This window comes from Tamilnaduibacter salinus, from assembly GCF_003096655.1.
Classification (GTDB): Bacteria; Pseudomonadota; Gammaproteobacteria; order Pseudomonadales; family Oleiphilaceae; genus Tamilnaduibacter; species Tamilnaduibacter salinus.
Genome location: NZ_QEKQ01000006.1, coordinates 227,283 through 283,840, shown reverse-complemented (window position 1 = coordinate 283,840; position 56,558 = coordinate 227,283). Strand labels below are relative to the sequence as shown.

Below are 56,558 nucleotides of genomic sequence, written 5' to 3'. Positions count from 1 at the left end.
GACCAGCAGCAGATCTACGTCCACGCCCAGAAGGATCTGGACCTGCTCACTGAAAACGACCGTACGGAGGTGGTCAAGAACAACCAGCACCTGACGGTGCATAAGGATCGGGTCGATCACATCCAGGGCAACGACGACCGAACCGTCGACGGCGAATCCCGGGTCGCGATCGGCGGCGATGCCAGCCAGACCATCGACGGCAGTGTCCATCAGAAAACCGGCACCGCGACCCTCAGCGAAGCGGGCACCGAAGTGCACCACAAAGCCGGTCAGAAAGTGGTCCTGGATGCCGGCACCGAACTGACCATCGCTGCCGGCGGCAGCTTTCTCAAACTCGACGCCAGCGGCGTGACGATGATGGGGCCGCAGATCAAACTGAACTCCGGCGGGGCGCCGGGCAGTGGCTCTGGCACCTCCCCGAAAAGCCCCGGAACACCCGGCGCTGTCACGGCTCAGGGTGGGAAGGTGGCGCCGGAGGCCCTCGCAGAGCTGTCAGAGCGAGCCACCCATGAAACGAGCCCTAGCGCTCCGGAAACGCTCATACGGGCGGCAAAGAACGATCAGCTGTTCAGCGGGCAATGTCATCAAAAACCGGATGGCAGCTGCCCGCTGGCGGACTGCCCCTGTGCCTCTGCGGAAACGTCCTCATGATGGCTGAATCCGTCACGTCCTATCTGATCCTCGACGGGGCGGCTTTCGATGCCCTGAAGACCGTCTATACACAGGACGATTCGCCCTGGGTGGACTGGCTGTATCGGGGTACCCGGCATGAACCGGCTGTCGATGCCAGCCCCCTGTTAGTCAAGCCGTCGGCGGATTCCCGTCTGTGGGAAGCGGAGGATGACTGGGTCGATTATGCGGTCGGTCTGGAATCACCGGCCGGTCCGGACCTTGTCGCCGCGCATTTGCGCAGCCTGATCAGCGTGCGTCTGCCGTCCGGGCAGTTCAGCTACTGCCGGTTTTACTCCGGTGGACAACTGCCGGTGTTTCTTCAGGCGATGGATGAGGGGGCACGGCAGGCGTTCAGTGGTCCGATTCAGACGTGGTACCACCCAGGCTCGAAACCGTCATGGGAGGCGATTCAGGTTAGCGGAAGCGCTCAGTCTCGGACGGCCGATGACGAGGGCTGGTTCCAGGTGACCCCGGAACAGCTGGATCGACTGAATCAGTCCAAAGCGAATCGCTTTCTGAGCAAACTGGCTAGGCATCTGGAAATGGACCCGGGACCGGCAACACGTGAGCGACTGCGTCAGACGATGCAATCGGCCCGCCAGCATGGTTTTGAGTCCGAGAAGGACATCGCCCGTTACGCGGAGCTGATCCTGGGTCGGGAGGAGCAACTGGCTGAGACGGCCTGCCAGGACATTCTCGCAGACCCGACACTGACCAATGTCGAGAAGCTCGGCATGCTGGACCATCAACTGGCATATGGAGGTGCCTGATGACGGCGGCTTATACCGTAAAGGCTGGCGATACCCTGAGCGGCATCGCATCGAAACACGATTCGACCGTATCGCGGTTGATGGATCTGAATCCGGCCATTGAAGATCCGGACCGGATCTACGCGGGGCAGGACCTGACGTTGCCTTCGACCGCGGAGAACGATTTCTCGTCGACGTCTCCGGACAGTGTGCAGGATGAGGCCCCCTGCGCCGACGAGTTCGTGGAGATCGTTCACGTGACCGGGACGGAGTCGTTCTACTTCCTGACACAGGAGGATCTGGAAGCCGTTGTCGAGGAGGAGCGACGGGTCGGACGGGCCATTGAAGCGCTCTATCAGACACTCGATACGGAAGAGGAAGCTGGTTCGGGCGGCAGCGATGAGCTTCCCTCGGAGTCTGAAGGCGCGGTGACCTCGGCAATTCAGGAGAAAAAACAGGCCACGGTGGCCGAGCTGCAGGATCTGGACGTCATCGGGACGTCCATGCAGACCACGCCGAATCTGACGGAGATCAAACGCCTCAAGGGCAACAAGCATTACACCTACGTCCGTTCCGATAAAATCGCCAATCACTGGCGCCGTTACGACATGACCGCGAAGGACCGGGACCGGAGTGCGGGCTGGTTGAGTCGAGACGGAATCGATACCGATAAGCTCCGGGAAGCGGTCGAGATGGATTTCGGAATCCGGTTCCAAAACAGCTTCTGGAAAATGGACCCCGAAAGCAATTTCGGGCAGTCAATGAACCGCTTCCACGAGGAAGTCAGCTGGTCCTATTGGGGCGACGACGAACAGAGGCAGAATCGACGCGATGAAACCGGCTTCGACGCGTCGGCGGAGGCTCAGTTCATGCGCTTTGCCTCCGGTGCCAGCGCGCTGGCCAACTTTGACCCCAGCGAAGGCAAAGTCCATTTGCAGGCTCGCGTTGACGCGCAATACAGCCTCGCGCAGGGGAAGACCACCGTCGAGCAGGCCTATCCGGCCAACAATGAGTCAGAGATCCGGATCTACTACCGGATCGGTGGCTGGGAAGGCGAGCGCGCCTACGAGACGCTCGGCCACTTCCAGGCACGCCTGACCATCACGGCCAGTGGCTACGCCGGCGCCTCAGCCATGCTCGCCGCCAACGTCAAAGTGGATTGCTCGGAGGGCGTACCAAGCCTCAAGGGCATCACTGCGGACAGAAGTGACAACCAGGGCGTCGACGCTGAAGGGGGCGTTTTCGCCGGCGTTCGGGCCGGTTGTGAAGTGTTGGGCGGGTTGTACTGGGACGACAAACTCACCCACCCATCGGATTGGAAGACGCTTTGCAAGATTGGCGAGAAGGTGGAAGGGGCTGCCGGGATTGGGGCCGAGGCTTATCTGAAACTGGGTTTCAATGACAGGTCTGGCAAGTTTATTCTTCGGGCTCATGCCGGGCTGGTACTCGGGCTTGGCGCCAGTGGCACGTTCGTATTGGAGGTTAATGCCAATGATCTGGCCAGCATGATGCGCTTTGTCTATAACGCCTTGTTGAAAGTGGACATCCGCTATCTGGAAGTGTTTGATGAAGATACCGGGGCTTTTGGCCAGTACGTTGAGACTGCTTTATTTGCCCTGTCAACCGGTTTGGACTTTGCTGGTGCGGCCAGTGAATACGCATCATCGGGCGTAAAAACAGTTGAAAGTTTTGTCATCGACTTCATTCGCAGGCAGAAAGAAGGCTGGGCTCAGGAAAGAGAGAGCGTCACACTCGCCGAAAACCTTGTCGAAGACATTGCTAAGGGCGAAGACAGCGTGTTCCGGCATTCGCCACCCGAGGTCAAAGGTCCCGTATTGCACAAGCTCACTTACGATTATTCGTGGACGCCCCAACTGGTCGATGGCACCTTCATTAAAGTCAAGGCGATTGGTGACATCCTGAAAAGCTTTCAGGGGTGGCGGGACTTTGAAGAGTCGATGTTGCGGATGAACCCGGAAGGCAGGGTGGAACCGAATACGGTCGAAGTGCATGCCTTGAAGCTGTTCCGGTTTATCGGCAAGAACGCGCAGGACTACCGTCTGTTTAGGCATTATCTCAAAGGCAAGGTGGCGATCGCTGACCGACCGGTCATTCTGGACCCCTTCCGGGCATGCCGTTATTGCGGCATCACATAATCGACAGGATTCTCGATGAATAGACGTCAAACGCGACTTGCCGGGCTGGCTGTGACTTTGATAGTGGCCGGATGCTCCAGTTCCACCTCCGGTCCAACGCCTGAGCGGGTGAATGGCATTGCCGAAAAAGCACTGGATAACATGGTGTTTGTCGAAGGCGGCACCTTCATGCTCGGTGATGTCGGGGTATTGAATGGCAAGCCTTATACCACGTTCAACAGCGAGAATAACAAGCCACCGGTTGAAGTCACGCTGGACAGTTACTCCATCTCGAAACATGAAACGACCTGGGAAGAGTTTGTGGTCTATCTCAGGGATGTGGGGCGCGCTCAGCGATACACCCTCGAGAACGGCTACAGCATGGCCTACAAACTCCCGATGACATCCAATAAGGACCCGTTGTCGCCCAACTATTATCGAAAGCCGGCACGCAGTCCCAACTATGGGGAGGCCGAAGGTTACTGTGCGTGGCTTGCCAATCAGACAGGAGTTGCATTCGCTCTGCCTACCGAAGCCCAATGGGAATTCGCTGCCCGTAATCGGGGGAAAAATGTGCCTTATGCCACCAATGACGGTACCAAACGCAACGATCCCTATTTGCGGCGCCCCAAGGAGCATGTCGACCCGAGTATCCCACCGTCCGGCAACATGCTGAGCCATTCTTCTCTGAAACCGGAACGGCGCCCTGTCGGCAGCTACCCGCCGAGCCCAATTGGACTCTACGACATGTCAGGCAACGTCGCCGAGTGGACGCAGGACTGGTACGACGAAAATGCGTACCAGCATATCGACCCGCACAACCCGCAGGGTCCGGGCGAGCCGGTAAACCCTGAGAAGCCCGAGAAAGTGGTTCGGGATTGGGCCGGGCGAGGAGATCATGTTGGGGGTGGAGGAACCGTTTTTGTGAGAGGCGGAGCCCCCATGAGCGCCAGCAACGGCTTCCGCTGCGTCGTCAATCAACCCGAACCGATAGACGGGTGAATTCCCAATAGCTTGCGGCCTGCCGTTTCCCGGAAACTGATGGGCTGGATTTCGCTGGTTGACTAACGATTTATCCAGGAGCAGGGATGCACGTTAAATCACAGGTGGCAGTCTTGGGGGTCTTGCTAGTGGCGCTGGTGGGCGGCTGTTCTGATGTGATGATCGACTCGGTGGTTTCGCCCGAACAGGTTCGCGATGTGGTCGAAAGAAACATAGCCAACCTTGTCTATGTAGAGGGCGGCACCTTCATGCTTGGTGATGTCGGGGTTTTGGATGGAAGCCCGTATACGACTCTCAACGACCACAGCAAGCCGCCAGTCGAGGTGACTCTCAATAGCTATTCGATCTCAAAGTATGAGACTACCTGGGGCGATTTCGTACTGTACCTTAAAGACGTCGACCGGATACAGAACTACACCAAAGAGGCGGGATACACGACGGCAGCAATCGTCCCTATAACGTCAAACCAAGATCTCCTATCGCCGAATTATTACAAAAAGCCTGCTCGTAGTCCGAATTATCACGAGGCGAAGGGGTATTGTGATTGGCTGGCCGAAAAGTCTGGACTGCCATTCGCACTTCCTACCGAGGCGCAATGGGAATACGCGGCTCGGAGCCGTGGGCGGAACGTCCCCTATGCTACCGATGATGGTACGCTAGAGAACGACACGTATCTTCAGCGTCCCGAGCAGTACATTGATCCGGAAACACCGCCTTCAGGCAACGCGCTGGGCCACTCTTCTCTTACTCAAGAGAGGCGTGCGGTTGGCAGTTATCCTCCGAGCCCGCTCGGTCTCTACGATATGACGGGCAATCTGGCCGAATGGACGCAGGACTGGTTTGACCCGGATCACTACCAACATATCGACAGCACAAACCCGGGCGGCCCGGAGCAGCCGCTTGATAGTGAGAATCCTGAAAAAGTCGTTCGTGACTATGCAGGGCGTGGTGACCTGTGGGGTGGTGCGGGAACAGTCTTCGCCAGGTCCGGAGAGAATATCAACACGTCGTTCAATAACGGCTTTCGCTGTGTCGTTAATCAATCCACGCCGGTGCAGCAGTAGCTGGTCTTCCTGACCGGCTACTCGTTTTCCCCTTGAGCGAACAAATCCGGTGCCAGCCCGGCTCACTATGGCCGTCTGCTGAAGGCACTCATCAGGCGCCGCCACGAAAGCAACGCCAAGTTTTAGACCCATTCGGAAACGATGACACTCCATACTGGTTTATTCAGGAAGTCACGGTATGAACACAGGCGATTTAAAACCAAGGGGGAACGGTTTTCGCTCAAGCGATATCCCGCCATTGCCAGCAACGCGAAAGAATCGATTCCACATTGGTGAAGACCTTCAAGCAGTTGGTGATTACGCTCAAATCGATCCCGTTAATTGGCTAGAAGAAGATATTGGATTTGTTCAGTCTGCAAAAGGCGATAGTGGTGGGGTGCCAGGTGATGATGACTTCTGGTGGAATGAGCAGCGTATACATTTTTTAAATGGCAAGGCTCAGGTTGGGCTTTCGGCCGTTATTCTGGCTGTGCCCTATATCTGGACTATGGCTGTAGTCTGTGCAGGTATACTTGGGCCGTCGTTCTGGTTGGGTTCTCTGGAAGAGCCTAGCAAGTTAGTGTCGTATCTGGTTGCTTTCTTCATGGGCGTCTGGGTATTCGCATCCTTCTTTTACATTATCCCCAAGACGATTCCTTGGGTGATGAGTGTCTTTGGTCTCCTGCTCCTCCCCTTCGATAAACTCCTGGCCCGCCTGCTGGACCGCACCCTGGAATCCGGCAAAAGCGAATTCAATCGCGAGACCGGCGAGGTGACCTTTGCACTGGGCGGTGGCAAGACCCTCACCGCCCCGTTCGTAGAATTTGATGCCTATGTGGAGCGGCTTTTTCAGCACGGTGGGACATTTTACCGCCTGCAATTTGTCCATCGCTACACGGGTAAACGGTTTAGCCAGACTTCGCTGACCCGCATCGAACCGACTCGGGAGGAAGTGCTGGCGCTTTGGGATATGCTCCAGCGCTACATGGACGTCGACCAGCCGCTGCCGGACATTCCCCGACTGGAGCCCTATCGCCACAAAGACCCAGTCACGGCCGAGCACGACCGCAAGACCGGCCGGGATCCGCGTTACTGGCGGGATCTGGATGTAGAGGCCTGGAAGAAAAACGAAGGCGCTGACCTGGCCCGCCGCCAGGCCGAATTCCCCTGGGACCAGCGCCGATGTCGGCTGACGCCACAGTTGGGCAAAATCGACATGGCGGTCTACCGGCAAAAGCAGGGCCGTGAAGCCGCCGTTGCCGCAGGGTAGAACCCCTAACGCTGGCAGATTGACGAACGAGACGTATCACGGTTATTCGCGATGATGGGGCCTCGGCGACGGAGAAACGCTCTTCGCCCGATCGGGCGGCGTCAACCGCGGCGTCTGCTGTGTCGTCAATCAACCCAGCCCCGCAATGGCCTGTCAGCGCCGGATGCCGCAGGTGCCGCAGAGTTTCCCGTCCGGGAGCTGGAACTTCAGGCAACACCCCTTGCGGCGTGGAATGGTCAGCGTGGTGCCGTGACGCTCGACGTCTTCCCAGCTCAGGTAACGGGCAATCGGTGAGGGCATCCGTTCGAGCCATCGCTCGGCCTGGGGGCGCCACTCGTGCCCGGGCACCTGCATGAACAGGAGGCTGTACGGGCGGGCGGTGGCCAGTGCCGCACTGCTCCAGAAGCCGCTTTTACTGACCTGCCAGTGTCCCCGGAAAAGGTGTTCCATTATTTCGAGCCACTGAGTCAGCGTTGCGAGCGCGTCATCGGGTAGCTCGATGGGGGACTCCGGCGCGTCCAGGCGAACCCAGTCGCCTGTGTCAGGGTGCCAGCCGATCTGATCGGGGGTGTGAAGCCTGAGCGTCTTTTGGGCCATCCAGAGCACGCAGGCCGGTGCGAGCAGGTCCAGCGACAGGCGTTGCCACAGGACGGTGGCCGCCGTTCGACGATCGGGGGCCCTCATTCGGGCGACAGTCTGATCCAGAAAGCGAGAGGTCAGTGCGGTATCCGCCAACAGCGTTGATGTCACCGGTGCTGACAATGGCGGGTCGGTTGGTGTCTGGCGGTGACCGGAGAGCGCCTTTGCCGGATCACTTCCCGCCAGATCCAGAAGCCGGGCATAGTCGGCCATCAGATCAGGCAGGTCCCACCCCGTCGAAGGGCTGTTGGTAAAGGTGTCAGTGCTCATCGATACCGCGATTTCGGTTCCGGAACAACAGAACCCGGGCCAGTCGCCTGACCCGGGTTCTCTATCCTACAGGGATTGGCTGCCCTGCTCAGTACTCCACGGCGTAGGAAAGCGTGTAGGTCCGGCCGCGGCCTTGGAAGTCGGTGACTTCGGGCAGGCCGTAGAACAGCTTGGCACGCTGGCTCCAGACGGTGGTGTACTGCTTGTCGAAGACGTTGTTGACGCCCAGTGTCAGCTCGCCGGCGGCAAGGCGCTGCGTGGCCTGAAGATCGAAGGTCGTGGGACCGTCGATCTCATTGCCCTGCTCGTCGTCAACGTCAAAGGCATGAGCGCCCTGGAATCGGACGGTGGTCTGATCGTTAGCCCACTGGACATGAGCGGTGGTCTTGGGAAGACTGGCCTCGGTCACGGTCTTCTTCTGCCATTCGCTGTTCCGCTTGACCTCGGAGCGCACGTAGTGAGCGGAGCCCCCTACCTGCCACTGGTCCGTGATTCGCCAGTCCGCACCGGCTTCCAGGCCATAGTCACGAGTCTTGGCGTCGACCACACGAATGGTCAGTTGATCAGTCACTTCCGTTGCCTCGTCAGACCAGGTGTAGTAAGAGGCGACCTGCACGTCCCAGTCGGTCGTGTACTGGCGCCAGCCCAGTTCGACCTGATTGGTCTTAACGGCAGGCAGGTTGTTGTCGTTCAGGTTCAGGAAGTCGGTCAGCACGTATTGACCGTTCATGCCGGTGAGGGCGTAGTTACCCTGGCCGAGCGCCTTGCCCGGGTCCGGGATTTCCATGCCCTGACTGAAGTTACCCCAGACCTGCTGGCTGTCGGTCAGGTCGTAGATGGCACCCGCGTTGAGCAGGCTGACGTTGTAGTCGTTTTTACCGCCCGGAATGGGTTCGGCGGCTGTGCCAATACCGGCGGCAATGTTCACCCGCTGCTGGACCGGCACGAAGGAACCGACTTCAAGACTGGCGCGACGATGGCGGACACCCGCGTCCAGCTTCAGCCGGTCGGTCGCCTGCCATTCAGCCTGGAAGAAGCCGGCGACGCCGTCCACGCGGTACTGCGGATAACGAGGCGTGGTAAACACTTTGTCGTTGACCAACAGGCCGGAGGCCAGCGCCTGGTTGAGATCAAAGATCATCTGGTTGGCGTCAAAGTCCTCGCGGTCGAGATCGACGCCGTAGGTCAGCCTGACGTCGTCAATGTCCTTGACGAGCATGGCCTTGAGGTTGTGCTGCTCGGTGTTCTGCTTGGACGCGCCCTGATACGGCATCTCAGGGATCGGCGTGTCGGGGTCGTCCGCGGTGCGGCCCGGGAAGGGATGGAAACTGACTTCTTCCATGCGGGTGGACGCCTGCAGGTAGGCCGTGTGTCCCAGGAAGTCGGTGTTGCGGTAGGAGGCGTTCAGCAGGTAGCGGTCGCTCTCCGGAGTCCGGTCGGACTGGAAGCCACTGCGGATTTCCGGGTCGTTCAGTTGCGACAGGTTCGGGCCGACGAACAGCCCCTTTTCCCCCTGATACCCCGAGTTGTAATACTGGGCCGTCACATCAAGGCTCTGGCTGTCGGTCAGGTTGAACTGAAGGCTTCCCATCAGGTCGACGCTGCGGTTGTACTGCAGGTCGGTCTGAGTGATGTCTGGCTGGATCTGATCGCCGTTGCCGTCATAGAAACCGCCGTTGTCCTGAACCGCCAAGGCGAGACGACCTTTGACGTCCTCATTGCCGCCGCTGATGGCCTGCCCGGCCCGGAAAACGCGGTCGTCGGTCTTGTTGAAACCGGTGGTGGCGCCCAGTTCGGTCTCGAACTGCGTGTCGCCGGTCTCGCCCTTCTTGGTGATGATGTTGATGATGCCGCCGGTGCTGCCGCCGCCGTAGATCGCGGTCGCACCGGAAAGCACTTCGATACGCTCGATGTTGAACGGATCGATGCTGTCGAACTGGCGGCTCACACCGCGGGAGGAGTTGAGGGACACCCCGTCAATCATCACCAGCACACTGCGTCCGCGCAGGTTTTGGCCGAAGTTGGTGCGGTTCTGGGTGCCCAGGTCCATCCCCGGGATCAGCTTGCCCAGTGTGTCCTTCAGGGTCTGCCCGCTGTCGAACTGGCGTTGCAGTTTCTCGCCTTCGAGTACCCAGACCGTGCCTGGGACTTCGCTGATCTGGGAGGGCGCGCGGTTGCCCACCACCACCAGCTCATCCAGAGCCGTGGTGGATTCCGCGGCCAGGACCGGCAGGGCGGTGGTGCTTGCAAGCCCGGCCGCCGCAACGCGGGTGAGCAGTGAAAGGGGAGTAAGACGCATGATGAAAATCTCCTTAACGTGAGTCACCGTCCGAAAGATTGCGGGACAGTAATACAAATAAAAATGATTATCAAATAGTGTTGCTGGTGGCACCCATCTCTGATTCGTGCCTGGCTGCTTGATGGCTGTCTGTCTGGTGAGTCTCCGTCGGCCTGTCGCTCTCCCTCTGGACGGCTGTCCAGTCCACCATGTTGACGCTCGCTGTGACCGGAAACAGGACCTGATCGGACAGGTGATTGATGATGCGGGCTGAGCGCCAGCACATCAGGCTCATCTGGGGCTCGGCGATGCCGTGGGAATGACGGCCGGCGTTGACCGCGTAGATCCGGCGGTCGATGGGGCCATCCCAGCGGGCCTCGAAGTCCGGGCCGAGCCGGAGCTGTCCGTCGGAATCGGTGTCCAGACGCTGCCGGAGGTCGTCGTCCAGATATGCCGGCAGGCGCGACTCGAAGCCAGTGCAGAGAATGACGCGATCGGCCTCGGAGGACTCCCTGGTGCCGTCCAGCCCGTTGACCGTCTCCAGACGGAAGGGGCGGTCCGCGCTCATGGACTCGACCGTCCGGTCGGGCTGGAGGGACACGGCGGGCGAGCCGCCATCCGCCACATGGTGCTCGTAGAGGCGTTGGTGCAGCGCTTCCAGCGTGACCGGGGAAATGCCGTCGGACGCCAGTTTCTGTTGCGCCACAAGTGTGAGCCGGCGGTCTTCCGGCAGACCGTGGAAGGTGTCCACATACTGGGGGGTGAAGTACTCGTTGGTAAACGGTGTTTCATCCAGTGGTTCGAAGTTGGAGCGCCGCGAGAACCAGGTGATGGCGCGGGGGCGGCCCCAGTCGCCCTGCAACAGGCTCAGTACGACCTCGGCGCCCGACTGACCGCCACCAACAACCGTGACGCGCTGGCCGCTGACGTCCGGCTGGCGCAGGGCCAGTTCCATGTTGTGGAAGCAGTGGTCGCCAGCCGCTGCCTGACAGGCCTCAGGTATATGGGGCGTCTTGCCGGTTCCGAGACACAGGTTGCGGGCGGTGACCGGTTCGGCCTCGCCGGCGAACCGGATCTGGAAGTGGTCACCGTCAAACTGAACCCGCTCCACGGCCCGATTGAAATACAGGTTGTCGAGCCGGCTGGCGACCCATCCCATGTAGTCGGCGAACTCGGCCCGGCTGACCGATGCCATGCCGGTGTTCATGAACGGATAGAAGCGCCCGTGCTGGACGAGGTAGTTGAGGAAGCTGTACGGGCTCCAGGGGGCAACACCGGTCACCAGGTCCTTCAGATAGGATGTCTGCAGCCGCACCCCGGGGAGCATCATGCCGGGATGCCAGCTGAAACGGGGTTTTTGGTCAAAGAAGGCCGTTTTCAGCTCAGGGGCTTCCTGCAACAGGGCCGCGATACTCAGATTGAACGGACCAATGCCCAGTCCGGCAAGATCGAGTGTCTTGGTCATGGTGTCTCTCCTGTTGGCAGCGGCTGTCGTAAGGGGTTGCTCAGTGATTCGCCCAGTTCGGGCAGAGGGCGTTCGGCGTGGTCTTCATACCCGATCCGGAAGCGGACGCGGTTGATGCAGACCCGTTCCAGCGTTGGCCGCAGCAGCGGAAACCGGTCGAAGCGGTCGGCCAGTTCCGGATGATCGGCCTGATAGGCCCGGATACGCTCCGCCAGTAAGCCGTAGAAATGGCGCTCGTGGAATCCGAGGTCGTCCTCCAGCAGTGGCGAAATGAACCGGAGCGTCGTGACGAAATGCCCGGTGATCAGGTCGTGCACCAGATATTCGGGCGGCAGTCGCTTCAGGCTGTCCAGCAAGGAGGTTGACATGCCCGCCGCTTCCGGTATCGGCTGATCCACACAGCGCAGATCGCCGTGGAAGTCCTTGATCGTGACCCGCTCCGGCGCGTTGTCCCGGAGAATCAGCCCCAGGTTCTGACCGTGGGCGACCAGGCCGATGCCATAGGCACACAGCAGGTGGTAGATCGGCAGCGTGACACAGTCGAACAGCCGGGTGAGCCAGGCTTCCGGCGCGAGACCGGAACGCCGGATCAGTGCCGCGATCAGCGAGCGGCCCTGACCGTCGCATTGCATCAGCGTGGCCATCAGCATGGTCCGCTCGTCCTCCCGGGCCTTGCTGGCCATGCTCTCGCGCCATACGGCGCCAAGCATCTCGTGATACCGGTAGGGCGCGCCGTCGACCAGAGACTGCTGAGGGTGCGGTACGTGGCAGCCGGCCAGCTCGCGCTGAACTTCCAGCCCCATCCGGTGCAGCTCCGGATCCTGCCGGCTCTGCTCCCAGAGCCACTGGGACAGCGCGGGCCCCTGGGCAATGGGCTCGGCCGGAATGCCCCGGTAGCAGGACGTGTTGAGAATGGTCAGGGCCAGTTTCAGGTCGCAGTGTTCAGGCGCAGCATCGTTACTGAGCGTGCGCAGGGACTGTTGCGGTCGATACCAATGCCCCCGCACCCCCAGATCCACGAGCTGACCCCGGGCCAGCGGCTCTGCGTACTGGGCCTGCAGTCGGTGATCCCACTGCCAGGGGTGGACGGGGACGAGGGGCCAGTCCCGTCGTTCGCCCAGCTCCTGTTGAATGGCATTGCGTTCACTGTCTGTCAGGCACTGCTCCAGCGGGGCAGTACCGACGTGGGTGCCGGTCAGGGCGGGGTCAACCGCCAGCCAGCGTAGCCGAAAACGGTTACCGCCTTCCGGGCTGTACGCGAGCAGATCGGCCTGCCCCCAGCCCATGCGGCCCCGGTTGGCCAGCGCCTTCGGGTGGCCATCCAGCAGTCCCTCCTGCTCGGCAGCGGGCAGTTCCAGCAGATCCCCGGCGCTCAGTGCCGAGAGGCGTTTCTGCTGGATGCGGTCGCCGGCGAGGGTGTTCTGGAGCTCTTCCAGAAAGTTGGCCAGCACAATGTCGGTCAGGCCCAGTGATGCCTGTGCATCGACTACCAGTTGAGCCGCACTGTCGGCGGGCTTGCCATCACGCGTCAGGCTGTGCGGTTCGATGCGCAGGAAGTCCCAGACGGTCCGGCGGGCCCGGAACCGGTAAAGGTGTCCGCCCAGCGTCAGTTCCCAGCCCTGATCATCGGTCTGCCGGGGAGCCAGGCAGCCCTCGTAATTGGATTCGGCGATGATTTTCGCCATCAGCCGCTGGTTGGTGTGTCTCCAGAGTGATTCTGTGGTCATGGCATTACAGTCGGGCGTTGGTAAAGAACGGGTGCCGGTCCGCAGACACCAGGCGGGCACGCTTGTGAGGGAAGTCGAACGCCTCGTGAATCCGCCAGGTGAGGTTTTCGGCCTGCTTGAGCATCGCTTGGTTGGCCGCGTCCGGTTCGCCGTAGAGCGTGCGCGTGCGCGGGTCGGTCAGGAACAGGTAGTGGGTCAGCGTGTTGATCCAGACCGGCGCCTGCCCCTTGCCGCAGTAACGCTCCTCACCCACCAGCACATGCATGCCCTGGTCGAATGGGCCGGCATTGCAGTAGGGGCCGAGGCGGTCCTCGGGCACGTAGTAGGTCTCGAAGTACCCCACCGGGTCGCCGTCCGCGAGGAGAATCAGCGGAAAGCTGTTGGGATCGGCGCGGCGATCGGCCAGCATCTGATCCAACCGTTCGCGACTGAACGGGTATTCCCAGAAACGCGAGACCCTTGGCAGGTTTTGCCATCGGTGGAAGCGTTCGCCGTCTTCATCGACGCGGGCCTGTCGCAGCTCCAGCACCTGATCGAGACCCGGATGGTAGCGTCGGTACAGGACGCCGTCCGGGAGCGTCGGGCGCCGGGGATGGGGCACCTCACCGGTCTTTGTCCAGATCTCGGGGATCAGGGGCTGCATGTCGTGACTCAGCCACAGCTCCCGCATCTGATAGAACGCCGCACGCTGGAGGCGGGCCGATCCATCGTCGTGATGCTCCCAGGCCGGGTGGGTCAGGGACCAGCGCGCCGCGACCGGTGCTGCCAGCGTCAGGGTGTCCAGTTGGAGGCGAGACAGGAGCACATCGATGAGGGGGTACAGTGCGTCGGTTTCAGGTTCCGTGCCCTCCCAGTTGGTGATCGTCCGGTCCCGCCCTTCGCCGGTCAGGGTCAGTTGCCAGGTCTGTTCAGCGGATTCCAGCAGCGCCTGCCGGCCGTCTTCGGTCAGCCTCAGGCGGGTCTTGTGGTGATCGGTCGTCATGGCTCTCAGGCCTCCGGGTAAAGCGGATTGGTCAGGGGGTGATAGATGGAGAACACATCATCCAGCGTGTTCTCGTTGAGCGCCCGCAGCGTGCAGATGAAGTTGCCCTTGGCGTACAGCTCCGGACTCTCCAGCAGGTAGTGGATAGCCCGGGTGTCGGCGGGTTGCTCGTCGAGACGGGCCAGCAGCCAGTCCCGCAACGTCTGGATCAGCACGTCTTCACTGGTCAGGTGGCCGGCGGCCAGCGACGACATGACGTTGAAGGTGGCGTTGATGAACAGGTAATAGCAGAACAGCCGGATACCAAGATCGTCCGGAAGCAGGTTCTCGCTGTCGTCCGCCAGGCCGCCCAGTTCGTCTCCGAGTCGCTCCAGGGCGACGCTGGTGAAGCCGGTGCCCTGGCAGTCACGGAAATAGAGTGTCTCCGGCCAGACGCCATCGAGACGCAGTACCAGGTTCTGCTGATGGGCGCCGAACAGGATGCCGAAGCGCGATTGAGCTTCCAGCAACGGCCCGACGGCCACGTCCAGGTAACGGCGGAACCAGTCGCGGGTCTGGGTGGCATCCAGACCGGCCTGACGCAGACGCTGAACCAGCCGGGATTCGCCGGAGCGGGGGTCGTCCTGCAGCAGTGTGGCGACCACTTCGGTATTCTCCGCTGTGGTGCCCAGAAACGGGTTGTCACGCCAGACCACGAGCGTCTCGGTGAGAATGTTGCCCTCTCGGCCCCGCAGGCCCGTGGCGACCGGTTCGCGAAGAACGTCGAAGTCTCTCCGGCTTTCAATCCAGCGTCGTACCGGGCCGCTATCCAATACCCGGCACAGTTCGGCGCCACGAACAACTTCCTCTGGTTGGAGGTGACGGACGGAATTGGTCAGCCGAACCGTCAGTGAGAACTTCAGCATCCAGGGGGCGGATTCCGAATAGATGGCGCGAAGAGAGGAGGTGGCCCCCCAATGTGACTGACCGTGGCCCACGTGGATGAGGGTGCCGGCATCCATCATGGCGCGCAGGCTGGCGGACGCCTGCCACTGGTCGTGCTGGAATGGATGGCATGGGATCAGGCAGTGATTGCCGGGCAGGTCCGCCCGCCAGATGGGCGCGTCCGGCTCCGCGTCCAGCAGAGGCTCGATGGCCGCATCCAGATCGGTGCCGTCGGCATGGCGCAGGAAGAGGTGATCGCGATGCACGCTGTACCAGGCGAGTGGAAAGCGGCTGCCATACTCCGGCGCATAGTCTCGCGCCTCACCCGCACTCATGTTGCCCCTGTCCTTTGGGCAGGGATGAATGGAATGCCCGCTGAACAGGGCCTGCTCGGCCTCCATGAAGGACAGTGGCGCCTGGAATAGTTTATCGAACCGGTCAGAGAGGGCGCTGTGGGAAGCGGTGAGATTGCGAATGCTGTTATGCACCCGCTGTTTGATGCTTTCCAGTGCCTCGGGCGAGCCGTCCTTCTGAAGGGCAGGCAGACCCAGGCACCATTCCACCGCATCATTGAAACCAATGGTCCGGCGTTGATCGCCGGTTTCCAGCATCAGTGGCCCGGTCAGAAGGTGTCGCCCGGTCCGTGCGCGGAACCGGCAGGGGACGAGCAGTGATGTGTCCGCACGGCCGGGAATCTCGAAATAGCCCCCCGGAAGTCGGTGCTGGCTGGACACCGTCGTATCGCTCTGGTGATAGTGCGCCACCGGCCATTCCCGGATCAGCGCATTGAAGAAGGCATTCAGCGAAGCGTCGTGGAACATGGGTGACCTCGTGGCGTTCTTTATCAGGGATCGCGAATGGCGTAAACTACGAAAAATAAGAATCATTTTCAAATAGGGTAAAGATGCAAACAAGGCCAGAGTGCATTAACGTTTCGTTATCCCAGCGTGTGACGGATCAACTCGAAGGGCCGGTGGGCCGGGCTTCATGAGGTGGGTCCTGGCGCTTGGAACGGTTGGGCTGATGGGGCTTTACCAGTCGTCACTGATGGTCAGCCTGCCGTGGATGATCGAGCACAGTGGTCTGTCCGCCGGCCTTTGGTCGGTGCTGATGGCGGTCGGGATGATTCTGGTTGTGATCGGAGGGCCGCTGTGGGGGCGTCAGGCAGACCAGCGTGGCGCCGGTCCGATCATGCGGCTGACGCTGGGTCTGGTGGTGGTCGGCTACATGGTATTGGTGCTGGCGCTGATCGGAGGGGGTGCCGGTTGGTGGTTGATCGGCGCCGTGGCCATGGCGCGCCTGCTCCATGGGCTGGGTGCGGGCGGCGTGTTTCCGTCAACCCAGCGGTTCCTCCTGTCCTCCCGTCCGCCGTCGCGCTGGTCCGTTGAGCTGGCGCAGTTGCAGGCGGCGAACCAGATTGGCCGATTGGCGGGGCCGGGGCTGATGGCCGTGGCCAGCCTGCTGAGTGTCCCGTTGGGGCTGTCGGCGATTGCCGTTGCGGGCCTGGCGCTCTGGGTTCTGCAATGGCGGCAGGTGGGCGGAGTGACCGGTGGGGCGGTGCCGTCGACAGAGCCGGTCACGCCGCCGGGCTGGCGACCGGACTGGCCGCTTTATCTGCTGGCACTGATGATCACTACCTGGGTCGGGCTGCTGCAGTTTGTGTTGGGGCCTTACATTCAGCAGCTACTGGCTGTGGATGCGGTCGCGGCGACCCGGATGACCGGGTATTACCTGATGCTCTCATCGGTTGTCGCGCTGGTGGTTGGGCCTCTGGGGCACCGGTGGCTGGCCGGACGGCATGGACTGCTGTCGGGGATCTGGCTGTCGGCGTTGGTCGCCGGGGGGCTGGTTCTCGCGGTGGCAGTGACACCGTTGGGACTGGCCGTGGGCATCGCGCTGGTGGTCAGTGGCCTGGCGCTGGCAACGCCGTGGTATGGCAGCCTGTTACGGGGGCGCTGGCCAGCCGCACAGGGGCAGGTGTCGGGCCGGCTGACCAGCGTTCACACCACCGGTTATGGCATCGGGACGCTGGCGGGCGGCGTCGCCCTGGAGTGGGCGCCGGAACAGGCACTCCTGCCGTTTCTGGTACTCGGGCCGTTGGCACTGGTGTGTTATCTGGCCCACCGTCGACAGGAGGTCAGGCGGGTTCGGCCGCATCGTACAGGCGGGTGATCAGTACCGGCACAGCCGTCTCGACCCGCAGGATGCGGTCGCCGAGGTGCACGGGGTGGCACCCAGCCGCCGTGAGCTTGTCCACCTCGTAGGGGATAAAGCCGCCTTCCGGGCCGATGCACAGCGTCGCGGGGTGTGTCAGGTTCCGTGGGCAGGGCGTGTCGGTGCCCGGGTGGGCAACCAGTCCGGGGCGCTCCTCCAGCAGGCCGGGCAGCTCGTCCTCCACGAACGGCTTGAAGCGACGCCGAATCCGGACGCTTGGCATCACCGTGTCACGGGCCTGCTCCAGACCCAGAACGAGGTTGTCGGTGAGGGCATCCTCTTCCAGCCAGGGAGTCTGCCAGAAGCTCTTGTCCACCTTGTAGGAGTGAATCAGCCAGAGGTCTTTCACTCCGAGCGAGGCCATGGTCTGAAGGACCCGGCGGAACATCTTCGGGCGTGGCATGGCCAGAACAACGGTCAATGGCAATGGGGCGGGCGGCGGTGTGTCGAGGGCCACACGGAGCTCGGCGCGGGTATCATCCAGTGTCGTCACTTCGCCCGTGCCCATGTTGCCGTTCAGCCGTCCGACCGGGATAGTGTCGCCCGTGCGCGCCGAAAGCACCTCGTGCAGGTGGGTCAGTCGTCGTCCCGTCAGCACGGCCCGGTCCGGGGTCACGAAATCCGCGTCACTCAGCAGCGCCAGGTTCATTCCTCGACGTCCTCATCCGGCGTCCGGCGGCGGATCAGTCGGGCGCAAAGGACGCCGGACTCGAACAGTAGCCACATCGGCAGTGCGAGCAACGTCTGGGAAATGATGTCCGGTGGGGTCAGCAGCATGCCGACGATGAAGCAGAAGACAATGACGTAGGGGCGCTTGGCGGAGAGATCCTCCGGTGTGGTGATCCCGGCCAGGACGAGAAGAATCGTGGCGATCGGGATCTCAAACGCCACCCCGAAAGCGAAAAACAGTTTGAGGACAAAATCCAGGTATCGGCTCATGTCCGGCATTTCAGAGATGCCGGCGGGGCCGACGGTCGTGAAAAATCCGAATACCAGCGGAAAAACCACGAAGTAGGCGAATGCCGCCCCGAGGTAGAACAGCACGACTGAGGAGAACAGCAGCGGGAACGCCAGTTTTTTCTCACGCCGGTAGAGACCCGGCGCGATGAAGCTCCAGATCTGGTAGAGCACGTAGGGGATCGCCACGAACAGCGCGAGCATCAGCGCCAGCTTCAGGGGGGCGAAGAAGGGTGCGGCCACGTCCGTGGCGATCATCGTCTGGCCCTCCGGTAACAGCCGGGTCAGCGGATCGGAGAGCAGCGTGTAGAGCGGGTTGGCGAACGGGTAGATGGCGGCAAAACAGAGCAGTACCGCGAGCACCATCTTCAGGAGACGGTTGCGCAGTTCCAGCAGGTGCGCGATCAGCGGCATCTGGCCCTGGTCGTTGGTGTCGGGGTGTTGGTCGGATTGGGACACGGTGTCGTCTGCTGCTGGTGGTTCAGTCGGATGACGGATCGTCGGTATTCGTTCGTTTCGGGTAAGGGGCGTCTTTCGAGACGATCATGTGCTCGTACTGGCGGGCCTCTTCCATGGCGCTGCGCACGTTCTCGCGGACGTCTTCAAGCCCGACATCCCCTTCTTTGCGCAGCTGTTCGCGCAACTCCTCGTCGCGGACCTGGCGGTCCAGCTCTGTGGTGAACTGCCGGACCAGCCGTCGGCTGCGCCCGATCCAGCGCCCGGCAGTACGGGCGGCGCCGGGGAGGCGCTCCGGTCCCAGTACCAAGAGGGCGATCACGGCGCAGATGAGCAGTTCAATGAAGCCGATATCGACCATGGCGCGCCGGTTCAGCGGGGCGTCTTGGTGTCGGAGTCTTCGGGCGAGCGCGTGCGGGCATCGTCCTTTGTCTCGGCCTCATCCAGCGCACGGCGCTCCTCGTCCTGCTGCCGGGCGGGCGAGTCGGACTCTTCGTCGCTCATGGATTTCTTGAACCCACGGATGGCGCCGCCCAGGTCCGTGCCCATGGTGCGCAGTTTTTTGGTGCCGAACAGCAGAACCACGATGCCCAGCACGATCAGTAGTTGCCAGATGCTGATTCCCATGAATGCCTTCCCGGTTGATCGGTGATGGGCCCATTGTACGCCAGACAGCGAAACAGGCGGAAATGCCGGTTACGCTTCGGGCGGTCGCGAGGCCTTTTCCTCCAGACCTGACAGGTCGAATCGCGAAGCCAGCTCATCCAGCACATCGGATGGCCCGAGCCCCAGATGCGAGAGCATCACCAGTGAGTGGAACCACAGGTCGGCGGTTTCACTGATCAGGTGTTCCGTTCGCCCGGTCAGGTCGGCGTCCTTCGCCGCCAGGATGGTTTCGGTGCACTCCTCGCCGACTTTCTCAAGAATCTTGTTCAGCCCTTTGTGGTGAAGGCGGGCCACATAGGACTCGTCCGGGCTGGCCTCCTTTCGCTGCTCCAGCACATCGGCCAGAGCGGCCAGAACCGGATCGTCGCGTCGCTCGGTGGTCATGAACCATTCCCTTTGTCGTCTTGGTAGATGGCGTCCGGGTCCTTCAGAACCGGCTCGGCCTCGATCCACTGCCGGTCCTCAAGGCGCCGGTAGAAGCAGCTGCGGCGGCCGGTGTGGCAGGCAATGTCACCGATCTGGTCGACTTTCAGCAGGATGACGTCGGCATCACAGTCGATGCGGATATCGTGCAGGGTCTGCACATGGCCTGATGATTCCCCCTTGCGCCACAGTTTGCCACGCGATCGCGACCAGTAGATCGCGCGCCCTTCCTCCACGGTCCGCGTCAGCGCCTCGGCGTTCATCCACGCCATCATCAGCACCTCGCCCGTCTCTGCGTCCTGGGCGATGGCGGGGGCCAGTCCCTGGTCGTCCCAGGCGATGGCGTCAATCCAGTTCGTTGAGGTCATGGTCTGCCACCTTTCATCATTGGGCGGGCCTCAGTCTTGGCGGCCGCCGGTGAGAACGAGTCCGCCCGCGGCGGCCAGCAGTGCCCAGCTCGCGACGGGCACGGATTGCATGGCTTCGCGGGCTGTCGGCCAGAATAGCAGGGCGGCCGCCACGAGGCAGCCTGTGGCGAGCCAGCGTCGGCGGCGTGACAGCGGGCGAGCGACGGGTTTGGGGTCTTTGGGCGCCGATGCCTGCCCCTGACCGATCTGGCGCAGCGTGTCGTGAATCAGCTGCGGCATCTCGGGCGATTGTTGAATCCACTCCGGCAGACGTTCGCGCACTTCGCGGACCAGTGAGGCGGGGCCGACCTGCTCTTTCATCCAGCGCTCCAGAAATGGTTGGGCGGTGGCCCACAGGTCCAGATCCGGGTAGAGCTGCCGGCCAAGCCCCTCGACATTGAGCAGCGTCTTCTGGAGCAGGACGAGCTGAGGCTGGACTTCCATATTGAATCGCCGTGCCGTCTGGAACAGCCGCAGCAGGAAGTAGCCGAACGAGATCTCGCTCAGCGGGCGGGCAAAGATGGGCTCGCAGGCTGTGCGGATGGCGGACTCGAACTGGTCCACCCGCGTGTCGGCCGGCACCCAACCGGACTGCACGTGCAGCTCCGCGACTTGGCGGTAGTCCCGCCGGAAAAAGGCCAGCAGGTTACGGGCCAGATAGTTCTGATCCACGGGGGCGAGTGTGCCGACGATGCCGAAGTCCAGTGCGATGTAACGTGGATCCTCGGGATTGGAGGCATCCACGAAAATATTGCCGGGGTGCATGTCGGCGTGGAAAAACCGGTCGCGGAACACCTGCGTGAAGAAGATCTCAACGCCTTTTTCCGCCAGCACCTTCATGTTCACGCCGGCGGCCTTCAGCGCCTCCGTGTCGCCGATCGGGATGCCATGGATGCGCTCCATGACCAGCACCTGTGTGGCGTTGTGATCCCAGTCCACGGCCGGGACATACAGCAGATTGGAATGCTCGAAGTTGCGCCGCAACTGGCTGGCATTGGCCGCCTCGCGCTGCATGTCCAGCTCATCAAAGATGACCTGTTCGTAGTCCTCGACCACTTCCAGCGGTCGCAGGCGTGGTGCCTCTTCCCAGTAGCGAAGCATCAGCCGTGCCATCAGTCGCATCAGACGGATGTCCTGTCGGATGACGGCGTCAATACCTGGCCGGACGACCTTCACCACGACCGACTGCCCGCGGGGCAGTGTCGCGGCATGGACCTGCGCCACCGAGGCGGAGGCGACGGGGGACGTCTCGAAGTCCTGGAACAGCTCATCAATGGGCTGGCCGAAGCTGGCCTCGATGATGTCACGGGCCTGCTCACCGGGGAACGGCGGAACACGGTCCTGCAGTCGGCTCAGGGAGTCGGCGAGGTCGTCGGGCAGCAGGTCCCGGCGTGTCGACAGCAGTTGACCAAACTTGATGAAGATCGGGCCCAGGGCCTCCAGCGCCAGTCGCAACCGCTCTGCCCGGTCTTTGCTGGACCGGGGGAAGAACCGCCATGGCCCGAGTCGCACGAGCAGGCGGGCCGGCAACGGCAGGGACTGAACCGGGAAGAAGGTGTCCAGCCGGTAACGGCAGATGACCCAGAGAATGCGCAGGCTTCGGTGCAGATGGCTCACGACGACTCCCCGTCAGATGACGCCAGGCGCTGGATGCGGGCCTCCAGGCGGTCGGTGCGGAGCGCCATCTGGTCGATGTCCTCAAACGTGGCGGACAGCTCACGACGACCGGGCAGTGCCCGGGTCTCCTCATGAAGATACTCTTCCAGGCTGGCGGTGATTGAGGCCATGGCCTGACGCTGCCAGCGCAAAGCGCTTCGGACCCGCTGGCCCAGGAAATGGGCGGGCAGTTCCCCGATTCGCTCGGCCAGTGCCGCCTCCCAGTCCGGATCGAGTTGCAGCAGAGCCCGTTGCAGGGCATGGGCCTGCCCCACGTCGCCATCGACCGTCAGGCGCCCGTCGGAGAACACGGCATCGTCGCCCAGCGCGAGGGTGACAAACGCCATGGGGCCGCCGGACAGTGTCAGGCTGGCGTCTTCGGCTGGCTGGCTGCCGACGCCGATCCGGTCTCCGGAGCGGGTGAGGGTGACCGTGATTCCGATGGTGTTGACCGTGACGGTGACCGGTCCGCTCAACGCCGCGAGAAGCGCCCGGCGACCGGCTGGGTCCAGCGCCAGCGCCCGGTTGAGGGCGGTTTCGGCGGCGGAAAGCAGAGTGGGGCCGGGAAACATCAGGGTTTGACTCCGGCGTGCAGTGCAACGATGCCGCCCGTCATGTTGTGGTATTTGGTGTTCGCGAGACCGGCGTTGTCCATCATACGCTTGAGCGTGTCCTGATCCGGGTGCATGCGAATGGATTCAGCGAGGTACTGATAGCTGTCCGAATCGCCCGCGATGAGCTGACCCATGAACGGCAGGGCGTTGAACGAGTATAGGTCATAGGCCCGGCTCAGCAGCGGATTGGTCGGCTTGGAGAACTCCAGGATCAGCAGCTTGCCGCCGGGGCGCAACACCCGGGTCATCTCCCGCAGCGCCTGGTCCTTGTCCGTCACGTTACGCAGCCCGAAGGCGATGCTGACGACACTGAAATGGTTATCCGGGAAGGGCAGATGCTCGGCATCCGCCTGCACATAGTCGATATTCCCGACATACCCGCGATCGGTCAGTCGGGTGCGGCCGACCTCCAGCATGGAGGCGTTGATGTCGGCGAGAAACACCCGCCCCTCGGGGCCGACCAGATCCGAGAACTTCATGGTCAGATCGCCCGTGCCACCGGCGATGTCCAGCACCTGCTGCCCGGGGCGGACGCCACTCAGCTCAATGGTGAAGCGCTTCCAGAGCCGGTGGATGCCCATCGACATGAGGTCATTCATCAGGTCGTACTTGCCGGCGACGGAATGGAAAACGCCAGCCACCTGTCCCGCTTTTTCCCGGCGACTCACCTGTCGATACCCGAAGTGGGTGCTTTCCTCGTTCCCGGGAGCCGGGTTCTGCTGGTCGGTCATGGTCTGTCCTGTTGGGGAATTCTCCAGTCACGTATTCTAATGGTCGTGACGCTGGCGACAAGCGGCGGCACCGCAAAACGTGGATTTGCAGTCATGGGCGATTGTCTTAGAATCGCCTTGAGAATTGAGTGTCGTCGGACGCTCCCCATCGAAACCGTTCCCAGAGAGTGTGCATGTCCACCATCGATATCAACCGAAGTCATTCCCTGGATCACGATCACGCCCGCGAAGCGGCGGAAAGCCTCGCCAGGGACCTGTCCCGCCAGTTCGACGTCGGTTATCACTGGGAAGGGGATGTGCTGCGTTTCGAGCGCAAGGGCGTTAAAGGCCAGCTGAATGTGCTGCCGGACGCCCTGAAACTGCATCTGGAACTGGGCCTGATGCTCCGTCCGTTCCGCAGTCGCATTGAGGCGGAAATTCACAATCAGTTGGATCAGCTCACCGGCGAAGCCTGAGGCAACTTGGTTTGTCGGGCTGACGCAGGAAGCCCAACAAACCCAATCCAGCTGTGGCCGGGCGCTCTCCCTCCCTCTTGCGTTGGTCTTCCTGCGTCAGCCTAACTTACCGGAGCGCCAACCTGCCGGTTTACGCCTGCACGGCGGTCGGTACCGACTCCAGCGACGGAATCCAGGACTTGGAATCCAGCGTAATGAAGTGGCTTGGCGCCTGCGTTTCGATGATGCGCATGGTGGTCGGGCTCTGGCGGGCACTGTCGAGCATGGCGCCTCGGTCCAGAATGCGGTCCACTTGGGGAATCAGGAAGGTGCCGTGGCGGATGTTCTGGTAAAGGTCGGTGTTGTTACGTTCCATCCAGGCCATCAGGTTCTCCAGATTCCGCACGATCGTCAGGTGATCCTGCGTCGCGGAGAAGAGGTGGCTCAGGAGCTGCTTTTTGCGCGGGTTCATGCGACCGAAGAAGGTCTGGCCGTATGTGGACGCGGGGGCGCTGTTGATCAGGCGGATCAGCCAGGGCCACATACCGTGGCTGACCGGCTCGAGCAGCATGGTCACCAGCGGGTGGAGACGCCCCTGTGGCAATACCGGCGCTTCCAGGACCACTTCAACGTTGTCGTACAGATCCGGCCACTGCCGGACCCCTTCGAGGATGACGGCGCCACCGCGGGAATGGCCGTGGACGCGAACACGCTGCGTCGTTGGCAGGTTCGCCAGAGCCTGGTTCAGCATGGCCGCATCGTACTCGATGGTGGCTTCCAGGTGTTTGATGGGTACTTCCCACGGCGCTTTCTCCGGCGTGATGCCGTTGACCGGGATGTGGTAGTTGCTGCAGGTGAGCAGGATCAGTTCGGTTGAGGGATCGTCATAGGCCTGGGTGAAATAGCAGTGGTTCTCCAGAAACCCATGGACGCCGATGACGGTCTGCTCCGCCTCGCTACTGTGGTTACGCACCGAAACGGCGCCGCGCCCGACTTTATAGACCCGCCCGGAGAACATTTCCGAGTAGGCCCGGTCGATCGGCTTGATCAGCTTTCTGACGTCGCTGGCTTTCATGATGCGTCTCCCATCAGGGTGTGGCCGGCTCGATTTTTATTGTGCCGACTGATCTGTTCCACCGTTCTATCGTTATTCCTGGCTCCCGGTATTGGCTTGAGTGACACGGTCCTTACTGTCAAAAGTAACACTGAGTTTCGTGTTCGGGAAATCAGCGGCTTAGCGACTCCGCGCGGAGCGCACCTGTCACTGTGTCCCAAAATGACCGGTGTTTGTCATAACTCACTGATTTGATTCTATGGCGCCGTGAGTGGTTCCGGGTAATTTTTTGTAATCCCCCGGTCGTGTGGAGCACCCCCGGGTTGTCTGGCACAATGCCCGGTCGGTCCGGATCATCGGCAGACCCCGCCACGAAGGAGCTACGCCGCGATGCCGGGAAACGATCACCCCAGTAGAGGACGGGAATGTCGAGCCACGCGGACGCCACCATGCTGTCGCCGGTAGACGCCGCCTGGCTTGCAATGGACCGGCCCGGACACTCGGCCACAATCACTGCCCTGCTGCGGGTTGAGGGGCTGACACCCGCCTGTTTTCGCCGTTTCCTGGAAAATCATTGGCTTGGCCGGCATCGTTTCCGGGAAATGCCGGTCCGCCATGGTGCCACCTGGCGCTGGGAGCGGGATCCCACCTTCTCGCTTCGTCATCATGCCCATATCATCATGACGCCATTCAGCGAGCAAGCGTTGCAGGATTGGGTGAGTGCACGCCTGAACGAGCCCCTTCCGGACTATCGACCGCGCTGGTGCTTCTGGTTCCTGCCTCAGGCTGAAGGGGGAGCGGCGCTGGTGCTCAGGATCCATCACTGTTACGCCGACGGCCTGTCCCTCATCCAGTTGTTTGAGTCCCTGACCACCCGATTGCCGGATCATCCCACCCCGCCACCGCCTCTGGATCAGACCGATCGCGCGGCGCGTCGCTGCCTGGATGCCGGCTGGCAGTGGCTGCAGGACCGTATCCAGCTGAGTGAAACCCAGCGCCTGCAGGCCGCCCACCCCAGCCGGGCCGCAGCAGGTCAGTTGGCTCAGACCGGCCTGCGCCTGGTCAATGAGCTGAGCCAGTACCTGCTCGCACCGGAGGATTCGGAAAGCGCTTTGCGACCGGACCTTCTGGGCCGGCGCGCGTGCCGCTGGTCGGAGTCCATTTCCCTCCAGCAATTCCGGGATCTGGCCGAAGCCACCGGCTGCACGATCAACGACGTGCTGTTGTCCTGTGTGGCCAGTGCGGTGCGGCGTCACCTGGTCCGGCACGATGGGGATGTGGATCTCGAGGAAGCGCTGTTGCATGCCGCCGTGCCGGTCGATATCCGTGGTCTGTTGCCCGAGGAGGCTCGTCCGGGAAAGGGGGAACTGGGTAACCTGTTTGGCACCGTCTTTGTGCCCCTGCCCGTGGATGCCGATCGGCCTCTGGAGCGGCTCTATCGCATCAAGCACGAAACCCGGCGGCTCAAACAGTCCTGGCAACCCGGTATTTCCTGGGGGCTGATGTGTTCTGCCGGGCTCCTGCCAAAGGGGGGGCAGCAGCCACTCTCCGATCTGTTTGCCCGTAAGGCCAGCGCCGTGGTCTCAAATGTGGCCGGAACCCGGGAGACCCGCTATCTCGCCGGTTGCCGGGTGACGGATCAGATGTTCTGGGTCCCCCAGGCCGGTGACATCGGTCTCGGCGTCAGCATCGTCAGCTATGCCGGCCGGGTGCGGTTCGGCGTGGTGGCCGACGAAGCCGTACTTGCCGAGCCCATGCCCTTCCTGAACGACTGTGTTGCGGCGCTCAATAACCGCCATTGATCCGCTCGAAACGCCCATATCATTTCCGGATTCGTCACACTACACTGCCAGTAGACAGTGACGGTTCAGGAGGTGGTGATGAGCGATTTCCGGACGGAAAAGGACAGTCTGGGGGAGGTCGAGGTACCCGCCGATGCCCTTTGGGGCGCGCAGACCCAGCGCGCCGTGGATAATTTTCCGGTCAGCGGGCGTCCCATGCCCAGGCCGTTCATTGAGGCGGTCGTCCGGGTCAAGCGGGCGGCGGCCAACGCCAATCACAAGCTTCACCTGCTCGGTCGTGAGGAGCGCGACGCCATCGTGCATGCCTGCGACCAGCTTCTGGAGGGTGAGCATGCCGATCAGTTCCCTGTCGATGTCTACCAGACCGGGTCGGGCACGAGCACCAACATGAACGTCAACGAGGTGATTGCCCGGTTGGCGTCGCGGGAGGTGGAGGGCATCAATCCCAACGACCACGTCAATATGAGCCAGAGCTCCAACGACGTGATCCCGACGGCGATCCACGTGAGCGCCGTCATGGCAATACAGACCCGGCTGCTACCGGCGCTGACGCATCTTCAGGGCGTCATCTATGAGCGGGAAGCCGAGTTCAACGAGACGGTCAAGACCGGGCGGACGCACCTGATGGATGCCATGCCCGTTACCGTCGGGCAGGAGCTTCAGACCTGGCGCGAGCAGTTGGTGACCACCGTCCATCGGCTGGATCAGGCCTGCAATGATCTGCTTCTGGTGCCACAGGGGGGGACGGCTGTTGGTACCGGCGTGAATGCGCATGAGAAGTTTGCCGAGAAGTTTGCCGCTGCGCTCAGCGAACACAGTGGCTTCAAGTTCAAACCGCTGCCGCATCCATTCACCGGCCAGAGTGCCGTTGACGCACCGGTGCATTTCTCGGGTCAGCTGCGTGGCCTGGCCGTGGTGCTGATGAAGATCTCGAACGACCTGCGGTGGATGAACAGCGGCCCCATCCACGGGCTGTCGGAAATCAGTCTGCCGGCGCTGCAGCCGGGATCCAGCATTATGCCCGCGAAAGTGAACCCGGTGATTCCGGAATCCTCGGCGATGGTGTGCGCGCAGGTCATGGGGCTTGATAGCGCGGTGGCAATGGCCGGGCAGTCCGGCAACTTCCAGCTCAATGTCATGCTGCCTCTGGTCGGGGCCAACCTGATGGAAATGACGTCGCTTCTGGCCAATGCCTCGCGCATGCTGGCGGACAAGGCCATTCGGGGCTTTACAGTCAACGACCGGCATCTGGCCGAAGCCGTGGACCGTAATCCGGTGCTGGTGACCGCGCTTAACCCGGAGATTGGCTATGCCCGTGCCGCGGAAATCGCGAAAGAAGCCTATGCCAGTGGCCGTCCGATCATCGATGTGGCTGACGAGCGAACGGACCTGACCCGGGAGCAACTCGAAGGCATTCTCAGTCCCATCAAGCTGACGCGGGGTGGGCTCGGCTGATGCCCCTGAGGTGCCATGATCCTGACCCTGCTGCTTATCCTGTTGGCCGCTAACGGCGCGCCGGTCCTGCTCCGGAGCCTGATCGGGCGGCGGGGCGCCTCTCCAGTGGATGGGGGGCGGCTGGCCTGGGACGGTCGCCCCTGGCTGGGCGCGAGCAAGACCTGGCGCGGCCTTCTGGCCGGTATTCTGCTGGCGGCGGTGGTGGCGTGGCTGCTGGGTCCGGGAGCCCTGTTTGGTGCCGTTCTGGGGGGGCTGGCCATGGCGGGCGATCTGTTCAGCAGTTTCGTCAAGCGACGACTGGGAAAGGCGTCCAGTGACCGGGTGACGGGCCTTGATCAGATCCCCGAATCCCTGTTGCCGGCACTCGCCGCCGGTGTCTGGCTGGCGCTGGCGGTCTGGCAGGTGCTGGCCGTGGTCCTGCTGTTCATGCTGGCGGACATGGTGGGGTCACCGTTGCTCTACCGGCTGGGCCTGCGGCGTCACCCTCACTGAGGCCCTCGCGTCAGGGTGTGGAGAGTCACTTCCGGCGGGCAGTTCAGGCGCACGTTGACCACGGAGGTCCCGGAGCCGGCCGAGGTGTACCCCTGCATGCCCGCATGGCGCCAGGCGCCTTTCCCGACGTGGCGGGGGCAGTCGGCGTCCAGCGTCAGCGGGAATCCGCCGGGCAGGCAGATCTGACCGCCATGGGTGTGCCCACAGAGGTAGATGTCGTAACCGGCATGTGCCGCCGCACGCCAGATTTCCGGCGTGTGGCTGAGGAGGATGGAGGCGGCGCTGGCCGGGATGCCATCCGCAGCCTGCTCAAGATTGTCGACCTTGTAGAAGTGCGGGTCATCGACGCCGGCAATGTAGAGGCTGTCGCCATTGCGGTCGATGCGATGGTGTTCGTTCAGCAGCACCCGATACCCCTGATCCTCCAGGCCAGGCACCATCCGAATACTGTCGTGATTGCCCAGAATGGCCAGCGGTTCGTCCTTGAGGACTGCCCGGAGCCGTTCCATGCCGGCGAGCGCACCGTGAATCGGCCCCCATGTCAGTTTGCGGTAGTCGCCGGTGAGGACGCAGAGATCGTAGTCCAGTTCGGCGACCGTCTGAATCAGGGTCTCCAGTGCCGCCTCGTCCATTTCCACATGCAGGTCCGTCAAGTGCAGGATCCGGAAGCCCTCAAATGACGCCGGCAGGTGGGGGAGCGTAAAGCGATGCGTCTGAAGGGTCAGGGCGCGGGCATTGCGTTGCCCCCGGCCCCACAGGCCTGTGACACTGAGGCAGAAACGCACCAGGCCGTGCAGTGAGTACCAGTTTTCGACGTGACAGAAGTGCCCCTCCCGGTCCCTGAGGCGGGCCTCGAAGGCCTGTTCAATGCCCAGTCGCTGACGGGCATGCTCGGAGCCCAGTCGCAGGCTGAGGCGGTAGTCGAGCCGCTCATCCTCGGCGGCAGAGCCGGTGCCGTCCGGTGTCTCAATGCGGGCCGTCATTGGGGAACTCCGGGTCGAAACTGACAATCAGTATGGCTGGCGAGCTGGGCGCTCGCCAATGATCGCGGTTGGAAAACCGGCGCCAGCGCGACAGAATAGGGTTCTACTCGTTACAGGAGCGCATCATGAGTCAGTCCTGCGATATTCCCGGAACCACTGTGCCCCGGGACCGGTTTCCCCTGCCGGATTCCGATCTGGCGACCGAATCCGGGGCCACCGAAGAGCGGCTCGTTCTGGCCGGTGGCTGTTTCTGGTGTGTTGAGGCGCTGTACCAGGCCGTGGAGGGCGTAAAAGCCGTGACCTCGGGGTACGCGGGTGGCAGCGCCGAGACCGCCAACTACAAGGCCGTCTGTACCGGCAATACCGATCACGCCGAGGCGGTGGAGGTGCGCTACGACCCGTCTGTTACCTCCTTTGGCGAGCTGCTGCGCCTGTTTTTCTCCGTGGCCCACGACCCCACGCAGCTCAACCGGCAGGGACATGACACGGGGCCCCAGTACCGCTCCGCGATCTTCTATGAGTCCGAGGCTCAGGAGGTCATTGCGCGTGCCTACATCCACAAGCTTGATGGGGCCGGGGTGTTCCGCGCGCCGATTGTCACCAGTCTGGAGCCCCTCACCGGCTTCTATCCGGCGGAGGATTACCATCAGGATTTCGCCGCCCGTAATCCGCATCAGCCATACGTTATGGCCGTCGCCGGGCCAAAGCTGGACAAGCTTCGCGATCATTTCGGTGATCGCATGAAGAGTGATCATCAGGGCGAGGACTGAGCATTTGCGTCCTGGCCAGTGCTGACCTAAAAGTGGTCGACCATTGGAGCGTTTACCGGATGCCGACAGGCAGTGACAATCGGCAGTAAACCCATTGTATGCCCGTGCCGTACGGATTCGGTAAACGGTTCTGTTCGGAGGTTCTTTTCCCATGAGCACATCGAAAACCGGTTACGATCTGACCCCGTTGACGCCCGACGCGGTTGAAAAGCAGGCGGCTGACCTCAGCCCCCAGGAACGCCGTATTCTGCTCGACCACGGTACCGAGCCTCCGTTCTGCGGCAATCTGCTGGATAACAAGGAGGTCGGGGTTTATCATTGCCGCCTGTGTGATCTGCCGTTGTTCCGGTCCAATGACAAGTTCGATTCGGGGACAGGGTGGCCGAGTTTTTTCGCCCCCTTCGATCCCGATCACATCCGTTATCTGGACGATCACAGCCTGGGGATGACCCGCACCGAAATCCGGTGCCCACGTTGCGATAGCCACTTGGGGCATGTGTTTCCCGATGGCCCGGAGCCCTCCGGTGAACGCTACTGCCTGAACTCGGTGGCTATGCGGTTTGAAAAGCAGTAGTGGCCCTAGTGTCCCGTCTGATTAATTCGTTGATCGACTGCGCACCGCTGACGCCTCTGGCCAAGGCGCCAGCCCGCCGGTGTGGTGGTTCCACATCAAGGGGTGGCAACGCAGGTCCAGAGGCGTCAGCGGTGCGCCCTCCGGGAGCGCCTGAACGCCTTGATAGCGGTGTTGCGGCAGCTCGATTTGGAACCACCAAACCGTCGCTACCGCGCCTTGCTCTCAAAGCGTTCAGGGGCTCAGTCGATCAGCGAATTAATCAGACGGGACACTAGGAGCCTGCGCGGTAGAAAGTCGCACCGCTGCGACCGCCCCACTGCGGTCCCTTTTGAGCGCTCATTGTCGTTACATAGAACCACTATGCGCCTCAAATGACCGTCAAAAGGGCCTCGCAGTGGGACGATCTCGCCTGGCACGATTTCTAACGCGCAGACTCCTGGGCGGTTGCCGTCGCCAATGCCGGGGCCGGGAAGACTCTCCTGTCTCGGTTTGCCATGACAGATGTCCGGGGTCAGTCGCGTATAATGTAGGTAGCGACGTATTCCGTCGGCATCAAACAGGGTAAGCAGGGCGTAATGAATCGGCTGGCAATGACTCCTCTCGTCGAATCCGCGACGGTGGCGCGCCGCGTGGGTGTTTTGGTTGGCTCGATCCTGGTGACGGCCTTCTATTCCGTCCTGGTGTTGATCCGGGCCGTAAGCGGTCGTCTGCATCGGGAGCAGGTCGACCGCTACGTGCGCGAGTGGTCGGCTCACCTGCTGCGCCTGGTGCGCGTCAAACTGACCGTCAGCGGCGACGTGCCGGATTTTGACGACGGCCGCCGGTACCTCATCCTGTGCAGTCACGCCAGTCATTACGACATCCCCATCAGTTTTGTGGCGCTGCCGGGGTCCATTCGGATGCTGGCCAAGAAGGAACTCTTCGCCATTCCCCTGCTTGGCCCGGCCATGAAGGCGGCTGAGTTTCCGGCGATTGACCGCAGCAACCATGACAATGCGCTGGCGGATCTGCGCCGGGCGCGGGCAATGATGGAGAGTGGCATTGTTCTGTGGGCAGCGCCGGAAGGCACACGCTCGAAAGACGGAACGTTGTGCGGATTCAAAAAAGGCTGTTTTCATCTGGCGTTGGACACGGACGCGGTCATTGTCCCGGTGGCGATCCGTGGCAATCATCATGTGCTGCCAGCGCGGACCTGGCAGATCAATCTGGGCCAGCCCGTGGCGCTGGAAGTCGCCCCGACGATTGATGCCTCGGCCTACAGTCGCGATCAGTTGCCGCAATTGATGGACGATGTCCGGCAGAGGATTGCCGAGCGATTGACCTGAGGTTATCGCCACCTACGACCAATGTCCGAGGGTGAAATCGGCGGTCGGATGGTACCGATAGTGATTGGCCGGTATCCCGTCGCCAGATGGGGCCGAGGGCCGGAGAAGTGTTGAGGTAACGGTCTGCAACGGCGCGGGCGATTACCTGAATGTTTCCCGTTACCCCGAAAACCAACCAAAGGTGCGAACCCGATGACTGTAACTCAGGCAGACGTGGTGCTTGTCGGCGGTGGTGTCATGAGCGCCACCCTCGGCATGATTCTCACGCAGTTGGACCCGTCGCTGCATATCATCATGGTGGAACGTCTGGATCACGTGGCCCATGAGAGTACCGATGGGTGGAACAATGCCGGTACTGGCCATGCAGGCTACTGCGAACTGAACTATACCCCTGAAACGGGAGATGGTGACGTCAAGATTGATCGGGCGCTGAACATCAATGCGGCGTTCGAGCAGTCACTGCAACTCTGGTCCTACCTGGTCGAACAGGGCAAGATGCCCGAGCCAAGCCAGTTCATTAACGCCACCCCGCACCAGAGCTTCGTCTGGGGTGAGAACGACGTCGCCTATTTGCGTCGGCGCCATGAGCTGCTCAGCCAGCATCACCTGTTCCGGGAGATGGAGTACACCGAAAGCCCGCAGACACTGGAGGAGTGGATGCCGCTGGTGGTCCGTCATCGTGATCCAATGCAGCCGGTTGCCGCGACCCGCGTCCGGCACGGTGCCGATGTGGACTTTGGCTCACTGACTCGCAACATGGTCCGGGAGTTGGAAAAGCATCCGAATTTCACTCTGATGCTCAGGCACCCTGTCACCTGGCTCGCACAGCGTGACAATGGTCGCTGGAAGGTCCGTGTGAAGGATGAAGACACGGGCGTGACCAAGAAGCTGGAAGCCGGTTTCGTTTTTCTTGGCGCAGGCGGTGGTGCGCTGCCGCTTCTGCAGAAGTCCGGCATTCAGGAGAGCCACGGCTACGGTGGCTTCCCGGTCAGTGGTCAGTGGCTGGTCTGTCGGAAGCCGGAGATTATCGAGGAGCACTACTCGAAGGTCTACGGCAAGGCGCCGATTGGGGCGCCGCCCATGTCGGTGCCCCATCTGGATACCCGGATCATCAATGGCGAACCTGCGCTACTGTTCGGACCGTTCGCCGGTTTCACGACCCGGTTTCTGAAGAAAGGGTCGGTGATGGATCTGTTTTCGTCGGTCAAGCGGCGCAACGTGGGGGCCATGATGCACGTAGGCCGTACTAACATGGACCTGACCAAGTACCTCATCAAGGAAGTATTCCAATCCCATGAGGACCGCGTGGCCTCGCTCCGGAACTTCTTCCCGGACGCCGAACCGGAGAACTGGGAGCTGCGTGAGGCCGGCCAGCGGGTGCAGATCATCAAGAAGAACGCCGAAGGGCAGGGCAAGCTCGAGTTTGGTACTGAGATTGTCGCCGCAAAGGACGGCTCGCTGGCGGCACTGTTAGGCGCTTCACCCGGCGCATCGACGGCGGTCAATGCCATGATTGATGTGCTCGAGCGGTGCTTCCCCGAGCGAATGCAGTCTCCCGAATGGCAGGAAGGCATCCGCCAAATGGTGCCGTCCTACGGCGAGTCGCTGGTGAACAACGCCGAGCTGCTCAATCGCATCCGTCCCTGGACACTCTCCACATTGGGGCTTGATCGCGGCCCCGAGACCTACTGACACCACCGCGTGTCCGGGACACAAAAAAGGCCTGCCGGCGGAACCGGCAGGCCTTTTTTATGACCGGTTGATCGAACCCCCTGCCCCGCTGGACGGGGCAGGGCGTGATCAGACCTCCGTGGTAGCGCCCTCGTCCTGCCCGGCGTTGTGGTCCCGCGCGAGCAGCAGGTAGAAGGCCGGGAGCACGAACACCGTGAACAGCGTGCCGATACCGAGGCCGGTCGCGATCGTCAGGCCAATGGCGAAACGGCTCTCCGCACCCGGGCCGACGGCAATCAGCAGCGGCACCATCGCAACGATCAGTGCGAGCGATGTCATGATGATCGGACGCAGCCGGATCGCCGAGGCCTCCACGACGGCATCGAACTTGTTCAGCCCGCGGTCATGCTGGAGGTTGTTGGCGAACTCCACGATCAGGATGCCGTTCTTGGACACCACGCCGATCAGCGTGATCAGCCCCACCTGACTGTAGATGTTCATCGTCGTCAGCCCCAGCGCGATGAAGGCCATGGCGCCGGCCACGGACATCGGCACGGACACGAGGATGATGAACGGATCACGCCAGCTTTCGAACTGGGCCGCGAGTACCAGGTAGATCACCAGCAGTGACAGGAAGAAGGTGACCATCAGGGCACTCCCCTGATTGTCGAGCTGTCGTGTCTGGCCCTTGTAGTCGCTGGTGAAGCCTTGCGGGAACACCTCTGCGGCGGTGGTCTCGATGTAGTCCATGGCATCGCCCATGGCCACGCCCGGCGTGGGAATCCCCTGCAGGGTCAGCGAGTTGAGCTGGTTGAACTGGGTCCGCTGGGACGGCTCGACGTCGTCCTCAAAGCTGACGACGCTGCCCAGAGGCACCAGTTCTCCGGAGTCCGTCCGGATGTAGTAGTCATTCAGTGACTGGGCCGTGGGGCGTGAGGCCCGCTCGACCTGCGGGATCACCTTATAGGAGCGCCCTTCCATGTTGAAGCGGTTGATGAAGCCCCCACCCAGCATGCTGGAGAGCGACTGACCAACCTGCTGCATGGACAGACCCAGGTCGGCGACCCGGTCGCGGTCGACCTTCACGCGGGTCACCGGACGGTCAAACTCAATGGACTTCTGCAGGAACATGAAGTTGCCGCTCTGCATCGCCTTGCCCATCAGCGCGTCGGCGACTTCATTCAGCTGCTCATAGTCCGCTCCCGTGGTGATAACGAACTGGAAGGGGAAGCCTCCCCCTGACCCGGGCAGTGCGGGGATCGGGAAGACGGCGGTTTTCAGGCCGGTGATCTCTTTGAGGCCTTCCTGGACCTGAGGCTGTACTTCGAACTGGGAGATCTCCCGCTCACTCCAGGGTTTCATCTTGAAGCCGCCAAAGACGGTGTTCGGACTCTGGAGACCCAGCAGCATGAAGGTTTCCTCGTACCCCGGGAGGGACTCGAATGTCTCCTGCATCTCGGTGCCATACTTCTGCAGGTAATCCAGCGTCGCGTTCTGTGGCGCCGTTCCCTGGAACAGCAATATGCCCTGATCTTCATCCGGCGCCAGCTCGCTCTGGCTGAACATGACCATGAAGTAGATCGAGCCCAGTACCACAATGGCGAAAAAGACGGTTACGGAGACCGTCTGGAGTGAGGAGCTGAGCAGACGCTTGTAGCCATTGGACAGAGCGTCAAACGTCTTCTCGACCTTGGTCTCGAACCGGGTGGGTTGACCGTGGGGCTTGAGCACCTTGCCGGAGAGCATCGGAGAGAGGGTCAGGGCCACGATGCCGGAGATGACGACGGTGCCGGCAAGGGTGAAGGCAAATTCCGTGAACAGCGAGCCGACGAGTCCGCCCATGAAGCCGATCGGGGCATAGACTGCGACCAGCGTCGTGGTCATTGCAATGATCGGCGTGGCCATTTCCCGGGCCCCATGCAGAGTGGCCTGGAACTTTGGTTCGCCTTGTTCGATGTGGCGGTGGACGTTTTCCACCATGATGATGGCGTCGTCCACGACCAGACCAATGGCGAGTACCAGAGACAGGAGCGTCAGCAGGTTCAGGGAGAACCCGAGCATCAGCATAATGAACGCACCGCCGACCAGTGACAGCGGGACTGCCACGGACGGGACGACCGCTGCGCGCAGGGAGCCGAGGCTCAGGAAGACCACGACGAGGACGATGAGAACGGCCTCGACCAGTGTTTTGAGCACCTCGTTGATCGAGTCGTCGATGAACTCGGAGGCGTCATAAGGCAGGCTGACGCTCAGCCCCTCGGGCAGCTGCTGGCGAATCCCCGGCAGTTCATCCTTCACCAGCCCGGCGACCGTCAGCGGGTTGGCCCCCGGGGCCATCTCGATGGCCACGTAGGTAGCGGGCTTGCCTTTATACAACGCGAGACTCTCGTAAGTCTCAGATCCCAGCTCGACCCGGGCAATGTCCTTCAGACGGATCAGGGAACCGTCGACTTCCTTGACCACCAGTTCCTGGAATTGCTCCGGGTCGCCCACATCGGTGTTGCTGGTCAGGTTGACCTTGACCATCGTGTCCTTGGTGTTGCCAACGGCCGCCTGATAGTTGTTCTGGCGCAGGATCTGGGCGATTTCCGTGGACGTCATGTCCACCGCCGCCAGACGCTGGGGGTCGAGCCAGACCCGCAGGGCAAACTGACGACCGAGCAGCTCAGCCTTGCCGACCCCGGACAGGGCCTGCAGCTTGGGCTGCACCACGCGGGTCAGGTAGTCCGTGATCTTCGGCACCGGCATGGTCTCGCTGGAGAACGCGATGTACATCAGGGCCGTGCTGTCCCCAGTGGTGGAGGTGATGACCGGGTCCTGTGCCTCGGCCGGCAGCACGTTGCGCTGACTGGCCACCTTGGCCTGAATCTCGGCCAGTGCGGCGTTGGCGTCATAGTTCAGGTTCATCTTCGCGGTGATCGTGGAGACGCCCTGGCTGCTGGTCGAGGTCAGGTAATCAATGCCGCTTGCTTCGGCGATGGCCTGTTGCAGCGGTGTCGTGATGAAGCCCTTCACCAGGTCCGAGCTGGCGCCGGGGTAAGCGGTGGTGACCGTGACCGTTGTGCTTTCAATTTCGGGATACTCCCGGATTTCCATATCCAGGGCAGCCCGGACGCCGAGCAGCAGGATGAGCAGGCTGACGACCGTGGAAAGGACCGGCCGTTTGACGAAAATGTCGGTAAATTGCATCAGTTGCCGGCCTCCTTGCTGTTACCACCATCCTGGCTCCCGTCGGTGTTCTCCGACTTGATCTCGACGCGCTGACCGGCGCGCAGGCGCAGCAGGCCGGTTGCCACAACGCGTTCACCGGCTTTCAGGTTCGTCTTCACCTCAACCCGTCCATCCCGGACTTCGCCGGTCTCAACGCTGCGACGCTCCGTGATCAGTTCCCCGTTCTCGTTCTCAGTGACCACGAATACAAAATCACCATAGGTGTTAAAGGAAATGGCCGTGCGCGGCACAGTGACGACGTTGCGGCTTTCCGGTCGCAGTGTCTGGACCGTGGCGAACATACCCGGACGCAGGACACGATTCGGATTGTCGATGGTGGCGCGCACGCGCACCGTCCGGCTTTCGGGACTGACCGAGCTGTTGATCGCGGAAATCTCGCCGTCGAACACCTCGTTCGGAACGGCGGCTACGGTGACGTTGACGGCGTGGCCGACGTCGATGTTGCTCAGCTCTTTTTCCGAGACGGTGTAATCGACATAGATCGGATCAAGCATGTTGATCTCCACCACGGGGGAGCCGGTGGGGAGGTATTCACCCTGGTCGACCAGCCGCAGACCCAGGGTGCCGTTGAACGGCGCGCGCAGGGTCTTCTTGGCGAGCTGTGCCTCGGCTTCCTTAACACGTGCCTGGGCGGCGGCGAGGTTCGCTTCCGCTTCATCGTACTGGGATTGGGAGACGGCCTTGCGCGGCAGCAGATCCTCCACGCGCTCGAACTCCTGGCGGGCCAGACGCGCCTCGGCCCGTCGGGTGCGCAGTGCGGCTTCGTTCACCTCGCTGTCGAGCCTCACCAGAATGTCGCCCTGCTCGACGCGGTCGCCGGACTCGAACCGGACATCGCTGGCCACACCCGGCACCTCGTTGGCGATCTGGACGCCATTGATGGCGGTGACGCTGCCAACGGACTTGAGCGACGGCGTCCAGCTCAGCTGCTTCGCGCTGGTCGCCTCAATAACGGCCGGCGGTTGCGGCTGGGAAAGCATTTCCTTCATCTGCCCGAACTGGTACATCTTGTACCCGAAGATACCGCCGAGGACGACGGCAAGGACAACAATGACGATCACGAAACGGGAAGCAGTGCGCATGGGGTCCATCCTGACAATCGGTCGCTTGAATCGAAATAAGGGTGTCCCGTTCGGCCAATGACAACGGATTCGCCGAGCGAGACAGTAGCCTGGCAGTATACCGGAACTAATAGGGTGCTATACAAGCCGGCGGCAGGGTGTGAACGATGCGATAGACTTCATCCTGTCGATCACCCATGACGCCTGCATGACAGTATGGACCGGGGCGATCCCGTTGAGAAACAAAACAGCCAGGGAAGCATACCCCACCATAGCCCCAGAGAATGACACTCATAGCCAGTAATGTGTCCAGCACCAGGGCGCCAATGGCCAGTGTGGCGCTGGTAGTGATCGCCCCCTGTCTGGAACGGATACCGAGAAACGACGGAATATCGGGGGACAGCAGATTGGCGTCCACGCAGAGCCCAGTGGTAACGCCCATCAGGCACGGGCAGACCGACGGCTAGAACGCGACCAGCCCGCTCCGAAACAGGCGCGTCATGATGTGGCTGGCATCAATCACACAGCGCTTGCGATTGTGTGGGGTCGCATAACGGTTCGACATCCAATGACTGACGTCACTAATCCCAGAGAAAATGAACGAGTTGGTCGTGTTGTGCTCTGGTGAAATCTCAGGGCTGGTGTGGTGAGTCAGGACTACCGGCCAGGAGCGTTGACCTCAGGTTGGCGGTCTCGCCGAGGACGTGTTGAGCGACTCGCTGTGCCTGCTCCAGGGCGCCTTCCATGTAGCCGCCGAACTGGGGTGCCATCTCGGAGGCCCCGAAAAGGACCTGACCGTGCCAAATGCTTTGAATACGGCCTGTGATTTCGGTCGACGGGTGCTCCATGCCGAACCCCTGGTCAGCGTCGGTGGCGGTGTCCGGTTCGGTTGCCCAATCTCTTATGACGGTTTTGACGGGCTTTTCCGCGCGACTGCCAAACAGCCGGCCCAACTGTGCCAGCGAGGCCGAGACCAGGCTGGCGAAACCGAGACCACGATGGACCTGTCTTCCACTGTCCTCAAACAGCAGTTCGCCATCGCTGAACTGCTCAAAGACATCGATGCCGAAGCGCTCGCAGGCCGCCGTGAGCCTTGGCTGGACATGCCAGAACCAGGCGGGCCCTAGATCGAAACGGGCCCCGTCATAGGCTTTGGACTCGATCCGGCCGCCAAGCCGGTCGCGAGCTTCAAAGAGTTGATAATCCACGCCTTGGCGGTGAAGCTGTTCAGCAAGCCCCACGCCGGCCAGTCCGCCGCCGACGATGGCGATATCTGTCTGGTTCATTGGACCTCGAAATCAGGACAAGGCGGTGGAAGGCGTCAGGTCACTCCGGCGGCCGCTGGACTTTGTCCAGATGGCCAGTCTTCATCCAAAAACGCGCACCGCTCTCCCCGGCAGTACCCTGGTAACCTTCGCCGGGCGGCAGACGGAGCCAGGAATAGCGCTCCAGAGTCTGCGTTTCCCCGATCAGTGATCCGCTGAGAACCAGGATTTCGATTCCGTTGGAGGGGGGCAGGGTAACACGGCTGTTTGGTTCGGCTTCGGTGTAGGTGACGCGCTCGCCAACGCTCTCGTGGAGAAGAGCCTCAGACAAGCCAGAATCTGTCGCCTGAAGGTTGGCTCGCATGTCGATGTGGAATTGTAGCCGATCATCCGGATCAAACTGCCAGAGCTTAACGAAAATGGTGCAACCCTCGGTAGAGCCTGGCGTATGTCGCGATGTTGGCGGGTTGCGCACATAGGTGCCGGCTGGGAATTGCCCATATTCGTCTTCAAACGTGCCTTCCAACACCACAAACTCTTCGCCGCCTCCGTGCGTATGCGGTGAAAAGGCGCTTTTCGGCGCGTAGCGCACGATGGATGTGGCACGGGCCACTTCACCACCCAACCGGTCGAGTATCCTTCGTTCGACGCCCGGCATCGGCGAGGCAACCCAAGGCTCTTGCTCGGCGTGAACCAGAGCGGGTTGCGAGAAGTCGGCGTTGGTGTCCATGTGGCCTCCTGTCAGGCATTCAGGCTGAGTCTACTACAGCAGGCGAGGCAATGAGGACCGCTTGACCAGAGCACAGTGAAGGGCAAGGGTTGCCGACCCACAATGTTGCCCAAGCCTGGACGCGGTGCAGCAGTGTTTTGCGAATCGCTCCGGTGGCCTTTTGTAGGATACGCGAGAGAAGCACAAAACCGATTCGTCCACTCAGTGGTTTATTGCTGAGACCGACAGCGGGCGATGGCTCAAGGTGGCGTGACAAGACGGCGACATTATTTTGAAAACGGCCCACGAGTCGAATGAATCTGGAAAAAGCATTTACGGCAAGTGCGCCGACTGATTGCACTAAGTCGCAGAAAAGAAGGTAGAAAAGCCGTAGGCGACTGGGACGAGCGGTTATGTGCAAGCATCGCAAGATAGCGGCGCTCCCGAAGCCTGGGAAGATGGAAGCCTTGGTTGTGAAGAAGAGTTTGTGAGTGTATCAACCAATGTCGACGAAGACACGCTGGATGCCGCGGCTGATCTGAAGCCGATATCCATCCGTCGACAGCAGTCGCTTATCGACGACTATAAGAGGATTGCCGAGATCAATGATATTGGCTACCAGCCCCTTATCCGTCAGGTTTTGAAGCGGTTTGCAGACTCTGAGAAAAAGCGACTCCTTCGCGAGCGTGCGGTTGAGCTGCGCGATCCGGAAGACAACGGCGATGATGAAGCGACCAACGGCAAGGCGGCTCGCGGTTAAGTCGGTGGCTGACAGGGTGAGATCCCCAGTACAACCGGCAAGGATGCGAGGGCGTTGACGTGTTTGGACGCCCTGCATGTCGGTGGGATAAGGCGTATATAAAAAAGCCCCTGAAGTCAGGGGCTTTTTGCTCTCTGTCTGGTGGAGACGGCGGGAATCGAACCCGCGTCCGCCAGTACTCCGCCTTGAGATCTACATGCTTAGTGTCCTTCTATTCGTTTAACCTCAAGCGACCCGAAGGTCAGGGTGCAGGAGGCGAGCTCTTTGGGTCTTTGCCCTCAGTCAGTGAGCTCTGACTGAAAGCGCATCCTGTTTGCTATGACGTCCTGAAAGTCTGGGGAACAGGCACCCCAGTCAGGACGACCAGCGGCTTTACGCCGCCAGTGCGTAGTTGTCGTCGTTTGCGACTATTTTAAAGCAGCTTTCGATTAACGAGATTCGCTGCCATCTCGGCATGCACCCAAGGTTTCGCATCCGGCGTCGAAGCCATATCGTCCCCTTGTGCGAACAGTATATGGGGCCGCGATGCCGCCTATCAAGCGGCATCGTCGGAAATTGCGCAATAACGGGAAGAGCCATGGAATACGCGGCTTACCCCGCCCGGCGCCGGTCGATCTCCGGATAGCTCTCTGGCGGGCCGGCGAATTCGCGCAGCTGATCGAAATGGGTCTGGAAGCTGCTGACCAGTTGGGTCGGGTCCACGCCGAGGTTGGTGTCGGTGATGAGGCCGAACTGAACCTGCCCGGCATAACTGAAGATGCTCATGCCGACGCCGATACCACCGGTCTGGGGCACCCAGAAGTGGGGCTGGGTCAGTTTCGCGCCCGCCAGGTAGACCGGCTCCCGGGGGCCTGGCACATTGGTCAGTACCGCCGAGGCCTTGCGGCTCAGCAGGTCCAGCGCACGCCGCTCGAGCATGGCCGGGCCGCGCCCGAACAGGTCCAGTAGGCTGTAGCTGACCTGAGCCTGCCAGGAACGCTTGATGCGGCTCATCTGTTCCTGAACCTGCCGGAAGCGCATGCGTGGACAGGCGACATCCACAGGCAGGGGCACCATCACCAGGCCGAACTGGTTGCCGAGCGCCTCCACAGGCTGATCGATGGGGCGAAGGTTGAAGGGCACCGCCACCCGGATGCCGCACGCCGGGGGTGTGGCATTGCCCTGGGTCAGGCAGTCGTGGATCGCGCCGCTGGCGACAGTCATTAGCACGTCATTCACGGTGCCGTTCAGTCCCCGGGCGACCTGTTTGACCATGTCCAGGTCCAGTGGCGGTGACCAGGCAACCTGCTTGCGACCCCGCAAAGGGCCGGTCAGGGGCGTTTGGGGATCGGCCGGTGCAAGGCTGAGTTTGGCGCACTCCAGAGTGATGTCGCCCACTGTCTGTACCAGTCGGAGCGGGTAGTGGCGATGCTCCCGGGTGTTGGTGAGTAGAGCCTTGATCTGCTGCTTTCCGTCCCTGAAACGTTGCTGGAGACGTCGAAAATGGCGGCCCAGCCCGCTTTTGGCTTGAGGCGGGGGTGTCTGCGAGTCGGAGACGGCATGCAGCGTGGGCGTCGGTTGGTCGTCGGTCAGTGTTAATAGCACCCGCACCAGCGAGAGCCCATCGGCAATGCAGTGGTGCACCCGCACGATCAGCGCGCAACCGGCACCGTAATTACTGACATAGTGAACCTGCCAGAGCGGCTGGCGTCCATCGAGTGGGGTGCTGTTGAGGTCGCTGGCGAGCGACTGCAGAGCCGCCTCGTCCGCCGGTTCGGGCAGGGCCGTCACGTGGATGTGATTGTCGATATCAAAGTAGGGGTCGTCGACCCACCAGGCGCTATCGCCGTCCTGCTCGACCCGCTGGCGAAAGCGGTGAAAACGCAGGAGGCGTTCTCTGAAGACCTGCTTGAGTCGGGGCACCGCCATCGGGCGGTCAAAGATCAGGACAGCGCCGATCATCATGGGACTGCATGGGGTTTCCATGCAAAGCCATGCCCGGTCGATCGACGACATAGCACTTCGGGATGAAGACATGAGTACCCTCTGCAATCCATTCTGAGAAGGATGTCGGGACACAGCGTCAGGAACTGCGGGAACTTACCTGGACAGGCCATGTGTCCCGATGGGAGATGATCAGTATAGGGCGGTTTGGTGTGGTCTGTGAACTGGTTGCAGAGGCGATACATCGCCCGCCGTCAACCCGCGTTCACTTCCCGCAGGATCCGCTGCTTCTGGCGGTTCCAGTCCCGCTCTTTCTCGGTCTGGCGTTTGTCGTACTGCTTCTTGCCTTTCACAAGCGCGATTTCGCACTTCACCTTATTGCGTTTCCAGTACAGTGCCAGGGGGACGCAGGTATAGCCCTTCTGCTGGGTGGCGCCAATCAGCTTGCTCAACTCGCTGGCATGAAGCAGCAGTTTGCGGGTGCGCGTGGGGTCCGGGATCAGGTGGGTAGACACGGTTGGCAGCGGTGTCACCTGGGCACCGAGCAGAAACGCTTCGCCGTCTTTCAGCAGGATGTAGGCATCCGTGATCTGCGCCTTGCCGCCCCGCATGGCTTTCACTTCCCAGCCCTGCAGTGAGACACCGGCTTCGTAGCGGTCCTCGATGTGGAACTCATGGCGCGCCTTCTTGTTGAGCGCGATGGTGCTTCCACCAGGTGCCTTTTTCTTTTTGACCTTGCCCTTGCTCATAATCGCCTGCGTCGGGAGCGGATGATGGGAGCCGCGCATTGTAGCCCAGTGCCGCCGCTGGCTCCAACTGTGGTGCGGCGGAGCACGAAACGGTGCGCGGTAGCGTGTTCCCCGGCAGCCTTTCAGCTACAATGCGCGGCGCGCCCACTGGACGGAAGCACCGATGGATAGACGCAATCTGACCCCGGCGGGCTCCTGGGTTCACCGCATGACGTTTTTCTGGGCGGCAACCGGAGCCACGGCGGGGCTGAGCAACTTCTGGACGTTCCCGGGACTGGTCGCGGAGCGCGGTGGCAGTCTCTTCCTGTTTGTCTATCTGGTGGGGCTGTTGCTGATTACCCTGCCGCTGATGCTGACCGAGGCCGCCATCGGGCGGTATGCCCGGTTCGGACCGGTGCTGGCATTTGACCGCCTCGCCGGTGACACCGACGCTCCGGGGCGTTGGTTGTGGGTCGCCCGGCTCGGTGTGTTCTCGGGATTTCTGGTGCTGGCCATGTTCGCGGTCATCGGCGGCATCTGTCTGTATTACCTGTTTCACGCCGCGCTGGGCGAGTTCAACCACGCGACGGAATCCTCACTCCTGTCCACGCTGGATGAGTTTGTCCGCAACCCCGAAGCCTCACGGGCGTTTATGGGGTGGCATGCCGTGTTCCTGTTGCTGGTGGTCGCGGTCTCTGCCCAGGGGGTTTGGCAGGGCCTTGGTCGTGCCATGCGGGTGATGGTGCCCCTGATGGTGTTATTGCTCTCCGGTCTGCTGATCTACAGCGCTCGCGATGGCGAGTTCGCACGTGCGACGTCGCTGATGCTGGACCCGCACTGGGCGGATTTCAGTTTTGAAAGTGTGCGCCTGGCGCTGACTCACGCGTTCTACACCCTGGGGCTGGGCGTCGGGGTGTTGATTGTATTCGGCGCCTATTCCGCGCCGACCACGCCGTTGAAACGGTCGGTGTTCACGGTGGCGCTGTCGGACACGCTGATTGGTATTATGGCGGGGCTGGTGGTGCACTCGCTGGTGACGGCGTCGGAGGTGCCCGGGCTGAGCGGTTTCGAGCTGGTCTTCCTGGCTCTCCCCGAGTCGCTGGCCTCCGTTCCGGGCGGCCAGTTTCTGCTCACTGTGTTCTTTATGATGGTGACGCTGGCGGCCTGGACCTCCGCGCTGGCTCTGATGGAGCCGGCCATCGGCTGGCTTCAGGATCGTCTGGCGGCGCCACGGCGTTGGACAGTGCTCATCATTGGCGTGGCCGCCTGGCTGGCGGGGTTGATGGTGCTGTTCTCATTCAATGTATGGTCGGATGACATGCTTCTGGGCGGGACGGCCTATCGGTGGATGGACATTGTGTCCAGCGCGGTGCTCATCCCTGCCGTCTGTATTCTGACGTCGTTCTTTGTCGGTTGGGCGTTGGCGGATGAGGAGTCATTGAGGCTGATCGGGCACGGGCCAGCGCTGGTGCGTCAGATCTGGCTGTGGGTCACCCGTCTGGTGTTGCCGACGGTGATTCTCTATATTGCCGTCCATCACGCAATGGCATCGGCTGCGAGTCTGTGCGACGGAGCGCCGTCGCTGATCTGGTGCGGTCATTAGGGAGCGGTATGGCTCATACAATCGAGAAAAGTGCGCTGGTCTGGTATTCGGCCGGCCAGATGTTTGACCTGGTCAACGATATCGGTCGGTATCCCGAGTTCCTGCCCTGGTGCGCCGGCACCGAAATCCACGAATCGGGCCCGTCGGAAATCATCGCCTCCATCGATGTGGCGCGTTCCGGTGTTCGTCACCGGCTGACGACCCGCAATCGCCTCAGCGCGCCGGAGACCATCGATATGGCACTGGTGGACGGGCCCTTTCAGAGTCTCGCCGGTGGATGGCGCTTCCAGCCGCTGGAGCATAACGCCTGCAAGGTCGTGCTGGTTCTCGACTTCGCCTTTTCGGGGTCGCTCTCGCGCATGACGTTCGGGAAGGTGTTCAGTCAGGCCGCCAACACGATGGTCGATGCGTTCTGCCAGCGGGCCATTCAGGTCTATGGGCGTTCGTCATGAGCGACGAGGTCGTGCGCGTCGAGGTGGCGTACGCGACGCCGGAGCGACAGGAGATAGTGACGCTTGAGGTGGCGGCGGGAACCACTGTGTACACTGCGGCCACTCAGTCGGGTCTTGAGCGGGTGTTCCCGGAGCTTGATTACGAGCAGGCGGCGATGGGGGTCTTTGGCAAAGTGGTCAAACGCCCCCGCGAGCAGGTCCTGCGTGCCGGAGACCGAGTGGAGATCTACCGGCCTCTGAAAATCGACCCCAAGGACGCCCGGATCCAGCGGGCCAGGAAAAAGAAGAAAGGCTGAGCATGCCGCCGGGATCAGTAGGCGGGCGTTTCCTCCAGCAGATTCGCCTCATAGTGCGAGTATTGGTCGCCCTCGTAATACACCACCACACGTTGTTCGCGAATTTCGCCACCGTCCTCCTGGTACGTGTAGACGTAGTACTCGCGGGAATCATCAACCGGGTTGAGCATGATGGGGGAACCCAGTGCGTTGCGTACGTCGGACCGCGACATGCCACTGTCCAGCCGGGCAAGGTCTTCTTCGTCGAGGATGTTGCCCTGTTGCACATCAATCCGATAAACGCCGGGAAATACGCATCCGGTCATCAGCAGGGCCAGACTCAGGGCAAGGACGGATTTCATGAGTGGGCAAGATCCTCTAATGGGTATGATAGACGCCGGGTATCACGCGGGTGATTCCCGATCATAACGGTTAGCCAGTTCTCCTGACCGCCGTTATAATAACGGACTAGCACAGTTCACCAAAGAGCGGACCGCAGCATGTCATCTGAAAACACGGAACTACGCAAAGCCGGACTCAAAGTCACCCTGCCGCGGGTCAAGATTTTCAATATTCTGCAGACCACGTCGGAAGACCATCACCTGAGTGCGGAAGATGTGTACCGTAAGCTCCTGGAGTCAGGTGACGATGTGGGGTTGGCCACTGTCTATCGTGTGCTGACCCAGTTTGAGGCGGCGGGCCTCGTCCTGCGCCATAACTTTGAGGGCGGTCATGCGGTCTTCGAAATGGCTGGTGAAGAGCACCACGACCATATGGTGTGCACCGAGACGAGCAAGGTGATCGAGTTCTACGATTCGGTCATTGAGGAGCGTCAGCGCGCGATTGCCGAAGAGCATGGCTACGACCTGGTCGACCACAGCCTGATCCTCTACGTGAAGCCCCGCAAGAACTGAACGAATAAAGCCGGCCTCGATGGGGCCGGCGCTGGCATTGCCGCTGGTGTCCTTCAGTGGTGAAGCGCCTGTCCCTTCTGAAACATCTCCTGTGCGTGGGCCATTGTCTGGTCCGTCAGTTCCATTCCACCCAGCATGCGGGCCACTTCCTTGATGCGGTCGTCTTTGTCGAGTGTTTCCACCTGAGACCAGGTGCTGTCCTTTTCGCTGAATTTGCTGACGAACAGGTGCTGATGGGCCTGTGCGGCGACCTGCGGAAGGTGCGTCACGCAGAGAATCTGGCCGCCACTGCCCAGCTGGCGGAGCAGCCGCCCCACGACTTCCGCGGTGCCGCCGCCAATCCCGACATCCACCTCATCGAACACCAGTGTCGGAATGGTGCTGGTCTGCGCCACCACCACCTGGATGGCGAGGCTGATACGGGACAGCTCGCCGCCGGAGGCCACCTTCGCCAGTGAGCGGGCGGGTTGTCCCGGGTTGGCGCTGATCAGGAATTCGATGTCCTCGTGACCGTTGGGGGAGGGCGCCGGGTGATCCCGCCGGGCAAGATGCGTCACGAACTGCACGGCCGGCATGCTCAGTTCGGCCAATTCCGACGCGATTTTCTCGTCGAGAGCCATCGCCGCGTTTTGACGCCGCTCGCTGAGCTCGTCGGCGCGGGCCTGCCACTCGTCGGCCAGTCGCTCGGTCTCCGCCGCGAGCGCCTCCAGATTGCCGTCACCGCCTTCCAGCTCTTCCAGCTCGCTTCTCAGGCTTTCGTGATGCTCCGGGAGCTGTTCTGGCGTAACCCGGTGTTTGCGGGACAGATCGTAGATCGTGCTCAGGCGCTCCTCGACCTCGGCGAGTCGTTGCGGGTCGGCGTCATACTGGTCGAGGAAGTGACGCAGGTTGCTGCCGGCTTCATTGAGCTGGATCTGGGCCTCACTCAGCATCTGGAGGGTCTCGTCCAGTTCCGGCATGGCCACCGGGAGCTGTTCGAGTTGCTGCAGCGCCTGGCTGGCGAGCGAGGCGGCGCTGGTGTCATCGTCACTGGCCAGCAGAAGCGCCTGGTGGGACTGGTGCATGACCGATTCGGCATGGCTGAGCCGCGTCTGCTCCGCTTCCAGTTCGGTCAGCTCGCTGGCGCTGAGCGCCAGTTGATCGAGTTCGTCCACCTGGTAGCGCAGGAGTTGTCGCCGGGCCTCGTTGTCATCCCGGTTATGTGTCAGGTCATCCAGCTTCTGGCGGCTGGCGTGCCATGTCTTGTAGGCCGTGCGGGTGCTCTCGGCAAGGTCGCGGGCACCGGCGAAGTTATCCAGCAATATTCGGTGTGTTTCCTTCTGGAGCAGGGACTGGTGCTGGTGCTGGCTGTGAATGTCCATCAGGTGGCTGCCCAGTCCGCGCAGGTGCGACAGCGGGCAGGGCTGGCCGTTGATATAGGCCCGCGAGCGACCCTCCCGGCTGATCACGCGGCGCATCAGGCACTCCCCGTCCGCGTCCAGCTCGCGCTCCTCCAGCCACTCGGCGGCGGCTGGTATGCCAGTGATGTCAAAGCTGGCCGTGATGTCAGCGCGCTTGGCACCATGACGGACGGCCGAGGCGTCGGCCCGACCGCCCAGAATCAGGGACAGTGCATCCAGGACAATGGATTTACCTGCGCCGGTCTCTCCCGTCAGCGTTGTCATACCGTTGCGGAACTGGAGTTCGACCTTCTCGGCAATGGCGTAGTTGGAGACGGTGAGCTGGGTCAGCATGATCAGGCTCCGTATTGGTGATCTGTCTATCTATACAGTACCTGTGAATGTATACAGTGTTGTTGCGGATTGCAAGGAAAGGGCAACGGGGTGGTTGAAACCGTCAGGGGGTGGCCCCATGTCTTCGGCAAACCAGACGATATGGTCGGTGTTTCAAGCTGGCCCTACTTGGAATCACGGGAGAACTGGCACATGAGTGACGAAGAAAAGCGTCAGGAAGAGGCGGCTGAAACAGCCGCTGAGCAGGCTGCTGAAGAAGAAACAGCAGCCGGTGAGTCAGCTGAAGAGGCCGTGGAGAACGAACAGGCCGCTGACGATGAAACCGAAGTCGATGCCCTGAAGCGTCAGGTCGGCGAATTTCAGGATCAGATGCTGCGGACCCAGGCGGAAATGCAGAATGTGCGCCGCCGGGCCGAGATCGACGTGGAGAAGGCCCGGAAGTTTGCGGTGGAGAAGTTCGTCAAGGAGCTTCTGCCGGTGGCGGACAGCCTGGAAAAAGCGGTCGAAAGCGCTCAGGAGAAGGAAGCCGCGGATGACGTTGTGGCCTCCATTCGCGAGGGCGCGGAGATGACGCTGAATCTGTTCCTCACGTCGATCGAGAAGTTCAACGTCAAGCAGCTTGATCCGGTGGGTGAGCCGTTTGATCCGCAGTATCACGAAGCAATGTCGATGGTGCCGGCGCCGGACGCCGAGCCGAACAGCGTCGTGACCGTTGTGCAGAAAGGGTACACGTTGCATGACCGCGTCGTGCGTCCGGCGATGGTGATGGTCGCCAAGCCGGAAGACAGCGCAAAAATCGACGAGCAGGCTTGAAAAACGAAAGCTCAGGCCAATATAGGCAGGTAAAGGCCGTCAGCACATACATTTCGGTGGCTGGCGCAAAGAATTTGACCGAGCGGATTGATAAAGAACTGGAGTGAAGTGACATGGGTAAAGTAATCGGTATCGACCTGGGGACGACCAACTCCTGTGTGGCCATCATGGATGGTGACAAGGTCAAAGTGATCGAGAACGCCGAGGGCGACCGCACCACACCGTCCATCATCGGTTATACCGAAGACGGCGAAACATTGGTGGGTCAGGCGGCCAAGCGGCAGGCGGTGACCAACCCGACCAACACGCTGTACGCCATCAAGCGTCTGATCGGCCGTCGCTTTGACGACAAGGTTGTGCAGAAAGACGTGGAGATGGTGCCCTACACAATCACCAAGGCGGACAACGGCGACGCCTGGGTCGAAGCCAAGGGCAAGAAAATGGCGCCGCCGCAGGTGTCTGCGGAAGTGCTGAAGAAGATGAAGAAAACCGCCGAGGATTATCTTGGCGAGGAAGTGACCGAGGCGGTGATCACCGTTCCGGCCTACTTCAATGATAGCCAGCGTCAGGCGACGAAAGACGCCGGCAAGATCGCTGGCCTGGAAGTGAAGCGGATTATCAACGAGCCGACCGCGGCGGCGCTGGCCTATGGTCTGGACCGCAAGAGCGGTGACCGGAAGGTCGCTGTGTACGACCTGGGCGGTGGCACGTTCGATATCTCCATTATCGAGATTGCCGATGTGGACGGTGAGCACCAGTTTGAGGTGATGGCGACCAACGGTGACACCTTCCTGGGCGGTGAGGACTTCGACATGAGGCTGATCGAGTACCTCGCCGATGAGTTCAAGAAGGACCAGGGCATCGATCTGCGCGGTGACTCACTCGCCATGCAGCGTCTGAAGGAAGCCGCCGAGAAAGCCAAGATCGAGCTCTCCAGCGCCCAGCAGACCGACGTCAACCTGCCGTATATCACGGCGGATCAGGCTGGTCCCAAGCACATGAACGTCAAGGTGACCCGGGCGAAGCTCGAGGCGCTGGTCGAAGAGCTGGTGACGCGCAGTCTTGAGCCGTGCAAGACCGCTCTTGATGACGCTGGCGTGGATGCCAGCGAAGTGGAGGAAGTGATCCTTGTTGGCGGTCAGACCCGGATGCCGCTGGTTCAGCAGAAAGTGCAGGACTTCTTCGGCAAGGAAACCCGCAAGGACGTGAACCCGGACGAAGCCGTTGCGATGGGCGCGGCGATTCAGGCGGCGGTTCTGCAGGGCGACGTGAAAGACGTGCTGCTGCTGGACGTCACGCCGCTGACGCTCGGTATCGAAACCATGGGCGGTGTGGCGACGCCGCTGATCGAGAAGAACACGACCATTCCGACGAAGAAGTCGCAGACGTTCTCGACGGCTGAAGACAACCAGACTGCCGTGACCATTCACGTCGTCCAGGGTGAGCGCAAGCAGGCGACCCAGAACAAGTCTCTGGGCCGGTTCGATCTGGCGGACATCCCGCCGGCACCACGCGGCACCCCGCAGATCGAGGTGACGTTTGACATCGATGCCAACGGCATTCTGAACGTCTCCGCGAAAGACAAGGCGACTGGCAAAGAGCAGTCGATCGTCATTAAGGCATCTTCTGGTCTTAGTGATGACGAGATCGACCAGATGGTTCAGGACGCCGAAGCCAACGAGGAAGAGGACCGCAAGTTCGAAGAGCTGGTCCAGGCCCGGAACCAGGGCGACGCCATGGTCCACACCGTGCGCAAGACGCTGGAAGATGCCGGTGACAAGGTCAGCGATGACGAGAAAGAGTCCATCCAGTCCGCGATCAGCGATCTGGAAGAGGCGCTCAAGGGTGACGACAAGGACGACATCGAAGCCAAGACTCAGAAGCTGACAGAAGTGTCCTCCGAGCTGGCGCAGAAGATGTACGCCGACCAGGGCGGTCAAGAAGGTCAGGCAGAGGCCCAGGCCGACGCCGGTCAGAGCGGTGATGACGCGGTCGATGCGGAATTCGAGGAAGTCAAAGACGACGATAAGAAGGGCTGAGCCCGTCGTTGATCGCCGCTCGGAACGCGGGGAGTTCGCTCCCCGCGTTCCGCTCGTTTGAGAAAACCGTTTCTGACAATGCCCGGTGCTGACCGTCGGGTGATGTCAGCGAGAAGTCACAGGCTGGCGGGTCAGTGACTGGCGCGAGGTCCTTGCGTCGTCGGTCCGCCCTTCAGTCGAAAACAGGTGTCAGACAATGGCCAAGCGCGATTATTACGAAATCCTCGGCGTGTCCCGGGATGCGGACGAAAAGGAAATCAAGAAGGCGTATCGCAAGCTTGCGATGAAGTACCACCCCGACCGCAATCCGGACGACCAAGACGCGGAAGCGCGCTTCAAGGAAGCGAGCGAAGCCTACGAGGTGCTTGCCGATGGTGAAAAACGCGCCGCGTATGATCAGTTCGGTCACGCCGGCGTGGACGGCCAGGCGGGTGGCGCCGGCGGCTTTGGTGGATTCGGAGGCGGTGGTGCGTCGTTCTCCGATATCTTCGGGGATGTCTTCGGCGATATTTTCGGCGGCGGGCGTGGTCGCAGTAATCGAGGGGCGGACCTTCGGTATACGCTCGATCTGGACCTGGAAGACGCCGTCAAAGGCAAAACCGTCGAGATTGAAATCCCGGGCCATACGGAATGCGGTCGGTGTGATGGGTCCGGTGCGGAAAAGGGCAGTACTGCGGAGACCTGCGGGACCTGTCGTGGTATGGGTCAGGTGCGCATGCAGCAGGGTTTCTTCGCCGTCCAGCAGGCCTGCCCGAACTGTCGTGGTTCCGGTAAGGTCATCAAGAATCCCTGCAAGGACTGCGGTGGTGCCGGACGGATTGAGGAGACCAAGACGCTTTCCGTGAAAGTGCCGCCGGGCGTGGACACTGGTGACCGTATCCGCCTGAATGGCGAAGGCGAGATGGGTCTCGATGGTGGACCGCCGGGGGACCTCTATGTGGAGGTGGCCGTCCGGGAACACCGGATCTTTACCCGTGATGGCCGTCATCTGTATTGCGAAGTACCGATCAGTATCGTCGATGCCGCCCTGGGTGGCGAGCTGGAAGTGCCGACGCTGGATGGCCGCGTGAAGCTCAAGATTCCGCCGGAGACGCAGACCGGTAAGCTGTTCCGTCTGCGCAATAAAGGCGTGACGCCGGTCCGTGGTGGTCCTGCCGGGGATCTGCTGTGCCGGGTGATCGTGGAAACGCCGGTCAAGCTGACCAAGCGCCAGAAAGAGTTGATGGAGGAGTTCCAGCAGACCCTGAAAGGCGAGAATGGCTCGAGTCACGCTCCGCGCAAGACCTCCTGGTTTGAGGGCGTAAAAAGCTTCTTTGATGAGATGAAATTCTAGGAGATCGCCATGACGCGTGTCGCCATTACCGGCGCTGCCGGACGTATGGGCAAGGTGCTGGTGGAAGCGGTGGATGCCGCCGATGATCTGAGTCTCGGGGCGGCCATCGTTCACCCGGACAGCTCGCTGGTTGGCGCCGATGCGGGCGAGGTGGCTGGTATTGGTCGGGCCGGTGTCAAACTGGCGGCCCGGATTGACGATGTGGTTGACGATTTCGACGTGCTGGTGGAGTTCACCTTCCCGGACCTGACGTTGTCGAACCTTGAGGCCTGTCGGGAGCATGGTAAGTCGGCCGTCATCGGCACCACCGGGCTGACCGACGCGGAAAAGGCTCAGGTGGCACGGGCGGCGGAGTCGATCCCGGTTGTCTTCGCACCGAACATGAGTGTTGGGGTGAATCTGCTGCTCAACCTGCTGCGCACCGCTGCGACGGCCATGGGTGACGATGCGGACGTGGAAGTGATTGAGGCGCACCACCGCCACAAGAAAGATGCGCCCTCCGGCACGGCTCTCCGCCTTGGTGAGGTGGTGGCGGACGCGCTCGGCCGGGAGCTGTCCGAATGTGCGGTGTACGGCCGAGAGGGCTTTACCGGCGAGCGGCCCAGGAATCAGATTGGCTTTGAAACCATCCGGGCCGGTGACATCGTCGGGGAGCACACGGTCTTGTTTGCCGCGATGGGAGAGCGTATCGAGATCAGTCACAAGGCCAGCAGTCGCATGACGTTTGCCCGGGGAGCGATCCGGGCCGCGTCCTGGCTTGCAGACAGGCCTGTCGGTCTTTACGACATGCAGGACGTGCTGGACCTCAAATAGGACGTCGCGTGGACACTGAGCCCGGTATTTTTTACAATACCGCAGTTTGACCGCACCCACACCGGCGTTCCCTGCCCGATCCTCAAAGCGGGATGGAGTTCAAGCTCTGTCTCGCTTTTTTGCGAGCGGACGTCGGAGAGGTGTGTCTCGCGGCGGGCGCCGGTCCCGGCCCCGCGCTTCGCCCAGACGGTAGGAAGAGGAAACGGCATTGACTTCACCAGCAATCCTTGCGCTCGCAGATGGCAGTGTTTTCAGAGGGTTTTCCATCGGCGCCGACGGTGAGACCAGTGGGGAAGTGGTCTTCAATACCGCGATGAGCGGTTATCAGGAGATCCTCACAGACCCGTCCTATGCCCGCCAGATGGTGACGCTGACCTATCCGCACATTGGAAACACCGGGGTGAATGACGAGGACGTGGAGTCGGATCGGATTCACGCCGCCGGCCTGATCATTCGCGACCTGCCCCTGCTACCCAACAGCTGGCGTCGCCAGCAGAACCTGGATGAGTACCTTCGTGGCAATGATCGTATTGGCATTGCTGGCATTGATACGCGCCGCCTCACCCGTTTGCTGCGTAACACAGGCTCCCAGAATGGCGCGATCGTGGCCGGCGAGAACGCCACTGAAGAGCGCGCTGTGGCGCTGGCGCGTGACTTTCCCGGGCTGAAGGGGATGGACCTGGCAAAGGAAACGGGCAGCAAGGAGCGTTACCAGTGGACGCAGACCGTCTGGTCACTGCATGGCGGTGGCTACGGCGAACTGACAAACCCGCGCTATCGGGTGGTCGCCTACGACTACGGCATCAAGTTCAACATTCTGCGAATGTTGGCGTCCCGCGGATGCGATGTGACGGTTGTGCCCGCCGACACGCCTGCCAGCGATGTGTTAGCCATGCAGCCGGACGGAGTGTTCCTCTCCAATGGGCCAGGGGATCCGGAACCCTGCGATTACGCGATCGAAGCCATTCGGGAGCTGCTGGAAACCGATGTGCCGGTGTTCGGGATCTGTCTGGGGCATCAGTTGCTGGCACTCGCCAGCGGCGCGAAGAGTCTGAAAATGAGTCACGGTCACCATGGTGCCAACCATCCGGTCCAGGACCTGGCGACTGGTGGTGTGATGATTACCAGCCAGAATCACGGGTTTGCCGTGGATGAGGCGACACTGCCGGCGAACCTGGAAGCGACCCATAAGTCTCTGTTCGACGGTACGCTGCAGGGTATTCGCCGGACCGACCGGCCCGCCTTCAGCTTCCAGGGGCACCCGGAAGCCAGCCCCGGCCCCCACGACGTGGCGCCTCTGTTTGATCAGTTCATCCGGCTGATGGACGAAACAGGAGGCAACCGCGCCGCGGGCTGATCATCGCCCGAGACCGAGAGGTGGGCGGCGCCCGCCAGGATTGAAACCGCTGCTGACAGGTTAACGATTAAATGCCAAAACGTACTGACATCCAGAGCATCCTGATTCTCGGAGCCGGTCCCATTGTGATCGGGCAGGCGTGCGAATTCGACTATTCCGGTGCCCAGGCGTGCAAGGCGCTGACCGAAGAAGGGTTCCGGGTCATCCTGGTGAACTCCAACCCGGCGACGATCATGACCGATCCGGCGATGGCGGATGCCACTTACATTGAACCCATCACCTGGAAAACGGTTGAAAAGATCATCGAGAAGGAACAGCCGGATGCCCTGCTTCCCACCATGGGCGGGCAGACCGCGCTGAACTGTGCACTGGATCTGCAGAAACAGGGCGTTCTTGAGGCGAATGGTGTTGAGATGATCGGCGCCAATGCCGACACGATCGACAAAGCGGAAGACCGTGACCGGTTCGACCAGGCCATGAAGGCCATCGACCTGGAGACCCCGCGTGCGTCACTGGCGCACTCGATGGAAGAAGCGTTCCAGGTGATGGACAGCATCGGCTTCCCTTGCATCATCCGGCCGTCGTTCACGATGGGAGGCTCTGGCGGCGGTATTGCCTATAACCGCGATGAGTTCGAGGAAATCTGTCAGCGCGGGCTCGATCTGTCGCCGACCAACGAGCTGCTGATCGACGAGTCGCTGATCGGATGGAAGGAATACGAGATGGAGGTCGTTCGAGATAAGAACGACAACTGCATCATCGTCTGCGCCATTGAGAATTTCGACCCGATGGGCGTGCACACGGGCGATTCCATCACGGTGGCCCCCTCACAGACGCTGACCGATAAGGAATATCAGGTCATGCGCAACGCCTCGCTTTCGGTGTTGCGCGAAATTGGCGTGGAAACCGGCGGCTCCAACGTCCAGTTTGGTATCAATCCGGCGACCGGTCGGATGGTCGTCATTGAAATGAACCCGAGGGTGTCACGCTCTTCTGCGCTGGCATCGAAGGCGACCGGCTTCCCGATTGCCAAGGTCGCGGCCAAGCTTGCCGTCGGTTACACGCTCGATGAGCTGCAGAACGAGATCACCGGTGGTGTCACTCCGGCGTCGTTTGAGCCGAGCATCGATTACGTGGTTACCAAGATTCCTCGGTTCACCTTCGAGAAGTTCCCACAGGCCGATGCTCGTCTGACGACGCAGATGAAGTCGGTCGGCGAGGTGATGGCGATTGGCCGGACTTTTCAGGAGTCACTCCAGAAGGCGCTGCGTGGTCTTGAGATCGGCTCCGAAGGCTTTGAGGCGCTGATCGACCCCGATAACGAAGACGACCAGGATCTGCTGACCCATGAGTTGAATGTGCCCGGCGCTCGCCGGATCTGGTACCTTGGGGATGCGTTCCGCGCCGGTATGACGGTCGATGACCTGTTCCGTCAGACCTGGATCGACCCGTGGTACCTGGTGCAGATTGAAGACCTGATCAAAGAAGAAGCCATGCTCCAGTCTGCCGGCAAGGCGGATCTGGATGCGGCGGCGCTGTATCGGCTCAAACGCAAGGGCTTCTCCGACGCGCGCATGGCGAAGCTGCTGGGCATTTCCGAGGCCAGTCTGCGCAAGCGTCGTCACGACCTGGGCGTGCGCCCGGTCTTCAAGCGCGTCGACACCTGTGCCGCCGAGTTCGCCTCTTCCACCGCGTACATGTACTCGACC

At 61.5% G+C, this 56,558-nt stretch carries 51 protein-coding genes, 1 other RNA gene and 1 pseudogene (1 of these 53 only partly in view); 26 read left to right on the top strand and 27 right to left on the bottom strand.

Annotation, left to right across the window (positions count from 1 at the left end; all coding sequences use genetic code 11):
* From C8D92_RS15780 to C8D92_RS10950, 6 genes are all read left to right on the top strand, one after another.
* On the top strand, positions 1–651 hold a 651-nt coding region (locus tag C8D92_RS15780), incomplete at its 5' end, for a bacteriophage T4 gp5 trimerisation domain-containing protein (RefSeq protein ID WP_423837079.1).
* The gene (locus tag C8D92_RS10970; protein WP_165819270.1) at positions 648–1,442 is read left to right on the top strand and encodes a DUF4123 domain-containing protein; all 795 of its coding nucleotides are present in this window, start codon (positions 648–650) and stop codon (positions 1,440–1,442) included. The genes C8D92_RS15780 and C8D92_RS10970, both read left to right, overlap by 4 nt.
* On the top strand, positions 1,442–3,577 hold the full coding sequence (locus C8D92_RS10965; RefSeq protein WP_116919386.1) for a LysM peptidoglycan-binding domain-containing protein: 2,136 nt from the start codon (positions 1,442–1,444) through the stop codon (positions 3,575–3,577). The genes C8D92_RS10970 and C8D92_RS10965 overlap by 1 nt, the downstream gene beginning before the upstream one ends.
* Before the next feature lie 15 nt (positions 3,578–3,592).
* Positions 3,593–4,558, top strand: a complete 966-nt coding sequence (locus C8D92_RS10960; RefSeq protein ID WP_116919385.1) for a formylglycine-generating enzyme family protein — start codon at positions 3,593–3,595, stop codon at positions 4,556–4,558.
* Between the two features lie 86 nt (positions 4,559–4,644).
* Positions 4,645–5,622, top strand: a complete 978-nt coding sequence (locus tag C8D92_RS10955; protein WP_116919384.1) for a formylglycine-generating enzyme family protein — start codon at positions 4,645–4,647, stop codon at positions 5,620–5,622.
* Between the two features lie 178 nt (positions 5,623–5,800).
* Positions 5,801–6,871 carry a hypothetical protein gene (locus C8D92_RS10950; RefSeq protein ID WP_116919383.1) on the top strand — a complete coding sequence of 357 codons (1,071 nt, stop codon included), beginning with the start codon at positions 5,801–5,803 and terminating at the stop codon, positions 6,869–6,871.
* Positions 6,872–7,024: 153 nt separating this feature from the next.
* On the opposite strand, the gene C8D92_RS10945 is transcribed toward C8D92_RS10950, so the two are convergent.
* The 6 genes from C8D92_RS10945 to C8D92_RS10920 all read right to left on the bottom strand — a co-directional run bounded on the left by C8D92_RS10945 (position 7,025) and on the right by C8D92_RS10920 (position 15,977).
* Positions 7,025–7,780 (bottom strand): (2Fe-2S)-binding protein, encoded by a 756-nt coding sequence (locus C8D92_RS10945; RefSeq protein WP_243402426.1) that lies wholly within the window; start codon positions 7,778–7,780, stop codon positions 7,025–7,027.
* Between the two features lie 88 nt (positions 7,781–7,868).
* A complete protein-coding gene (locus C8D92_RS10940; protein WP_116919382.1) occupies positions 7,869–10,079 on the bottom strand; it encodes a TonB-dependent receptor in 2,211 nt (736 codons plus the stop codon).
* A gap of 70 nt (positions 10,080–10,149) precedes the next feature.
* A complete protein-coding gene (locus C8D92_RS10935) occupies positions 10,150–11,523 on the bottom strand; it encodes a lysine N(6)-hydroxylase/L-ornithine N(5)-oxygenase family protein (protein ID WP_116919381.1) in 1,374 nt (457 codons plus the stop codon).
* Positions 11,520–13,250 carry an IucA/IucC family protein gene (locus C8D92_RS10930; protein ID WP_116919380.1) on the bottom strand — a complete coding sequence of 577 codons (1,731 nt, stop codon included), beginning with the start codon at positions 13,248–13,250 and terminating at the stop codon, positions 11,520–11,522. The genes C8D92_RS10935 and C8D92_RS10930 overlap by 4 nt, the downstream gene beginning before the upstream one ends.
* A 4-nt stretch (positions 13,251–13,254) precedes the next feature.
* The gene (locus C8D92_RS10925) at positions 13,255–14,232 is read right to left on the bottom strand and encodes a GNAT family N-acetyltransferase (protein ID WP_116919379.1); all 978 of its coding nucleotides are present in this window, start codon (positions 14,230–14,232) and stop codon (positions 13,255–13,257) included.
* Between the two features lie 5 nt (positions 14,233–14,237).
* Complete coding sequence (locus C8D92_RS10920) at positions 14,238–15,977, bottom strand: IucA/IucC family protein (RefSeq protein WP_165819269.1); 1,740 nt, start codon at positions 15,975–15,977, stop codon at positions 14,238–14,240.
* A 166-nt stretch (positions 15,978–16,143) separates the two neighbouring features.
* Here C8D92_RS10920 and C8D92_RS10915 point away from each other — a divergent pair, with 166 nt between their 5' ends.
* Complete coding sequence (locus C8D92_RS10915) at positions 16,144–17,328, top strand: MFS transporter (RefSeq protein WP_116919377.1); 1,185 nt, start codon at positions 16,144–16,146, stop codon at positions 17,326–17,328.
* Here C8D92_RS10915 and C8D92_RS10910 read toward each other — a convergent pair.
* From C8D92_RS10910 to ubiE, 9 genes and pseudogenes are all read right to left on the bottom strand, one after another.
* Positions 17,294–18,019 (bottom strand): 16S rRNA (uracil(1498)-N(3))-methyltransferase, encoded by a 726-nt coding sequence (locus C8D92_RS10910; protein ID WP_116919376.1) that lies wholly within the window; start codon positions 18,017–18,019, stop codon positions 17,294–17,296. The genes C8D92_RS10915 and C8D92_RS10910 overlap by 35 nt on opposite strands.
* A complete protein-coding gene (gene tatC, locus C8D92_RS10905) occupies positions 18,016–18,741 on the bottom strand; it encodes a twin-arginine translocase subunit TatC (protein WP_095611592.1) in 726 nt (241 codons plus the stop codon). The genes C8D92_RS10910 and tatC overlap by 4 nt, the downstream gene beginning before the upstream one ends.
* Before the next feature lie 123 nt (positions 18,742–18,864).
* A pseudogene (tatB, locus tag C8D92_RS10900) lies at positions 18,865–19,144 on the bottom strand (Sec-independent protein translocase protein TatB); the annotation flags it as partial.
* 11 nt (positions 19,145–19,155) lie between these two features.
* Positions 19,156–19,410, bottom strand: coding sequence for a Sec-independent protein translocase subunit TatA (locus tag C8D92_RS10895; protein WP_116919375.1), 255 nt, complete (start codon positions 19,408–19,410; stop codon positions 19,156–19,158).
* Between the two features lie 69 nt (positions 19,411–19,479).
* Positions 19,480–19,833 (bottom strand): phosphoribosyl-ATP diphosphatase, encoded by a 354-nt coding sequence (locus tag C8D92_RS10890; protein WP_095611580.1) that lies wholly within the window; start codon positions 19,831–19,833, stop codon positions 19,480–19,482.
* Entirely contained in the window at positions 19,830–20,240 is a 411-nt protein-coding gene (hisI, locus tag C8D92_RS10885; protein WP_095611581.1) for a phosphoribosyl-AMP cyclohydrolase, read from the bottom strand. The genes C8D92_RS10890 and hisI overlap by 4 nt, the downstream gene beginning before the upstream one ends.
* Before the next feature lie 30 nt (positions 20,241–20,270).
* Positions 20,271–21,896, bottom strand: a complete 1,626-nt coding sequence (gene ubiB / locus C8D92_RS10880) for a ubiquinone biosynthesis regulatory protein kinase UbiB (RefSeq protein ID WP_116919374.1) — start codon at positions 21,894–21,896, stop codon at positions 20,271–20,273.
* Positions 21,893–22,507, bottom strand: coding sequence for a ubiquinone biosynthesis accessory factor UbiJ (locus tag C8D92_RS10875; protein ID WP_116919373.1), 615 nt, complete (start codon positions 22,505–22,507; stop codon positions 21,893–21,895). The genes ubiB and C8D92_RS10875 overlap by 4 nt, the downstream gene beginning before the upstream one ends.
* Complete coding sequence (ubiE, locus tag C8D92_RS10870) at positions 22,507–23,280, bottom strand: bifunctional demethylmenaquinone methyltransferase/2-methoxy-6-polyprenyl-1,4-benzoquinol methylase UbiE (protein WP_095611584.1); 774 nt, start codon at positions 23,278–23,280, stop codon at positions 22,507–22,509. Before ubiE ends, C8D92_RS10875 begins: the two co-directional genes overlap by 1 nt.
* Positions 23,281–23,453: 173 nt before the next feature.
* Here ubiE and C8D92_RS10865 point away from each other — a divergent pair, with 173 nt between their 5' ends.
* Complete coding sequence (locus C8D92_RS10865) at positions 23,454–23,735, top strand: polyhydroxyalkanoic acid system family protein (protein WP_095611585.1); 282 nt, start codon at positions 23,454–23,456, stop codon at positions 23,733–23,735.
* A gap of 130 nt (positions 23,736–23,865) precedes the next feature.
* Here the strand turns inward: C8D92_RS10865 and C8D92_RS10860 are convergent, their stop codons facing one another.
* Positions 23,866–24,789 (bottom strand): alpha/beta hydrolase, encoded by a 924-nt coding sequence (locus C8D92_RS10860; RefSeq protein ID WP_095611586.1) that lies wholly within the window; start codon positions 24,787–24,789, stop codon positions 23,866–23,868.
* A 404-nt stretch (positions 24,790–25,193) separates the two neighbouring features.
* Here C8D92_RS10860 and C8D92_RS10855 point away from each other — a divergent pair, with 404 nt between their 5' ends.
* The 3 genes from C8D92_RS10855 (at position 25,194) to C8D92_RS10845 (ending at position 28,517) form a co-directional block, all read left to right on the top strand.
* Entirely contained in the window at positions 25,194–26,570 is a 1,377-nt protein-coding gene (locus C8D92_RS10855) for a WS/DGAT domain-containing protein (protein WP_116919372.1), read from the top strand.
* Between the two features lie 78 nt (positions 26,571–26,648).
* The gene (locus C8D92_RS10850; protein WP_116919371.1) at positions 26,649–28,025 is read left to right on the top strand and encodes a class II fumarate hydratase; all 1,377 of its coding nucleotides are present in this window, start codon (positions 26,649–26,651) and stop codon (positions 28,023–28,025) included.
* A 15-nt stretch (positions 28,026–28,040) separates the two neighbouring features.
* Positions 28,041–28,517, top strand: coding sequence for a CDP-archaeol synthase (locus tag C8D92_RS10845; RefSeq protein ID WP_116919370.1), 477 nt, complete (start codon positions 28,041–28,043; stop codon positions 28,515–28,517).
* On the opposite strand, the gene C8D92_RS10840 is transcribed toward C8D92_RS10845, so the two are convergent.
* Positions 28,511–29,500 carry a metallophosphoesterase gene (locus C8D92_RS10840; RefSeq protein ID WP_116919369.1) on the bottom strand — a complete coding sequence of 330 codons (990 nt, stop codon included), beginning with the start codon at positions 29,498–29,500 and terminating at the stop codon, positions 28,511–28,513. The genes C8D92_RS10845 and C8D92_RS10840 overlap by 7 nt on opposite strands.
* 125 nt (positions 29,501–29,625) lie before the next feature.
* Between C8D92_RS10840 and msrA the strand changes: the two genes are divergently transcribed.
* From msrA to mqo, 4 genes are all read left to right on the top strand, one after another.
* Positions 29,626–30,270, top strand: coding sequence for a peptide-methionine (S)-S-oxide reductase MsrA (msrA, locus tag C8D92_RS10835; protein ID WP_116919368.1), 645 nt, complete (start codon positions 29,626–29,628; stop codon positions 30,268–30,270).
* Between the two features lie 151 nt (positions 30,271–30,421).
* On the top strand, positions 30,422–30,844 hold the full coding sequence (gene msrB, locus C8D92_RS10830) for a peptide-methionine (R)-S-oxide reductase MsrB (protein WP_116919367.1): 423 nt from the start codon (positions 30,422–30,424) through the stop codon (positions 30,842–30,844).
* A 575-nt stretch (positions 30,845–31,419) separates the two neighbouring features.
* A complete protein-coding gene (locus C8D92_RS10825; RefSeq protein ID WP_095612186.1) occupies positions 31,420–32,169 on the top strand; it encodes a lysophospholipid acyltransferase family protein in 750 nt (249 codons plus the stop codon).
* 192 nt (positions 32,170–32,361) lie between these two features.
* Positions 32,362–33,861 carry a malate dehydrogenase (quinone) gene (mqo, locus tag C8D92_RS10820; RefSeq protein ID WP_116919366.1) on the top strand — a complete coding sequence of 500 codons (1,500 nt, stop codon included), beginning with the start codon at positions 32,362–32,364 and terminating at the stop codon, positions 33,859–33,861.
* Positions 33,862–33,969: 108 nt separating this feature from the next.
* Here mqo and C8D92_RS10815 read toward each other — a convergent pair whose 3' ends face one another.
* The 5 genes from C8D92_RS10815 to C8D92_RS10800 all read right to left on the bottom strand — a co-directional run bounded on the left by C8D92_RS10815 (position 33,970) and on the right by C8D92_RS10800 (position 40,127).
* On the bottom strand, positions 33,970–37,029 hold the full coding sequence (locus C8D92_RS10815; protein WP_116919365.1) for an efflux RND transporter permease subunit: 3,060 nt from the start codon (positions 37,027–37,029) through the stop codon (positions 33,970–33,972).
* On the bottom strand, positions 37,029–38,153 hold the full coding sequence (locus tag C8D92_RS10810; RefSeq protein ID WP_116919364.1) for an efflux RND transporter periplasmic adaptor subunit: 1,125 nt from the start codon (positions 38,151–38,153) through the stop codon (positions 37,029–37,031). Before C8D92_RS10810 ends, C8D92_RS10815 begins: the two co-directional genes overlap by 1 nt.
* Before the next feature lie 106 nt (positions 38,154–38,259).
* On the bottom strand, positions 38,260–38,574 hold the full coding sequence (locus C8D92_RS15600; RefSeq protein WP_133243127.1) for a hypothetical protein: 315 nt from the start codon (positions 38,572–38,574) through the stop codon (positions 38,260–38,262).
* 190 nt (positions 38,575–38,764) lie between these two features.
* Positions 38,765–39,418, bottom strand: a complete 654-nt coding sequence (locus C8D92_RS10805; RefSeq protein ID WP_116919363.1) for an FAD-dependent oxidoreductase — start codon at positions 39,416–39,418, stop codon at positions 38,765–38,767.
* 40 nt (positions 39,419–39,458) lie between these two features.
* Entirely contained in the window at positions 39,459–40,127 is a 669-nt protein-coding gene (locus C8D92_RS10800) for a cupin domain-containing protein (protein ID WP_116919362.1), read from the bottom strand.
* A gap of 394 nt (positions 40,128–40,521) precedes the next feature.
* Here C8D92_RS10800 and C8D92_RS10795 point away from each other — a divergent pair, with 394 nt between their 5' ends.
* Positions 40,522–40,866 (top strand): hypothetical protein, encoded by a 345-nt coding sequence (locus C8D92_RS10795; RefSeq protein ID WP_116919361.1) that lies wholly within the window; start codon positions 40,522–40,524, stop codon positions 40,864–40,866.
* Positions 40,867–41,005: 139 nt separating this feature from the next.
* Here C8D92_RS10795 and ssrA read toward each other — a convergent pair.
* From ssrA to smpB, 3 genes are all read right to left on the bottom strand, one after another.
* Positions 41,006–41,365, bottom strand: a transfer-messenger RNA (tmRNA) gene (gene ssrA, locus C8D92_RS10790).
* A 92-nt stretch (positions 41,366–41,457) separates the two neighbouring features.
* Positions 41,458–42,882: a WS/DGAT/MGAT family O-acyltransferase gene (locus C8D92_RS10785; RefSeq protein WP_116919360.1), complete on the bottom strand. Its 1,425-nt coding sequence runs from the start codon at positions 42,880–42,882 to the stop codon at positions 41,458–41,460.
* Between the two features lie 161 nt (positions 42,883–43,043).
* Positions 43,044–43,538, bottom strand: coding sequence for an SsrA-binding protein SmpB (smpB, locus tag C8D92_RS10780; protein ID WP_095610169.1), 495 nt, complete (start codon positions 43,536–43,538; stop codon positions 43,044–43,046).
* A gap of 163 nt (positions 43,539–43,701) precedes the next feature.
* On the opposite strand from smpB, the gene C8D92_RS10775 reads away from it, so the two are divergent.
* From C8D92_RS10775 to C8D92_RS10765, 3 genes are read left to right on the top strand one after another with little or no spacing between them, the layout of a single operon-like run.
* Positions 43,702–45,120 carry a sodium-dependent transporter gene (locus C8D92_RS10775; RefSeq protein WP_116919359.1) on the top strand — a complete coding sequence of 473 codons (1,419 nt, stop codon included), beginning with the start codon at positions 43,702–43,704 and terminating at the stop codon, positions 45,118–45,120.
* A gap of 8 nt (positions 45,121–45,128) precedes the next feature.
* Complete coding sequence (locus C8D92_RS10770) at positions 45,129–45,572, top strand: type II toxin-antitoxin system RatA family toxin (protein ID WP_095610132.1); 444 nt, start codon at positions 45,129–45,131, stop codon at positions 45,570–45,572.
* The gene (locus tag C8D92_RS10765; RefSeq protein ID WP_207775161.1) at positions 45,569–45,868 is read left to right on the top strand and encodes an RnfH family protein; all 300 of its coding nucleotides are present in this window, start codon (positions 45,569–45,571) and stop codon (positions 45,866–45,868) included. The genes C8D92_RS10770 and C8D92_RS10765 overlap by 4 nt, the downstream gene beginning before the upstream one ends.
* Before the next feature lie 14 nt (positions 45,869–45,882).
* Here C8D92_RS10765 and C8D92_RS10760 read toward each other — a convergent pair whose 3' ends face one another.
* A complete protein-coding gene (locus C8D92_RS10760) occupies positions 45,883–46,209 on the bottom strand; it encodes an outer membrane protein assembly factor BamE (protein ID WP_116919358.1) in 327 nt (108 codons plus the stop codon).
* Between the two features lie 138 nt (positions 46,210–46,347).
* Between C8D92_RS10760 and fur the strand changes: the two genes are divergently transcribed.
* A complete protein-coding gene (gene fur, locus C8D92_RS10755; protein ID WP_095610134.1) occupies positions 46,348–46,761 on the top strand; it encodes a ferric iron uptake transcriptional regulator in 414 nt (137 codons plus the stop codon).
* A gap of 53 nt (positions 46,762–46,814) precedes the next feature.
* Here fur and recN read toward each other — a convergent pair whose 3' ends face one another.
* Positions 46,815–48,494 carry a DNA repair protein RecN gene (recN, locus tag C8D92_RS10750; RefSeq protein ID WP_116919357.1) on the bottom strand — a complete coding sequence of 560 codons (1,680 nt, stop codon included), beginning with the start codon at positions 48,492–48,494 and terminating at the stop codon, positions 46,815–46,817.
* A 192-nt stretch (positions 48,495–48,686) separates the two neighbouring features.
* Here recN and grpE point away from each other — a divergent pair, with 192 nt between their 5' ends.
* From grpE to carB, 6 genes are all read left to right on the top strand, one after another.
* The gene (gene grpE / locus C8D92_RS10745; RefSeq protein ID WP_116919395.1) at positions 48,687–49,307 is read left to right on the top strand and encodes a nucleotide exchange factor GrpE; all 621 of its coding nucleotides are present in this window, start codon (positions 48,687–48,689) and stop codon (positions 49,305–49,307) included.
* 113 nt (positions 49,308–49,420) lie between these two features.
* Positions 49,421–51,346, top strand: a complete 1,926-nt coding sequence (gene dnaK / locus C8D92_RS10740) for a molecular chaperone DnaK (RefSeq protein ID WP_116919356.1) — start codon at positions 49,421–49,423, stop codon at positions 51,344–51,346.
* Positions 51,347–51,542: 196 nt separating this feature from the next.
* Positions 51,543–52,679, top strand: a complete 1,137-nt coding sequence (gene dnaJ, locus C8D92_RS10735; RefSeq protein WP_116919355.1) for a molecular chaperone DnaJ — start codon at positions 51,543–51,545, stop codon at positions 52,677–52,679.
* A gap of 9 nt (positions 52,680–52,688) precedes the next feature.
* Entirely contained in the window at positions 52,689–53,492 is an 804-nt protein-coding gene (dapB, locus tag C8D92_RS10730) for a 4-hydroxy-tetrahydrodipicolinate reductase (protein ID WP_116919354.1), read from the top strand.
* Positions 53,493–53,700: 208 nt separating this feature from the next.
* Entirely contained in the window at positions 53,701–54,849 is a 1,149-nt protein-coding gene (gene carA, locus C8D92_RS10725; RefSeq protein WP_095610139.1) for a glutamine-hydrolyzing carbamoyl-phosphate synthase small subunit, read from the top strand.
* A gap of 71 nt (positions 54,850–54,920) precedes the next feature.
* Positions 54,921–56,558, top strand: partial view of a carbamoyl-phosphate synthase large subunit gene (gene carB / locus C8D92_RS10720; RefSeq protein WP_116919353.1) — the 5' portion only. Its footprint extends 1,578 nt past the window's final position; only the first 1,638 of its 3,216 coding nucleotides appear in the window; the start codon lies at positions 54,921–54,923; the stop codon falls past the right edge of the window.

Excerpts from the sequence above, each read along its gene's own strand:
- msrA (WP_116919368.1), top strand. The coding sequence starts at position 29,626 with ATGAGTCAGTCCTGCGATATTCCCGGAACCACTGTGCCCCGGGACCGG.
- C8D92_RS10760 (WP_116919358.1), bottom strand. The coding sequence starts at position 46,209 with ATGAAATCCGTCCTTGCCCTGAGTCTGGCCCTGCTGATGACCGGATGC.
- C8D92_RS10955 (WP_116919384.1), top strand. The coding sequence starts at position 4,645 with ATGCACGTTAAATCACAGGTGGCAGTCTTGGGGGTCTTGCTAGTGGCG.
- smpB (WP_095610169.1), bottom strand. The coding sequence starts at position 43,538 with ATGAGCAAGGGCAAGGTCAAAAAGAAAAAGGCACCTGGTGGAAGCACC.
- C8D92_RS10950 (WP_116919383.1), top strand. The coding sequence starts at position 5,801 with ATGAACACAGGCGATTTAAAACCAAGGGGGAACGGTTTTCGCTCAAGC.
- grpE (WP_116919395.1), top strand. The coding sequence starts at position 48,687 with ATGAGTGACGAAGAAAAGCGTCAGGAAGAGGCGGCTGAAACAGCCGCT.
- C8D92_RS10765 (WP_207775161.1), top strand. The coding sequence starts at position 45,569 with ATGAGCGACGAGGTCGTGCGCGTCGAGGTGGCGTACGCGACGCCGGAG.
- ubiE (WP_095611584.1), bottom strand. The coding sequence starts at position 23,280 with ATGACCGACCAGCAGAACCCGGCTCCCGGGAACGAGGAAAGCACCCAC.
- C8D92_RS10965 (WP_116919386.1), top strand. The coding sequence starts at position 1,442 with ATGACGGCGGCTTATACCGTAAAGGCTGGCGATACCCTGAGCGGCATC.
- tatC (WP_095611592.1), bottom strand. The coding sequence starts at position 18,741 with ATGCCGCTGATCGCGCACCTGCTGGAACTGCGCAACCGTCTCCTGAAG.
- C8D92_RS10935 (WP_116919381.1), bottom strand. The coding sequence starts at position 11,523 with ATGACCAAGACACTCGATCTTGCCGGACTGGGCATTGGTCCGTTCAAT.
- dnaK (WP_116919356.1), top strand. The coding sequence starts at position 49,421 with ATGGGTAAAGTAATCGGTATCGACCTGGGGACGACCAACTCCTGTGTG.
- C8D92_RS10850 (WP_116919371.1), top strand. The coding sequence starts at position 26,649 with ATGAGCGATTTCCGGACGGAAAAGGACAGTCTGGGGGAGGTCGAGGTA.
- C8D92_RS10865 (WP_095611585.1), top strand. The coding sequence starts at position 23,454 with ATGTCCACCATCGATATCAACCGAAGTCATTCCCTGGATCACGATCAC.
- recN (WP_116919357.1), bottom strand. The coding sequence starts at position 48,494 with ATGCTGACCCAGCTCACCGTCTCCAACTACGCCATTGCCGAGAAGGTC.
- C8D92_RS10925 (WP_116919379.1), bottom strand. The coding sequence starts at position 14,232 with ATGACGACCGATCACCACAAGACCCGCCTGAGGCTGACCGAAGACGGC.
- msrB (WP_116919367.1), top strand. The coding sequence starts at position 30,422 with ATGAGCACATCGAAAACCGGTTACGATCTGACCCCGTTGACGCCCGAC.
- C8D92_RS10960 (WP_116919385.1), top strand. The coding sequence starts at position 3,593 with ATGAATAGACGTCAAACGCGACTTGCCGGGCTGGCTGTGACTTTGATA.
- C8D92_RS10970 (WP_165819270.1), top strand. The coding sequence starts at position 648 with ATGATGGCTGAATCCGTCACGTCCTATCTGATCCTCGACGGGGCGGCT.
- dnaJ (WP_116919355.1), top strand. The coding sequence starts at position 51,543 with ATGGCCAAGCGCGATTATTACGAAATCCTCGGCGTGTCCCGGGATGCG.
- C8D92_RS10825 (WP_095612186.1), top strand. The coding sequence starts at position 31,420 with ATGAATCGGCTGGCAATGACTCCTCTCGTCGAATCCGCGACGGTGGCG.
- C8D92_RS10815 (WP_116919365.1), bottom strand. The coding sequence starts at position 37,029 with ATGCAATTTACCGACATTTTCGTCAAACGGCCGGTCCTTTCCACGGTC.
- C8D92_RS10840 (WP_116919369.1), bottom strand. The coding sequence starts at position 29,500 with ATGACGGCCCGCATTGAGACACCGGACGGCACCGGCTCTGCCGCCGAG.
- C8D92_RS10770 (WP_095610132.1), top strand. The coding sequence starts at position 45,129 with ATGGCTCATACAATCGAGAAAAGTGCGCTGGTCTGGTATTCGGCCGGC.
- C8D92_RS10775 (WP_116919359.1), top strand. The coding sequence starts at position 43,702 with ATGGATAGACGCAATCTGACCCCGGCGGGCTCCTGGGTTCACCGCATG.
- C8D92_RS15600 (WP_133243127.1), bottom strand. The coding sequence starts at position 38,574 with ATGGGCGTTACCACTGGGCTCTGCGTGGACGCCAATCTGCTGTCCCCC.
- C8D92_RS10890 (WP_095611580.1), bottom strand. The coding sequence starts at position 19,833 with ATGACCACCGAGCGACGCGACGATCCGGTTCTGGCCGCTCTGGCCGAT.
- C8D92_RS10910 (WP_116919376.1), bottom strand. The coding sequence starts at position 18,019 with ATGAACCTGGCGCTGCTGAGTGACGCGGATTTCGTGACCCCGGACCGG.
- hisI (WP_095611581.1), bottom strand. The coding sequence starts at position 20,240 with ATGACCTCAACGAACTGGATTGACGCCATCGCCTGGGACGACCAGGGA.
- C8D92_RS10945 (WP_243402426.1), bottom strand. The coding sequence starts at position 7,780 with ATGAGCACTGACACCTTTACCAACAGCCCTTCGACGGGGTGGGACCTG.
- fur (WP_095610134.1), top strand. The coding sequence starts at position 46,348 with ATGTCATCTGAAAACACGGAACTACGCAAAGCCGGACTCAAAGTCACC.
- C8D92_RS10785 (WP_116919360.1), bottom strand. The coding sequence starts at position 42,882 with ATGTCTTCATCCCGAAGTGCTATGTCGTCGATCGACCGGGCATGGCTT.
- C8D92_RS10845 (WP_116919370.1), top strand. The coding sequence starts at position 28,041 with ATGATCCTGACCCTGCTGCTTATCCTGTTGGCCGCTAACGGCGCGCCG.
- C8D92_RS10940 (WP_116919382.1), bottom strand. The coding sequence starts at position 10,079 with ATGCGTCTTACTCCCCTTTCACTGCTCACCCGCGTTGCGGCGGCCGGG.
- C8D92_RS10805 (WP_116919363.1), bottom strand. The coding sequence starts at position 39,418 with ATGAACCAGACAGATATCGCCATCGTCGGCGGCGGACTGGCCGGCGTG.
- C8D92_RS10860 (WP_095611586.1), bottom strand. The coding sequence starts at position 24,789 with ATGAAAGCCAGCGACGTCAGAAAGCTGATCAAGCCGATCGACCGGGCC.
- mqo (WP_116919366.1), top strand. The coding sequence starts at position 32,362 with ATGACTGTAACTCAGGCAGACGTGGTGCTTGTCGGCGGTGGTGTCATG.
- C8D92_RS10915 (WP_116919377.1), top strand. The coding sequence starts at position 16,144 with ATGAGGTGGGTCCTGGCGCTTGGAACGGTTGGGCTGATGGGGCTTTAC.
- C8D92_RS10855 (WP_116919372.1), top strand. The coding sequence starts at position 25,194 with ATGTCGAGCCACGCGGACGCCACCATGCTGTCGCCGGTAGACGCCGCC.
- C8D92_RS10930 (WP_116919380.1), bottom strand. The coding sequence starts at position 13,250 with ATGACCACAGAATCACTCTGGAGACACACCAACCAGCGGCTGATGGCG.
- dapB (WP_116919354.1), top strand. The coding sequence starts at position 52,689 with ATGACGCGTGTCGCCATTACCGGCGCTGCCGGACGTATGGGCAAGGTG.
- C8D92_RS10920 (WP_165819269.1), bottom strand. The coding sequence starts at position 15,977 with ATGTTCCACGACGCTTCGCTGAATGCCTTCTTCAATGCGCTGATCCGG.
- C8D92_RS10895 (WP_116919375.1), bottom strand. The coding sequence starts at position 19,410 with ATGGGAATCAGCATCTGGCAACTACTGATCGTGCTGGGCATCGTGGTT.
- C8D92_RS10875 (WP_116919373.1), bottom strand. The coding sequence starts at position 22,507 with ATGTTTCCCGGCCCCACTCTGCTTTCCGCCGCCGAAACCGCCCTCAAC.
- C8D92_RS10810 (WP_116919364.1), bottom strand. The coding sequence starts at position 38,153 with ATGCGCACTGCTTCCCGTTTCGTGATCGTCATTGTTGTCCTTGCCGTC.
- C8D92_RS10800 (WP_116919362.1), bottom strand. The coding sequence starts at position 40,127 with ATGGACACCAACGCCGACTTCTCGCAACCCGCTCTGGTTCACGCCGAG.